This window comes from Pirellulales bacterium (genome assembly GCA_019694435.1).
Classification (GTDB): Bacteria; Planctomycetota; Planctomycetia; order Pirellulales; family JAEUIK01; genus JAIBBZ01.
In genome coordinates this window covers 57,672-108,005 of sequence record JAIBBZ010000017.1, presented here as the reverse complement: position 1 = coordinate 108,005, position 50,334 = coordinate 57,672, and the positions used below count along the sequence as shown (strand labels likewise).

The 50,334-nt window shown below is 64.6% G+C and carries 39 protein-coding genes; 37 read left to right on the top strand and 2 right to left on the bottom strand.

Translation table 11 applies throughout. The features are described 5' to 3' along the window. Positions 1 to 902: 902 nt before the first annotated feature. The 34 genes from K1X74_14100 to K1X74_13935 all read left to right on the top strand — a co-directional run bounded on the left by K1X74_14100 (position 903) and on the right by K1X74_13935 (position 44,548). A complete protein-coding gene (locus K1X74_14100; GenBank protein ID MBX7167458.1) occupies positions 903 to 1,805 on the top strand; it encodes an exosortase/archaeosortase family protein in 903 nt (300 codons plus the stop codon). Between the two features lie 345 nt (positions 1,806 to 2,150). Continuing rightward, a complete protein-coding gene (locus K1X74_14095; GenBank protein MBX7167457.1) occupies positions 2,151 to 4,511 on the top strand; it encodes a polysaccharide biosynthesis tyrosine autokinase in 2,361 nt (786 codons plus the stop codon). 203 nt (positions 4,512 to 4,714) lie between these two features. Next, entirely contained in the window at positions 4,715 to 5,476 is a 762-nt protein-coding gene (locus K1X74_14090; GenBank protein ID MBX7167456.1) for an EpsI family protein, read from the top strand. 92 nt (positions 5,477 to 5,568) lie between these two features. Next, the gene (locus tag K1X74_14085; GenBank protein MBX7167455.1) at positions 5,569 to 7,758 is read left to right on the top strand and encodes a hypothetical protein; all 2,190 of its coding nucleotides are present in this window, start codon (positions 5,569 to 5,571) and stop codon (positions 7,756 to 7,758) included. A gap of 719 nt (positions 7,759 to 8,477) precedes the next feature. Continuing rightward, positions 8,478 to 9,056, top strand: a complete 579-nt coding sequence (locus tag K1X74_14080; protein MBX7167454.1) for an antitermination protein NusG — start codon at positions 8,478 to 8,480, stop codon at positions 9,054 to 9,056. Positions 9,057 to 9,353: 297 nt separating this feature from the next. After that, a complete protein-coding gene (locus K1X74_14075; protein ID MBX7167453.1) occupies positions 9,354 to 11,396 on the top strand; it encodes a polysaccharide biosynthesis protein in 2,043 nt (680 codons plus the stop codon). A 71-nt stretch (positions 11,397 to 11,467) separates the two neighbouring features. Beyond that, entirely contained in the window at positions 11,468 to 12,481 is a 1,014-nt protein-coding gene (locus K1X74_14070; GenBank protein MBX7167452.1) for an N-acetylneuraminate synthase family protein, read from the top strand. Beyond that, the gene (gene neuC, locus K1X74_14065) at positions 12,471 to 13,646 is read left to right on the top strand and encodes a UDP-N-acetylglucosamine 2-epimerase (hydrolyzing) (GenBank protein ID MBX7167451.1); all 1,176 of its coding nucleotides are present in this window, start codon (positions 12,471 to 12,473) and stop codon (positions 13,644 to 13,646) included. Before K1X74_14070 ends, neuC begins: the two co-directional genes overlap by 11 nt. A gap of 18 nt (positions 13,647 to 13,664) precedes the next feature. Next, on the top strand, positions 13,665 to 14,693 hold the full coding sequence (locus K1X74_14060; GenBank protein MBX7167450.1) for a hypothetical protein: 1,029 nt from the start codon (positions 13,665 to 13,667) through the stop codon (positions 14,691 to 14,693). A 131-nt stretch (positions 14,694 to 14,824) separates the two neighbouring features. Next, positions 14,825 to 15,571, top strand: coding sequence for an acylneuraminate cytidylyltransferase family protein (locus K1X74_14055; GenBank protein ID MBX7167449.1), 747 nt, complete (start codon positions 14,825 to 14,827; stop codon positions 15,569 to 15,571). 6 nt (positions 15,572 to 15,577) lie between these two features. After that, on the top strand, positions 15,578 to 17,200 hold the full coding sequence (locus K1X74_14050; protein MBX7167448.1) for an oligosaccharide flippase family protein: 1,623 nt from the start codon (positions 15,578 to 15,580) through the stop codon (positions 17,198 to 17,200). A gap of 15 nt (positions 17,201 to 17,215) precedes the next feature. Then, positions 17,216 to 18,289: a class I SAM-dependent methyltransferase gene (locus K1X74_14045; protein MBX7167447.1), complete on the top strand. Its 1,074-nt coding sequence runs from the start codon at positions 17,216 to 17,218 to the stop codon at positions 18,287 to 18,289. Between the two features lie 214 nt (positions 18,290 to 18,503). Further along, entirely contained in the window at positions 18,504 to 18,974 is a 471-nt protein-coding gene (locus tag K1X74_14040) for an acyltransferase (GenBank protein MBX7167446.1), read from the top strand. After that, positions 18,971 to 20,557: a UDP-N-acetylglucosamine 2-epimerase gene (locus K1X74_14035; protein MBX7167445.1), complete on the top strand. Its 1,587-nt coding sequence runs from the start codon at positions 18,971 to 18,973 to the stop codon at positions 20,555 to 20,557. Before K1X74_14040 ends, K1X74_14035 begins: the two co-directional genes overlap by 4 nt. 4 nt (positions 20,558 to 20,561) lie before the next feature. Continuing rightward, entirely contained in the window at positions 20,562 to 22,340 is a 1,779-nt protein-coding gene (locus tag K1X74_14030) for a hypothetical protein (GenBank protein MBX7167444.1), read from the top strand. Further along, positions 22,324 to 22,731 carry a capsular biosynthesis protein gene (locus K1X74_14025; protein MBX7167443.1) on the top strand — a complete coding sequence of 136 codons (408 nt, stop codon included), beginning with the start codon at positions 22,324 to 22,326 and terminating at the stop codon, positions 22,729 to 22,731. The genes K1X74_14030 and K1X74_14025 overlap by 17 nt, the downstream gene beginning before the upstream one ends. Then, entirely contained in the window at positions 22,728 to 23,450 is a 723-nt protein-coding gene (locus tag K1X74_14020; GenBank protein MBX7167442.1) for a glycosyltransferase family 2 protein, read from the top strand. The genes K1X74_14025 and K1X74_14020 overlap by 4 nt, the downstream gene beginning before the upstream one ends. A 14-nt stretch (positions 23,451 to 23,464) precedes the next feature. Next, positions 23,465 to 24,679, top strand: a complete 1,215-nt coding sequence (locus K1X74_14015; GenBank protein MBX7167441.1) for a glycosyltransferase family 4 protein — start codon at positions 23,465 to 23,467, stop codon at positions 24,677 to 24,679. A 218-nt stretch (positions 24,680 to 24,897) separates the two neighbouring features. Continuing rightward, positions 24,898 to 26,139, top strand: a complete 1,242-nt coding sequence (locus K1X74_14010) for an O-antigen ligase family protein (protein MBX7167440.1) — start codon at positions 24,898 to 24,900, stop codon at positions 26,137 to 26,139. Beyond that, positions 26,136 to 27,353 carry a glycosyltransferase family 4 protein gene (locus K1X74_14005; protein ID MBX7167439.1) on the top strand — a complete coding sequence of 406 codons (1,218 nt, stop codon included), beginning with the start codon at positions 26,136 to 26,138 and terminating at the stop codon, positions 27,351 to 27,353. Before K1X74_14010 ends, K1X74_14005 begins: the two co-directional genes overlap by 4 nt. A 21-nt stretch (positions 27,354 to 27,374) precedes the next feature. Continuing rightward, positions 27,375 to 28,907: a DUF362 domain-containing protein gene (locus tag K1X74_14000; protein ID MBX7167438.1), complete on the top strand. Its 1,533-nt coding sequence runs from the start codon at positions 27,375 to 27,377 to the stop codon at positions 28,905 to 28,907. Beyond that, the gene (locus K1X74_13995) at positions 28,904 to 30,310 is read left to right on the top strand and encodes a hypothetical protein (GenBank protein ID MBX7167437.1); all 1,407 of its coding nucleotides are present in this window, start codon (positions 28,904 to 28,906) and stop codon (positions 30,308 to 30,310) included. Before K1X74_14000 ends, K1X74_13995 begins: the two co-directional genes overlap by 4 nt. Position 30,311: 1 nt before the next feature. Next, entirely contained in the window at positions 30,312 to 31,538 is a 1,227-nt protein-coding gene (locus tag K1X74_13990; GenBank protein ID MBX7167436.1) for a glycosyltransferase family 4 protein, read from the top strand. Further along, positions 31,535 to 32,230, top strand: a complete 696-nt coding sequence (locus K1X74_13985) for a class I SAM-dependent methyltransferase (GenBank protein MBX7167435.1) — start codon at positions 31,535 to 31,537, stop codon at positions 32,228 to 32,230. Before K1X74_13990 ends, K1X74_13985 begins: the two co-directional genes overlap by 4 nt. Further along, positions 32,227 to 33,345: a UDP-N-acetylglucosamine 2-epimerase (non-hydrolyzing) gene (gene wecB, locus K1X74_13980; protein ID MBX7167434.1), complete on the top strand. Its 1,119-nt coding sequence runs from the start codon at positions 32,227 to 32,229 to the stop codon at positions 33,343 to 33,345. The genes K1X74_13985 and wecB overlap by 4 nt, the downstream gene beginning before the upstream one ends. After that, positions 33,335 to 34,597, top strand: coding sequence for a DegT/DnrJ/EryC1/StrS aminotransferase family protein (locus tag K1X74_13975; GenBank protein ID MBX7167433.1), 1,263 nt, complete (start codon positions 33,335 to 33,337; stop codon positions 34,595 to 34,597). Before wecB ends, K1X74_13975 begins: the two co-directional genes overlap by 11 nt. A gap of 30 nt (positions 34,598 to 34,627) precedes the next feature. Further along, a complete protein-coding gene (locus K1X74_13970) occupies positions 34,628 to 35,842 on the top strand; it encodes a glycosyltransferase family 4 protein (GenBank protein MBX7167432.1) in 1,215 nt (404 codons plus the stop codon). Then, positions 35,839 to 36,495: a GNAT family N-acetyltransferase gene (locus K1X74_13965; GenBank protein MBX7167431.1), complete on the top strand. Its 657-nt coding sequence runs from the start codon at positions 35,839 to 35,841 to the stop codon at positions 36,493 to 36,495. The genes K1X74_13970 and K1X74_13965 overlap by 4 nt, the downstream gene beginning before the upstream one ends. After that, a complete protein-coding gene (locus tag K1X74_13960; GenBank protein ID MBX7167430.1) occupies positions 36,492 to 37,157 on the top strand; it encodes a sugar transferase in 666 nt (221 codons plus the stop codon). The genes K1X74_13965 and K1X74_13960 overlap by 4 nt, the downstream gene beginning before the upstream one ends. A gap of 525 nt (positions 37,158 to 37,682) precedes the next feature. Continuing rightward, positions 37,683 to 40,262 carry an SGNH/GDSL hydrolase family protein gene (locus tag K1X74_13955; protein ID MBX7167429.1) on the top strand — a complete coding sequence of 860 codons (2,580 nt, stop codon included), beginning with the start codon at positions 37,683 to 37,685 and terminating at the stop codon, positions 40,260 to 40,262. A gap of 16 nt (positions 40,263 to 40,278) precedes the next feature. Then, positions 40,279 to 40,539: an acyl carrier protein gene (locus K1X74_13950; protein ID MBX7167428.1), complete on the top strand. Its 261-nt coding sequence runs from the start codon at positions 40,279 to 40,281 to the stop codon at positions 40,537 to 40,539. A gap of 7 nt (positions 40,540 to 40,546) precedes the next feature. Then, positions 40,547 to 42,148 carry an amino acid adenylation domain-containing protein gene (locus K1X74_13945; GenBank protein MBX7167427.1) on the top strand — a complete coding sequence of 534 codons (1,602 nt, stop codon included), beginning with the start codon at positions 40,547 to 40,549 and terminating at the stop codon, positions 42,146 to 42,148. Further along, complete coding sequence (locus K1X74_13940; protein MBX7167426.1) at positions 42,148 to 43,293, top strand: acyl-CoA dehydrogenase family protein; 1,146 nt, start codon at positions 42,148 to 42,150, stop codon at positions 43,291 to 43,293. The genes K1X74_13945 and K1X74_13940 overlap by 1 nt, the downstream gene beginning before the upstream one ends. A gap of 85 nt (positions 43,294 to 43,378) precedes the next feature. After that, positions 43,379 to 44,548, top strand: a complete 1,170-nt coding sequence (locus K1X74_13935) for an SGNH/GDSL hydrolase family protein (protein ID MBX7167425.1) — start codon at positions 43,379 to 43,381, stop codon at positions 44,546 to 44,548. Here K1X74_13935 and K1X74_13930 read toward each other — a convergent pair. Further along, positions 44,545 to 45,138 carry a hypothetical protein gene (locus K1X74_13930; protein MBX7167424.1) on the bottom strand — a complete coding sequence of 198 codons (594 nt, stop codon included), beginning with the start codon at positions 45,136 to 45,138 and terminating at the stop codon, positions 44,545 to 44,547. The two genes, K1X74_13935 and K1X74_13930, sit on opposite strands and share 4 nt — an antisense overlap. 206 nt (positions 45,139 to 45,344) lie before the next feature. Continuing rightward, positions 45,345 to 47,099, bottom strand: a complete 1,755-nt coding sequence (locus tag K1X74_13925) for a hypothetical protein (GenBank protein MBX7167423.1) — start codon at positions 47,097 to 47,099, stop codon at positions 45,345 to 45,347. A 651-nt stretch (positions 47,100 to 47,750) separates the two neighbouring features. Here K1X74_13925 and K1X74_13920 point away from each other — a divergent pair. Genes K1X74_13920 through K1X74_13910 form a run of 3 tightly spaced genes read left to right on the top strand, consistent with a single transcriptional unit; the run spans position 47,751 to position 50,294 of the window. Next, complete coding sequence (locus K1X74_13920) at positions 47,751 to 49,589, top strand: carbamoyltransferase (protein ID MBX7167422.1); 1,839 nt, start codon at positions 47,751 to 47,753, stop codon at positions 49,587 to 49,589. A 38-nt stretch (positions 49,590 to 49,627) separates the two neighbouring features. Further along, entirely contained in the window at positions 49,628 to 50,038 is a 411-nt protein-coding gene (locus K1X74_13915) for a hypothetical protein (protein ID MBX7167421.1), read from the top strand. Between the two features lie 55 nt (positions 50,039 to 50,093). After that, entirely contained in the window at positions 50,094 to 50,294 is a 201-nt protein-coding gene (locus tag K1X74_13910) for a hypothetical protein (protein MBX7167420.1), read from the top strand. Positions 50,295 to 50,334 lie beyond the last annotated feature (40 nt).

The window sequence follows — 50,334 nt, the reverse complement described above, 5'->3', positions numbered from 1 at the left end:
GTACCGCGTCTCAGGCAAGAACAACTCTGGACCATTCGCCCCGAATAATCGGCACCCCACACCCCGATCCTCAACCCAAAACGTCAACCTATTCCGATCAGGAAAGATTTAACGACATGCTCGCGCGAATCTGGCCAATCTGGCGATCATGGGGCCAGATACTGAATTTTTGTATACCAAACAGCTCCGCCTGCGGTGATGGCGGGCGGCTGCTATCGCTGATGTCGGGAGAGTGAGCCGAGGCGCTCAGGCACTTCAATCCGGTCACCTCAGCGCAAAGTCCCCGTGATCGTTGCGTTCGACCGCACATCGGGTTGCGCCGATCGCGGGAGTCGAAAATTGCTTGACAAGGCCCCCTGCTTGCTTATGGTGAGGCGGTGGGGACTGAGTCTCGACGCCATCGCATCTTCTGAAGGACCTCGGGTTCCTGAGGTCCGCTCATCGTCGAGAGCCATCTCCTCGGACAGGTCCGTCGATCTGACGCGGGGGCGAACAGACGACGACAGCAGTTCAAGCTCAGGGGAACCCGACAGCATGAAGCACCGGCCGAACTTCGACGGTTGAGACGTGAGTGATTCGAGACGTCGGTGAATCGGCTGGAACTGACATGACGAGTGCGAAACGAGGGCCCTGCGAACGCGCGCTAGTGCACCTCACCACGAGCCGTCGAGGCGTGATGCACTCGATCGTTCGTGAGGTAGGCGCAGCACCTGCGGCAGGGCCTGGATCGCACATCGGATTGCTCAATGTCGGGATGCCTGGCCTGGCCGATCGTTTGATCCAATCTCCTACCCGTCCCGAGGTCTGCGCTCGGCCGGCAGGAACAGAAAACCAGTCCACGTCCTGTGACGTAACGAAATCCATCCCGGCGAGCGCCGCTCGTTCGACAAGGCAAACGATCCATGTCTGAGCTATCCCTGCGAAACCTGCCCCGCGAACAGGCAATCCCATTGGCGATTCTCGCCGTATTGGTCGCCATTCTGTGCGGCGCCTATTGGAACACCCTGACGCTGGTCTACGAACAGTGGGAAAGCCCGCAGTATTCGCACGGTTGGTTGATTCCGCTGTTCACCCTCGTGCTGATGTACCTGCGGTTCGAGCCGTTCGAAGAGATCGCCGACTGGGAGCGCTGGACCGGTGCGGCCATCGTGTTCGCAGGCCTGGCCATGCGGCTCGTCGCGACACGTTACGCACTAGTGATTCCCGACATGGTGTCGTTCGTGCCCTGCGTGGCCGGACTGGTGATGCTCGTCGGTGGCCTGCACATGCTGCGTTGGGCCGGCCCGGCGATCGCGTTCCTGTTGTTCATGTACCCGTTGCCCGACCGTGTCGAGTCGATGCTGCTGCAGCCGTTGCAGCGCGTCGCCACGCAGGTGAGCACCTTCTTGCTCCAGACCATGGGCATCCCGGCTTTCGCCGACGGCAATCGCATCAGCCTGCCGGAGGTCGAACTCGGCGTGATCGACGCCTGCGCGGGCCTGCGCATGTTGACGATCTTTATCGCGCTCAGCGTGGCAATCACGTTGATTACCGACAAGCCGTGGTGGGAACGCATCGTGATCATCCTCAGTGCATTCCCGATCGCCTTGATCGTGAACATTACGCGAATCACGGTGACGGGCATCTTGCACATGACCGCCGGCCCCGAGATCGCGGACAAAGTGTTCCACGATCTGGCAGGCTGGGTGATGATGCCGCTCGCCTTGGGACTGCTCTACATTGAACTGCAATTGCTCGACCATTTGTTCCTCTACGACGACGAGGAAGACATGTCGCTCGACTATGGGCCCGCGGCGACGACTTGAACGACTGCGGCAGTTTGGGGGGAAAAGGGTCCTAGCCCCGGAATAGAGAGTTTCGGCTTCGAGGGACGCGAGGCCGCATCACCTTCCCGGTTGTGGCAACAACACCACGACGCAGGGCAGGCAACGTTGACGCGAGGAAACATGATGCCTTCGCTCAACGCGGAATGTTTGCGGCCGTAACCCGTTGGGAATGAGGAGGTTGCTTTATTCAGCGCGGCATTGATCGGTTTCGGCGGTCCGTGGTTTGCCTATCGGACTGAGACCGGTTGCCATGCATCAAGCACCTGACCGCATCGCACGCGTCCGTTTGCCGTATTCCCATGCTTCGTAGGAGATCCCGCGCCCGTGTTACCCCCTCTCGCTGAACAAACGAGCTACACGAACGGATCGGCGGCCGGGCTGCCCGATCGCTCCCGCGGCAACGTGGCCCTGGTGCCGACCAGCTACGAATCGGCGATCGAGATGCCGGCGCTGCCGTCCTGGCAGGGCACGCCGGTGCAGAAGCCGACCGCGCTGACCGCCCCTCCCACGCCCTTGTCGCTCTTGGGCGCGCTGCGTCGTCGTTGGTTTCTCGCCACCGCGCTCGGCGTGACGCTCGGCGCGATGCTCGCGGCCTTGCCTTGGTTCTTGATGCCGACGAAGTATCAGGCCACGAGCTGGTTGCGCGCCGAGATCATGCCGCCGGCCAACATTTTTGCGGAACGGGTGGGACCGGAAGAATTCGTCACGTTCAAGCGCACACAGACCACGATGATGACCAACCCGTTCGTACTGAACGTGGCTCTGCGCGACGAAAACGTCGGTAAGGCGCCGATGATCATGGCCGAGGCAGATCAGGTAACCTTCCTGGCGAAGAACATCGTGGCGTCGTTCCCGGGCGACGGCCAGTTGCTGAGCGTGTCGCTTTGGGGCCAGGACCCGGGCGAATTGAAGGAAATCGTCGACGGCGTCGTCAAGGCGTATCTCAAAGAAGTCGTCGGCCAAGATCGGCTGGTCCGAGACGCCAGGTACACCAAGCTCAATGACATCTTGCGTAAGAACCGCGGCGAAATCACCTCGATGCGGGAAAAGATCGAAACGCTCGCGGCGAGCACCGGCTCGATCAGCAACGAGTCGGTCAAGCGCAAGCTCGAGGCCTTCGACCGCGACCTGCTGACCACGCACGAAGAAGTGATCATTGCCAAGCGCCACGTCAACGACCTGGAAATGCAGGTTGGCTTGTCGACTGCCAAGCTGAACCAGGCCCAGAGCGAAGAGCCGCTGGTTACCGAGGCCATGATCGACGAGTACCTCAAGGACAACGTCGAGTATCAGGCCCTGCAAAAGAACCTGATGGATTTGCGCGTGGCCTTTGAGTCACGCCGGGCCACGGCCCGGGGCAATGCCTCGGCTGCAAACCGCATGTTGCAGGCAATGGAAGACAAACTCGCGCAGCTCCAGGACGACATGGCCCAGCGCCGTGCCCAGGCCCGGCAAGAGCTGATCGTGCTCGTCAAGCAGGAAAACGTCACCAAGACACGCAACGAGTTGGCCAATTACAACGTCGAACTGAAGCTGCGCCGCGATCACCTGCGCAAGGCGGAAGACCGTCTGGCGGGGATGCAAGCGCAGGTGGTCAATCTCACCAAGCAGTCCTCCGAGTTGCAATCGAAATCGGCCGAGCTCAAAGAGCTCGAAGAGGTCACCGCCAAAATCGCCACAGAAGTGAACCAGTTGCGCATCGAGCTCGATTCGCCGGAACGCGTCCGCCTGCTCGATCCAGCGGCGATCCAGGGCAACAATTTGATGACCAAGTACGGCATCGTGCTGATCTGCGGCGTGCTGGGCATGCTGGGTTCGCTGGTCGGTGTGGCGCTGCTCGAGTTCAACTCCCGCCGGATCGCCAACGTGAACGAGGTTGGCGAGGGCCTGGGCATGAAGGTGATCGGCGTCCTGCCGCACCTGTCGACGCGTGGGGCGCGGGGCGCGGCGGTCCGCGGCATGCTCGCTGAATCGATCGACGGGATTCGCACCTCGCTGCTGCACAGCGAACGCGGCGACTCGCTCCGCGTGATCCTGGTCACCAGCGCCGTGGCACGCGAGGGCAAGACCACGGTCGCCACGCAGTTGGCCGCCAGCCTGGCCCGCGCCGGGCGCCGCACGCTGCTGGTCGATGCCGACCTGCGCAGCCCATCGGCGCATCGCCTGTACGAAATGCCGCTGGAACCCGGCTTGTGCGAAGTGCTCCGCGGTGAGACCGAACTGGACGATGCCATTCGGCCGACGCGTGCCGCCGGGCTCTGGATCGTCGCGGCTGGCAAGGTTTGCCGCGAATGCATCCATGCCCTGGCCAAGAACGAATTGCGGCAACTCTTTGCCCGGATGCGCTGCGAGTTCGATTACGTCGTGATCGACGCCGCTCCGGTGCTCAGCACGGCCGATACGCTGACGGTCGGCCAACATGCCGACGGCGTGGTCCTGTCGGTGTTGCGGTCGTCCAGCCGTGCTCCCAAGGTCTACGAGGCCTGCGAGCGCCTGGAATCGGTCGGCATTGCCGTGCTCGGCACCGTGGTCAACGGGGTCGATACGCCGCTTGTGCGTCGCATGCCGGAACTGCCTGGCACGGGCGGCCCGGGCACTGGCGAGGGCAAACCGGCCAAGGTCGCCAAGGCCAAGCCGGCCAAACCGGCCGCCAAGCCGCGCGGAAAGGCCAAGACACCGGCCTAATCGGTCGGGGGTATGCGCTGTCGCGACGCTGTCGCTGGAGATTCAGAGTTGAACACGGTACCACGGCGTCTCGACGACCTGTCGAACGCCGTGGTACCCTGACGTTTCGCCGGCTGGTTGGTGCTGGATCGTCCGATCACGGACTGCGTGTCGCACGGCCGGCAGATATTTCGCCCTTGGGTAGTTCTTGCGAGGTTTGAGCCATGATTCGCCTGGCATTGCCGATTGCGGCGGTCCTGATCGTCTTGGCGATCTCCACCTACTATCAAGGATACTGGTCCGAACGCTGGAACCAGGCCGAACTCGATGCCGAGCTGAAGTCGGCCTCGGCGCGGATCGCGAATGTGCCGGAGTTCATCGGCGACTGGAAGGGCGAAACCCAGCCGGTCGACCAAAAGCAGTTGGCCCAGGCCCACGTCACGGCCCACCAGTCGCGCGAATTTCGCAACGTGAAAACGGGCGACAAGATCGGTTGCTTCCTGGTTTGCGGCAAGCCGCGCCACGTCGCGATTCACACGCCGGACGACTGTTACGTCGCCGCGGGCTTCCAAATGCTGGGCAAGGTCGAGCCGATCACGATCGAAACATCCGACGGCCAGAAAGCCCAGTTCAACACCACGGTTTTCCGCAAACAGCAAGGCGAGACCAAGGAGACGTTGCGGATCTTCTGGGCCTGGAATCACGGCACCGGCTGGGAGGCCCCGTTGTTTCCCCGCTTGAAGTACGGCACCGGCGCGGCGCTGTACAAGATGTACTGCATCCTGCCGTCGGACGAAGATCGGCCGCTCGACGATCAACATCCGTGCGTGCGCTTCATCAAGGCGGTCGTGCCGAAAGTGAGCCTGGCGCTGTTCCCTGGCGATGCGCCGGCGGCTGCGCCGTCCGAGGGATCGACGACGCCCGCAGCGCCAAAGCCGGAAACGGCCAAGACGAGCGAGCCCGCCGCCGAAACGCCGGCCGGTTGATCCCACGGGAACTCTGCTCTACGGCGCCGGCGGACGCGACTGCTCGGCGAACCGCCAGGAATCGCAAGCCAGCGCAGGGAGTGCAACTCTTCATGGCCGACGCACGTGCCATCTGCGGCAACGACGCCGGCCGCCGCCGAGCCTGCGCCGCGGCGTTGGCCCTGTCGTTCCTGGTCGCCCTGTGGCCTGACACCGCGCGCGCGGGTCTCGGACCGGAAAACGTCATCCTGGTCGTGAACTCCCGCAGTTGGGCCTCGCTTACGGTGGCCAACCACTACATGCGGCTCCGGCAAATCCCGTCGAGCCACGTCGTCTATCTCGATTGGGAACTCGGCGTCGAGTCGACTTCGATCGAGAATTTCCGCACGAAGATCCTCGACCCGTTGATCAAGGCGATCCGTGCCCGCGGGCTGGGCACGCAGATCGACGCGATCGTCTATTCGGCCGATTTTCCCTTCGCGATCGACATCAGCGAAGACCTGGCCGGGAAAAAGCTGCCTCAGCAATTCACGCCGGTCGCCTCGCTCAATGGGCTGACGTACCTCTGGGACATGGTGCTCACGCGCGACTTGAACTACGTCGGGCTGAGCGCCAACGGCTATTATCGCAGCACCAAAAAAGGCGCCGACGCCCCGGAAAGCCAGGGGTTTCGCAACTGGTACGGCTGGAGCGACCGGGGCGAACTGCTCGAGGCCGGCGGCCGGCACTACGTGCTCTCGACGATGTTGGCCGTGACCTGCGGCCGCGGCAACTCGGTCAACGAGGCGCTGCGGATGCTGGAATCGGCAGCGCTGGCCGACGGCACTTCACCGCAGGGCACGATCTACCTCTGCCAGAACCCCGACAGCCAGGCCAACGACAACATCCGCTCGAAAGTTCGCGAGGGCAATTTCGAAGTCGCCGTCGCCGAGATCAAGAAGCTGGGCATCGAGGCGGAGATCTTTCGCGGCAAAGTACCTCGCGCGAAAAACGACGTCCGCGGCGCCGTCGTGGGCACCGCACTGCTGGAATGGAATAAGGCCAACAGCTCGATCGGTCCCGGTGCGATCTGCGAGCATTTCACCAGCTTCGGCGGCGACCTGAGCGAAGGCGCCAGCCAGTCGCCTCTGAGCGATTGGCTGCGCTACGGGGCCGCCGGCGCGAGCGGCACAGTCACCGAGCCGTTCGCCATCGCGGAAAAGTTTCCCACGGCGTTCATCCAGGTGCATTACACGCGTGGCTGCAGCCTGGCCGAAGCGTTTTATCAATCGGTCAGCGGTCCATACCAGCTGCTGATCGTCGGCGACCTGCTGTGCCAGCCCTGGGCCAAGATTCCGAAGGTGTTCGTACAAGGCGTTGCCGCCGGCCAGCGGGTCAAGGGAACCCTGACCATCACCCCTTCGGCCGAATCGTCCGGCGATACCGAGGTCGATCGCTTCGAGCTGTTCGTCGACGGCGTGCGGCACACGATCTGCGCCGCCGGCGAAAGCTTCACGCTCAACACGGCAAGCCTGATCGACGGCTTTCACGAAATCCGCGTGGTCGCCGTCGATGCCTCGCCGATCGCCACGCAGGGGCGCGTCGTACTGCCCGTGTGGTTCGAGAACAACGGACGCAACGTCGAATTCAAAGTCTCGTCCGACAAGCCCCAATGGGAGCAGCCGCTCGTCGTGTCGGCAACGGCCGCCGACGCGTTGGGCATTGCCGTCTATTCCAACTCGCGGCTGCTCGGCACGATCAAAGGCGCACAGGGGCAACTCGAAATCGAACCGCAAAAGCTTGGGCTGGGGCCCGTGCGGCTCCGGGCCATCGCTCTCGGCAAGGGCGGACCACGCCAGCACGTGATCTCGCAGCCGATCGACTTTGTCGTCGAACCGCCGGCCCCCTTGAAGGGCGAAACCCTATCCGGCCACGTCGAGGGCCTGGAGTTTCAGGCCGGGGGGGCAAGACCGCGCGTCGTGACCGATCTGACGAACAAGGACTGGTTCCTGAAGGCTGGCGGAAGCGTCGACAAGCCGTTCATCCTTTCCGGCTATTTCGACGTGACCGCGGCCGAGGTCTACCAGTTCCACATTCGCCACGACGGGCGGCTCAAATTGCGCGTAGACGACAAGCTGTTGTTCGACGGGAAGAGCGCGCACTTCGGCAACTTGCAAATCCTGCCCGTGCACCTGGCCAAAGGCTCGCACCGGCTGTCGGTCGAGGCCGCCCCGGACCCCGAGGTACGGCTCGAAATGCGTTTCGGCGGCCAGGGTGTTCGGTCAATCCGGGGGCGGCAGTTCTGGCATCGCGGCAAGAGCTGAACTGCCCGGCCGACAGTGGATCGGCCACGGCCGCGGCCCCCCTTCAGGCCGGCTGCCCGGGATAGGCAAATTATTTGGGCCAGATTGGCGTAAACCCTGTCGAATCAAGAATTTTCGTCGCCGAGATTGCTTGATGTTCGAGGGGTCAAGGATATACTCAAGGCACTCGCGCAAAATCATCCGGAGGAGGACGCGGGGTGCCGGGATCGAGTCTGCTGCGGCACGCCGGTGATGCGGCGAAAGGAGCGCAGGTTCGCTCGCTTCCGCGCGTCGCCTGCCCAGCAATTTCCGGCCGCTCCGTCGCCAGGGGAATGCGACGGTCTTCGAACCCTTCTCGACCGGGATTGATTCCCAGGGAATGGTCAGCCGCCCCGCGAATCCGAGTATTCGGGCGTGGTTTTTTGCCACCTTGGCGTTGCTTCTGGGCGACAGGCTCCGGGAGAACGGCGCGCGGGAGGTAACGGACGTGCGGATTGTGCGCGATCGAATAGTCTGCCGGTAACGAAGCGGAGGGTCAGTGGGGGGACCTTGCCCCCTCGGCATTTCTCTTGCACCCGTCCTGACGCGGGGCATTCAGGATTCGGATGCCCCGAAACTCGAGGTAAGGATGCCAACGCCCGTGCAAATCAAGCGTGTTCCAGGTCAAAACTCAGGGGACGATGGTCACCCACGGGAACGGAGTGCGCGCCGTGCACCTCTGGCCCATGGCACCATGCAAGATGCCGATTCTGCCCGCTGAACCCGATGTCTACCCGGCCGACTTGTTCGAGGCCTGCGCGAGCGATCCGGCGGGGCATGCGAATCAGTCGGCGCAATGGTGGGCGCTGTACACGCTGCCGCGGCGCGAGAAAGACCTGCTGCGGCGGCTGCGGGCGCTGGAGTTGGCCCACTATGGCCCGCTCGTGCCGCGGCGCCAGCGCTCCCCGCAAGGCCGCGTTCGCACCAGCTATCTGCCCCTGTTTTCCGGTTACGTCTTTCTCCGCGGCGACAACGACGAACGGCACCGAGCGCTGACCACCCAGTGCGTATCGCGGTGCCTCGAAGTGCCCTGCGCGGCAGAGCTGGTGGCCGACTTGAGCCGCATCCATCGGCTGATCGCCGGCGGGCTGGCACCCACGCCCGAGGCTCTGGTTCAACCCGGAATGGCGGTGCGGGTCAAATCTGGACCGCTAGCAGGTCTGGAGGGAGAGGTTGTCGAGCGCCGCGGCCAGAAGCGGTTGCTCGTGGCCGTGCGATTTCTCCAGCAGGGCGCGTCGGTCGAACTGGATGATTTCGCCGTTGAGCGAATCGACCGCTAATATGCCATCTATCTGCTGCCCAAACGCCGTGATGCTGCACCCAGCGGTTACTTGCCTGGACCGCTTCGGGGAATTATGCTGCCGCGGGGGTGCAGATTCCTCTCTTCGAATGTTATCAGCGTCATTTCCTGCCCCGGCCAGGGCTCGGTGGGGGCTTTCGAGACACCGGCTGAATGTCGCAGCAGGCGACCGCTTCAGGCGGTGCGTGGCGCCGTCCGCAACGCAGGATTGCAACGCGGCTCGGTTGGGTTCGGCCGTTCGGCTGGACCTCACTGCGAAAGGATGCATGCGGACAAGATGATGGTCAACAAACAGCCTTCGCGCCGGTTGACGAAGCGGTCGTTCTTTGCGCTGTTCGTCCACGCGGTGGTCTTCGGATTCTGCTACTGGTTTGCCGTCTGCGTGCGTTCGGACTTCACCTTGCCCGAACGCTTTCAGACGGTGTTCTGGATTACGCTGCCGGCCGTGCTGGTGATCAAGCTCACGGTGTTCTACGCCTTGGGCCATTGCCACGTTTCCTGGCGCTATGTGGCCTTTTCCGACTTGGGACTGCTGCTGCGCGCAGCCACGTTGTCGACGCTGGTCCTGGCGGCCGTCGACTACTTCATGGTCACCGAGACGCGCATCCCGCGGACGACCTTGGCCGTCGACTGGGCCATGACGATCGTGGCCCTGGGCGGCTTGCGCGCCCTGTGGCGGATGTCGCGTGAAGAGGTCTTGCCGCTGTTCAACCGCAAGGACTACCGTGCGGCCCTGATCGTCGGCGCGAACCACTCGGGCGAGTCGCTGGCCCGGCAGCTCCAGGTCGATCCGCAGCTCAAGTATCAAATCGTCGGGTTCCTCGATCAGGACGCGTCGCGCCACGGCTCGATCCTGGCCGGCATCCCCGTGCTCGGCCGTCCGGAAGATGCGGCCCGGTTCGGCATCGCCTACGACGTCGAAGACGTGTTGGTCGTCTCGGGCCATCTCTCGGGCAAACAATTGCGTCAGTTGATGGATCGCTGCCAGACGGCGAATCTGAACGTCAAGGTGCTACCCGGCGTCGACGAGCTGCTGACCGGCGATTACCGGTTGCAGGTCCGCGACGTGCAGATCAACGACTTGCTGCGTCGCGAGCCGGTGCAGCTCAATAGCGAAGCCATCGGGCACTTGCTCGAAGATCGCGTGGTGCTGGTGACCGGCGCCGGCGGTAGCATCGGGTCGGAAATCTGCCGCCAGGTCCTGCGCTTCAACCCGCGGACGCTCGTGCTGGTCGAACAGGCGGAAAACGCGCTGTTTCTGATCGAGCAGGAGCTGCACCGGACCATCCCCCAGGCCCGGCTCTGCCCGTGCATCGCCGACATCACCGACGAGCGCCGGGTTCGGGCCGTGCTCGAAGAGCATCGGCCACACGTGATCTTTCATGCCGCGGCGCACAAGCACGTGCCCATGATGGAGCACAACCCCGGCGAGGCGGTGAAGAACAACATTCTCGGCACCAAGCTGCTGGCCGAACTGGCCAACGAGTACGGCGTCGACCGGTTCGTGATGATCTCGACCGACAAGGCGGTCAATCCCACGAGCGTGATGGGTGTTTCGAAGCAGCTCGCCGAGCGGTTCGTGCACGCCTTTGCCGAAGAGGCCCAAACCAAGTACGTCGTCGTGCGATTCGGCAACGTGCTGGGCTCCAACGGCAGCGTCGTGCCGATCTTCCAGGAACAGATTCGCCGCGGCGGGCCCATCACGGTCACGCACCCGGAGATCGAACGCTTCTTCATGACCATTCCTGAGGCCTCGCAGTTGGTGCTGCAATCGGCCGCCATGGGCCAAGGGGGCGAGATCTTCGTCCTCGACATGGGCGAGCCGGTGCGGATCGTCGACTTGGCCCAAGACCTGATCCAACTGTCCGGCTTCAGCACCGACGACATCGAGATTCATTTCACCGGCTTGCGGCCCGGCGAGAAGCTCTACGAAGAGCTGTATTTCGACGACGAGCAGATGCTGACCACGCCGCACCCCAAGGTGTTCGCTGCATATCACCGGCCCTACGCACTGGCGGAGGTGCGCCGCGGTATCGTCGAGCTGACCGCCCTGGCCCATGCTCCCGCCGAGGCGATCAAGCTGAAGTTCAAGGAGTTGGTGCCCGAGTATCGGCTGGGCGGCGAAGCGAAAGCCGGCGAAGCGGCGAGCAAGCCGACTCCGCACACGTCGGTCGCCACGGCCAACGGCAACGGCCGGCATCTGTCGCCGAAACCTGACGCGGACCAGTCCGACTCGGACTTGCCGGAAACGAGTGCCGCCGCGGATTCCCGCGAGGCGGAAGAAGCCGCGGAACCAACGACCACCTCCTCGGTCACCTGACGCGGCACGACTTGCCCGCCCCAAACGGAAAGCCCTTGCGGCCAGCCTCCTTCCAAATCGGCCAGCACGCCGTGGGTCCCGGCCACCCGTGCTTCGTCATCGCCGAGGTGGCCCAGGCCCACGACGGCAGCCTCGGCGCCGCGCACGCCTACATCGATGCGATCGCGCGATCGGGCGCCAACGCGGTCAAGTTTCAAACGCATATCGCCGCGGCCGAATCGACGCCCGGCGAACAGTTTCGCGTGAAGTTCTCGCCGCAAGATGCTACCCGCTTCGACTACTGGCGGCGGATGGAATTCACGCCCGACGCATGGCGCGGCCTGGCCGACCATGCCGCACAGGCAGGCCTGGTGTTTCTGTCGACGCCGTTTTCGATGCAGGCCGTCGATTTGCTCGACGCACTGAAAGTTCCGGCCTGGAAGGTCGGTTCCGGCGAAGTCAACAACCTGCCCATGCTGCGACGGATGGCCTCGACCGGGCGTCCCGTGCTGCTATCGAGCGGCATGTCGCCGTGGTCCGACGTCGACCAGGCCGTCGAGACGATCGTCGCGGCGGGGGCGGCGGTGGGCATTTTTCAATGCACCACGGCGTACCCCTGCCCACCCGAAAGAGTAGGGCTCAACGTGCTGGCCGAGTTACGCGAGCGTTACGGCGTGCCGGTTGGCCTCTCGGATCACTCCGGAACGATCTTTCCCTCGCTCGCGGCGGCGACCCTGGGGGCCAATCTGCTGGAAATGCACGTCGTCTTTTCCAAAGAATGCTTCGGCCCGGACGTGAAGGCCTCGGTCACGACGGCCGAGCTGGCCCAGTTGGTCGAGGGCGTGCGGTTCATCGAGTCGGCGTTGGCGCATCCCGTGGACAAAGAAACGGCCGCGGGCGACATGGCGGAATTGCGCAAGCTGTTCGGCAAGAGCGTGGTCGCGGCCACGGACCTGCCGGCGGGGCGCGTCCTGGCTGAAACCGACCTGGCACTCAAGAAACCGGGGACGGGAATCGCTGCGGCCCGCCTGCCGGAAGTTTTGGGCCGCAGGCTGAAACGGGCCGTAGCGGCGGATACTCTGTTGGCGGAGGAAGATTTTGAGTAACAACGGCAAACGAACCGTCTGCGTGGTGCTGGTCGACCGCGCCAACTATGGGCGTCTGAAGCCGGTGATGCGCGCCATCCAGGAACACCCCGCGCTGGAGCTGCAGGTGCTGGCGGCCGGCACGATGGTGCTCGAGCGCTTCGACCAGCCGGTGCGCGTCGTGCGCAAAGACGGTTTCGCGATCAGCGGCGAGATCTACACGGAGCTCGAAGGCTCGACGCCGGCCACGATGGCCAAGAGCGTCGGCTTCGGCGTGGTCGAGTTCTCCAGCGAGCTGCACCGCTTGAAGCCAGACGTGGTACTGTTGATCGGCGACCGCTACGAGGCGCTCTCGGCGGCCATCGCAGCGGCCTACATGAATATCCCGTTGATCCACCTGCAAGGCGGCGAGGTCAGCGGCTCGATCGACGAAAGTGCCCGGCACGCGATCACGAAGTTCGCCCAGTTTCACGTGCCTTCAACCAAACGTTCGGCCGAGTACATCATGCGGATGGGCGAACGACCCGACACGGTGCTCACGGTTGGCTGCCCGTCGAGCGACATAGCGCGTTCGCTCGATCGCACGCTCCCGTCGGCGGTCGTCAACAGCCGCGGCAACGGCGTCGAAATCGACGTCACCAAGCCCTTTTTCCTGGTCATCTTTCACCCGACGACGACCGAGTTCGGCGCGGAAAGCGACCAGATGCAAAACCTGCTCAAGGCGCTCGACGCCGTCCGCGTGCAGTCGCTGGTGCTGTGGCCGAACATCGACGCCGGCAGCGACCACATCAGCAAGATGATCCGCGTGTACCGTAATACGATCGACCGGCCGTGGATGCGTACGCTCACCAACCTGACGCCGGAAGACTATCTGAAAGTGCTGGCCAATACGGCCTGCGCAATCGGCAATTCCAGCAGCTTTGTCCGCGACGCCGGTTATTTCGGTACGCCCGTCGTGCTGGTCGGCAACCGGCAAAACGGCCGCGAAACGGACGTCCATGCCGTCCGCGTGTCGGTCGAGGTCGATGCGATCCGCGCGGCCATTGAAAAGCAGTTCAAGCATGGACGTTATGCACCAAGTACGCTGTATGGAGACGGGCACGTCTCGCAACGGGTGGCCGACGCGGTGGCCGCGCTCAAGCCCTACGTCCAGAAGCGTCTCGCGTTTGTCCACGAAGATCTCTAACCCGCGCGTCAGCCGCTCGTGAACGACACGGTCCGCATCCTGATCGCCGAGCCGGACGACTTCAGCCCCAAGGCGGTGGAAATCCTCCGCCAGGTGGGCGACGTCGAGCTGCGCCATTGCCATCATGGCGAGTTGGCCGACGCGCTGCGCGACTACGACATCTTCTGGTTCCGGTTGGCCCACCGCATCGATCGTGCGTTGCTCTCGGGCCAGCTGCGTTGCCGGATGCTGGTGACCCCGGTGACGGGGCTCGACCATATCGACTTGCAGGCCTGCCAACAGCGCGGCCTCCGGGTGGTCAGCCTGCGCGGCGAGTTCGAGTTTCTGAAGCGCGTGCGCGCCACGGCCGAGCTGACCTTGGGTCTGGCACTGGCCCTGTTGCGCCACATCCCCCAGGCAGCGGCCAGCGTGAACGAGGGCCTCTGGAACCGCGATTTGTTCCGCGGCCGCGAGCTGTTCGGCAAGACGGCGGGCATCGTCGGCATGGGACGGCTCGGCACCATCGTCGCCGGGTACTTCCGTGCCTTTGGCATGGAGGTGCTGGGCTACGATCCGCGCCCCGATTTCCCCAGCGATCTGGCCGTGCGCACCTCGACGATCGACGAACTGCTCGAACGGAGCGACATCGTCAGCATTCACGTGAAATACGACGATTCGACGCGGCACCTGATCGGCCGCCGGCAGTTGGAAATCATGCGGCCCGGGGCGGTGCTGATCAACACTTCGCGGGGGGGCGTAATCGACGACCGGGCCCTGATCGAGGTGCTCGCATCGGGCCACCTTGCGGGCGCGGCACTCGACGTACTCGACGGCGAACCGGATATTAACGCTCAGCATCCCGTCGTCCGGTATGCTCGCGAACACGACAACCTGCTGGTTGTGCCGCACATTGGCGGCAACACCGAGGAATCCTTCGAAAAGACCGAGGTCTTTCTGGCCTTGCGCGTGCTGCAAGCCTGGAAGCCCGAGTACACCGGCCGCGAAACGACGGTCACGACGAACGGAGCCCAGGAAAGTTCGGCGAACGTTGGGCGGGGTGATTTTTGAACGTCACGGAACAATTTGTGTCTGGCATCTTGGAACAGGAACAGAGGAGCTGACGTCAACAGGGCCGACGTGCGTCTGGTGTGAAGCTAAGGGGAGACGCAAGCGTTAAGGTAGAAGTCAGTCAAAGCAACATGAAATCTCAATCGCCCCACGGATTTCGGGTCCTGGGCATCATCCCCGCTCGCGGTGGTTCGAAACGTCTGCCGCGGAAGAACCTCTGCATGTTAGGCGGCAAGACGCTCGTCGCCCGCGCGCTGGAGACGGCCTTGGCCGCCGAACGGCTCACGCGCGTCGTCGTCTCTTCGGAGCACCCGGAGATTCTCGCCTTGGCGCGCAGCTACGGCGACGAATATGCCCTGCAACGCCCCGAAGAGATCTCCCGCGACACGTCGATGGCGATTGAATTTGTGCACCACGCGCTCGGCGCGCTCGAAGGCGCCGGCGAGCCGCGTTTCGACGCCGTGGCCATCGTGCAGCCCAGTTCGCCGCTGACGCGGCCGTCCGATATCGACGCCACGATCGAGTTGCTCGAAACGTCGGGTGCCGAATCGTGCGTCACGGTCGCCAAGATCGAACAGTCGATTCATCCCTACAAGCTGAAGACCCTGCGCGGCGATCAACTGGTACCGTATTTCGAGGACGAAAGAGGGCGGATGGCGCAGCACCAGTTGCCCCCACTGTACGCGCGGAACGGCTCGGTTTACGCGACGCGACGCGACGTGATCAACCGGGGCAAGGTCTTGGGCGACGACTGCCGCGCCGTGGTGATGCCCCGCGAGTATTCGGTCGACATTAACGACGAGATCGACTTGCAGTTTGCCGAGTTCCTGGTCGAGCGGCACCCCAATCTGGCCGCGCCGAACAAGGTCCACTTTTGAGCGTTCATGTTTCGTAAGCTCTTAAGCCTCCTCGGCGATTCCTTGGTCTTCGGCGTCGCGACGGCGCTGAGCCAATTGATCAATTTCCTGCTGGTGCCGCTGCTGACGCGGTACCTGGGGCCCGCCGATTACGGCATCCTCGACATGCTCAATATCTTCATGGGCCTGTACGTGCCCGTGGCGAATATCGGCATGTCAAATGCCATCTTTCGCCGGTTCAACGTCAGCAAGGACGAGTCCGCCCGGCGGGACGTGCTCAGCACGGGCCTGGTCAGCGTGGTCGGCTCGACGGCCGCGTTCGGGGCGATTTGCTTCCTCGCGTCGCCGTTGCTGGCGCAACACCTGTTGCACGATCCGCAGCTCATCGGCCTGGTCTGGCTGACGATCCTCTCGGCCATGTTGCACAGCGTGCAGAACATCGGCCTGGTCACGCTCCGGGCCGATCGCCACGTGAAGACCGTGGCCCAAATCAGCATCTTCAAGGTGCTCAGCACCATCCTGCCGACGGTGTTCTTCGTGACCGTCATGCACCTGGGCGTTGCCGGCTCGGTGTATGGCACGCTCGTCGGGTCGATCGCCTCGACCGTGGCGACGTTCGTCGCCACCCGGTCGCGATTCGGGTTGACGATGAGCCGCGCCACCTGGGGCGCGATGTTCTCCTACGGACTGCCCTTCGTATTCCATCACCTGATGGGCGTGCTGCTGGGCGTGTTTGGCCAGATCGTCGTGAATCAATGGCTCGGCGCCCGCGAGACCGGGCTCTACGGCATGGCGCTCAAGTTCTCGCTGCCCTTCGCCTTCATCGTCAACTCCGTACAAAAGGCCTGGGTGCCCTTCAAATTCCAGATTCACGCCGACGACGCCGACCCGATGGGGACGTTTCGCGGCATCGTCACGTACTACCTGGCGGGCTCCACCTATTTGTGGCTGGGTGTCTCGCTGTGGGGGCCGCTGTTGCTGGTGCTGATGACCGCGCCCAGCTATCACACGGCCGCGGCGCTCGTACCGATCACCGCGATCATTCCCTTGTGCGAAGGCATGTATTTCATGTTGGGCACCGGGATCGAATTGGGAGACAACACGCGAGCGATGCCGCTCGTAACCCTGTCAGGCCTGGCGACGGTCATGGTCGGCTCGCTCGTGCTGGTGCCGTCATTCTTAGGCGCGGGCGCGGCCTGCGCCTCGGCGCTGAGCTGGCTGGTGATGGCCACGATCATCTACCTGCTCTCCCAGCGGCAGTTCCCCATCAAGTACGACTGGCCCGTGATCGGCTCGCTGCTGCTGGTGTCGTCCGCGCTCATCCTGTTCAATGCCTGGCTGTCGAGCGGCTTGGGCTTGATCGAGCGCAGTGCCTTGGCGCTGGTTCTGTCGCTCGCCTACCCGGCGATCGTCGCCTTGATCCTGCTGCGATCAGAGCACGAACGGCATCGCGTAAGGATCTTGTTCGACAAGCTCACGAAACAGCGCGCCGGCCGCGGTAAAAAGCAAAAACCGAACGCAGAGCCGGAGGCTGAGTCGACCAGAGAGCCGGAGGCTGGGTCGAGCGCAGAGCGGACCGAGGCCGCGTCCGAAAACGCCGCAGCGTCTGCAGGTGCGGCAGAACCCGTGTCGACGACGATTCCCGAGTAACCCTTGCTGTTGTCCATGTCTGCAGTCAAAGAACTTTTACGCAGCGGCTATTACCTCGTCCGCGGCGGCGGCAAGCGCGAGCTCGTCCACAAGCGCGAATATCACCGTCTACGCGCCGCTGCCGAACGCCGAATTCTCGCCGAAGCGCAACAGGATCCATCGCTCTTCGCGCCCAATCGGTGCCCCGCCTGTGGCGTGGTCCACGAACACCCCGACCGCTTCTCCAACCCGCTCGGCTTCCAGTTCGCGACCTGTCCCGAAACGGGCACCGTCTACATGGACCCCGTGCCTACCGAGGGGACTCTGGGGCGGCTCTATAACGATCCGGCGTACGCCTTCCACTGGACCGAGCAGCGGACGACCGACAACGTCTCGGTCGAGCCCGCCAACCAGCACGACTTCGATCACCTGGTCAGCGTATTTCGCTTTCCCACCGACCGTCGGCCCACACTGCTCGACGTCGGTTGCGCCACGGGGGCCTTCTTGCTGACTGCCCGACAGCGGTTCGACGTCGAAGGCGTCGAGCTGGGCGCCGACACGGCCGAGGTCGCCCGCAAACAGGGGCTCCAGGTCACCACCGGCCGGTTGCAGGACGTCTCGGGCGAGGGACGCTTCGACGTGATCACGATGCTGCAGTTGATCGAGCACATCACCGACCCGGCCGAATTGCTTACCGAGGCGCGGCGGCTGCTGCGTCCCGGCGGCATCGTCTATCTCGACACGCCGAACGTCGATTCGGCCAGTTTTCGGCTGTTCGGCAACTTGCACACGCACGTCAGCAGCTTTGGCCATGTGAGCCTGTTTACCAAGGCCGGACTGGCCCGGCTGGCCGAGCGCGTCGGCCTGAAGCAGATTGCCCACGCGCATTGCGGCGGTATCGACATCCAATTGCACGACCTGCTGACCAGCCGGTTCACGCCGGGCCGGTTCCGGCATCGCATGGCACTGTACAGTCCACGCTTTTATCACGCCAGCGACCTGCTCGACCGGCTGTCCGGTGGACTGGTGCGCCGCGCGATGACGCCGCCGGGCAATGAATCGTATCAATGGGCCGCGCTCCAAAAGCCGCCGGCCGAAGCCGGTAGCTGATCGCGCGCGGCGCACGCGAAACCATCCGCCCATGTCGCAGTTGTTGTTCCGCCTGATTCGCAAGCTCGTCGTCCAGCCGGCGGTCGACTGGTACACGCGCGAGCAAGTCGTCGCCCAGCTCGAGCAAGTCGCCGGCCTGGGGTCGCCCGTCACCATTCGCGGTCCGATCAAGTTCGGCAACCCCGAGGTCACCTATTTGGCCAACGACGTGTCGATGAATCCCGGCTTTGTCTCGAAGGGCACCGGCCGGCTGTTCATCGGCTCGCACGTCCACATGGGCGAACACGTCACGATCATCACTGACAACCACAATTTCGAAGTCCCCTTGACCTTGCCCTACGACAAGGGGCACGTGGCCAAGGACGTCGTGATCGGCGACTGCGTTTGGCTGGGCGATCGCGTGCTGATCGTGCCCGGCGTGACGATTGGCGAGGGGGCAGTCGTCGCGGCCGGATCGATCGTCACCCGCGACGTGCCGCCGCTGGCGATCGTGGGCGGCGCCCCGGCGAAAGTCATCCGCGAGCGCAATCGCGAGGCCTACGAGCACTTGAAAGCCGCCGGCAGCTATTTGGGCATGCCTCGCGACCACGACCTGGTGAACCGGCGCCGGGTCCGCTTGCGTCGGGCGAATCGCCAGACCGTCGCTCCCCCGCAACCGTCCGTAGCCCACGAGCTTCACGCGTGAAGGCCTCGCCCGGCATGGCCGATCCCCCCACACCCGAGGCCGCGCCGGCGACCGGCGAGCGGCTGCTCGACTGGCTCGACGCGGCGTTTGCGCAATTGCGCACCAGCGATTGGCGTCCACTGATCGTGCAGCCGCCCCTCGACGTGCTCGATTGCGTGCTGGCCGAGTGTTTCTTCGCCGTGCTCAAACACACGCGCGCCGCGGCCCTGCCGCCGGCCTCTGCCGGTTGGCTTGCCGGCCTCGTGGAGCAAGCGCGGCTCTGGGGCCGCCGGCGCCGGGCGTGGCGCGAGGATCGCCGCGTCTGGAGCTTGTCGGCACCGGCAGCCCGGGTGCCGATCTTGTTCTGGCCGCGCGAGCCGACGCACGTGCAGACACATCTCCCGGTTGCCGCCGCGATTGCCGCGGCCGGCGGCCGCGCCGCCTTCGTCGCTTCGAATCCCAAGGTGCTGCACCTGGTGCGCCAGGCCGGGCGTGAGTGCGTTTATTTGCCGGCCATCTGGCCCCAGGTCCTGCTCGACGCACGCCGCGAAGGCCAGCGTACAGGACGACGGCTGCGCTCGCTGCCGAGCGACGTCATCGATCTCAAACAATTGCCCCGGCTCGAACATGCCGCAGGGCTGTGCCGCGTGATTCAACTGCTCGTGGCCAAGAACCTGGTCCATGTCCAGGAAACGGCGGCACACACACGCGAGTGCGTCGAACAGCTCGGGGCCCAGGTCCTGGTCGTCGGTAACGATATCACGGTCGAGGGGCGCAGCAGTTGCCAGATGGCACGCGCCCGGGGGCTGCCAACCGTGGCGCTGATGCACGGCACCGTTTCGGGCAGCGCGCTCCAGGGGCGCCACGTAACTGACCGGTACCTGGTTTACGGCGATAGCGCCCGCCGCGAGCTCGTGCGGCTCGGGACAGCGGCCGAATCGATCCGCGTCGTGGGCGCACCCTATCTCGACCACCATCCCAAGCAATCTGGCGCGATCGATCCCCGGATCGTTCATCAATTGGGCCTGCGCGCCGATCGGCCATACGTGCTGATCGCCACGTCGGGTCCGGGCAACTCGGTCTCCCACGATCATCACCATCGTCAGATCGAAGCCTTTTTCAGGCTCAGCCAGGAGCTGCCAGAAGTCCAGTTCGTTGCCAAGCTGCACCGCAAGGACCAGATGGCCTATTACGAGCGGATCGCCCCCAGCGTGGCGGGAGCACGCTTGCACGTCGTCGGCTATGGTGCCGAGGGGTACCCCGTCGACATCTTCTCCTGGCTGCAAGGCTGTAACCTGCTGATTACGGGCGCTTCGACCGTGGCGGTCGAGGCGATGCTGTTCGACGTGCCCGTGGTGACGTTCGACCTGGCCCACGAACTGAAGGCTGTCGACTTCATCCAGCAAGGCGCCACAACCCATGCAACCAGTACATCCGAGCTGCGCGACGCCGTCGTGGCGCTGACCGGTACGGGCGTCTCCCCCACGGCTGCGAAGCAACGGGCCGACGCCTATCTGCGCGACGTCTTTCTGGCGATCGACGGGCATAGCGCCGAGCGTTGTGCGGCGGAGATCATGCAATTGGCCGAGCGGGCCTTAAACTAGAACCATGCACCTGAGCGACCCCCATCTCGAAGCCGGCGCCGCCGCGGGCGATTTGTCCGAAATCACCGTCCTGATTCCGGCGGCCGGCCGCGTGCCCGAGGGCGTCATGGCGTTGTCGAACATCGCCTGTCCGGCGATGGTGCCCGTGGCGGGCCGTCCGGTGATTCACTGGACGCTCAGCTACCTGCGCTCGCTCGGACTGCGGCGGTTCATCATCGCCGTGGCGCGGCGCGGCATGTTTATCGAAGACTTCGTCGAATACACGTTCGGGCAGGACTGCGAGATTCGCTTCCTGGTCCCTTCGCGCGACGGTGGCCTCGGGCTGACCGTCCAGGAATTGGCCGAACAGGCCGCGACGCGCGCGGCCCTGGTCGTGCTCGGCGACACGCACTTTCAGTTCAGCGACCCTGCAGCGCTCGCCCGCGAAGAACCCTTCGTGCTGACCAGCGAGGTCGAGGAGTCGTATCGCTGGTGCACGGCCGAGACCGACCGCCAGGGCTACGTGACGGCTTTGCACGACAAGGAGCCGGACCTGCCGGGCCCGCTCGACGCGTTGATCGGCGTGTACTTCTTTCCGGCTGCGGACCGGCTGCGCGCAGCGGCGCGCGACGCCGTGGCCGCAGCCGAATTGCAGCGCCGACCGGCCGCGATGGCCGACATTCTCGCGCCGCTGGCCAAGCAATCGCCGCTGCGGGCCTATCGCGCGGCCGACTGGCTCGATTGCGGCAATCCCGACCGGCAGGCGACGAGCCACCGTTCGCTGCTGCAAAAGCGCGATTTCAACGAACTGTCGATCGACCCGGTACTGGGCACCATCACCAAGCGCAGCCGGCACGTCGAGAAATTCATCGACGAAATCAATTTCCTGCGGCTACTGCCGCCGGAGTTGGCCGTGCTGTTTCCGCGCGTGATCGAGTTTTCCACGGAGTGGAGCGAGCCGTGGCTGAAGATGGAATACTACGGCTATCCGTCGCTCTCCGAAGTCTTCGTGTTCGAGAACGTCGATCCCGGTATCTGGGAGCAGATCTTCGTCCATCTGCGCGAAATCGTCACCCAAGGGTTTATGCGCAGCAGCCGGCCGCTGGCCGCGGGTGCCCTGCGTGAGATGTGCATCGGTAAGACGCGCCGGCGGCTGGAAACCATGCAGGGGCCGCCGGAATTGCTGGCCTTGGTGCGGTCCACGGGCCCGGTCGTCGTCAACGGCCGTCCCTTGGCAAACCTGCCGCAGTTGTGGGACCGACTCGACGCGGCGGTCGGCGCGCTCGAGGCCAACGCCGTGGGCAACGTGACTCACGGCGACCTGTGCTTTTCGAACATCCTCTACGATCTGCGGTCGCGAATTTGCAAGCTCGTCGATCCGCGCGGCAGCTTCGGCGCTTCGGGAATCTACGGCGATTCGCGCTACGACATCGCCAAGCTGTACCACTCGGTTTATGGGCTGTACGACTTCATCGTAAACGATTTGTTCCGCGTCTCGGTCGCGGGCGACGAAGTCCGGCTGGAGATTTGCGCCCGGCCGCAGCACACCCACATCCAGGAACGCTTCGCCAAGGTGTTCTTCCCTACGTTCAACCGCCACGAAATCCTGGTGCTGACTGGGCTGCTGTTCGCCAGCATGCCCGCCCTGCATTACGACAAGCCGCGGCGGCAGTTGGCCATGTATACTCGGGCCCTGGAATTGTTCGACGAGGCGTTCGCCGGAAACATTGCTCCGGCGCGCCCGGCCGAGCGCGTCGCGTCCGAAACCGCAACACGAAAGGCTACCGGTGCGCATCTGCATTGATCTCGATGGAGTCGTCTGCCGCTTGCGCGATCCGGGCCAGCAATATGCCGACCTGCAGCCCGTGACGGGTGCCGTCGAGAAGCTTCGCGCGCTGAAGGCCGCGGGACATTACCTGATCCTGTTCACGGCCCGGCACATGAAGACTTGTAACGGCAACGTCGGCATGGTCGTGGCACGCCAAGGCCAGGTCACGCTCAACTGGTTGGCGCAGCACGGCATTCCCTTCGACGAGATTCACTTCGGCAAGCCGCACGCCGACGTCTACTTGGACGACAACGCCTGGCGATTCGAGGGCTGGGACAAGCTCGCCGGCGACGGCTCGAGTTTTCCGGTCAGCGCCGAAAAGCGCCACGCCGCACATCCCGGACTGGCGGAGACCACCGAGGCATGATCGCCGTAATGCCCATGGCCGGCCGTGGGAGCCGCTTTGCGGACGTGGGCATCGCCACGCCCAAGCCCTTGATCCCCGTGCGCGGCAAGCCGATGTACGCCTGGGCCATGGACAGTTTGCCGCTGTCGCTGGTCGAACGCGTCGTGTTCATCTGCCTGCGCGAGCACCTCGAGGGCCGGGCGCTGCGCGACGACATCCAGGAGCGCTACGGCGATCTCGACCCGGTGATCATCGGCCTCGATCATGTAACCGAGGGCCAGGCCTGCACGGTGCTCGTGGCGCGAGAGCTGATCAATACGGACGAGCCGCTGTTGATCTACAACGCCGACACCTATTGCCGCACGTCGCTCGAAGAGACACTGCCCGGCCTGTCGCCAAGCGTGGCGGGGCTGCTGGGCGTATTCGAAGCCCCCGGCGACAAATGGAGCTTTGCCCGCACCGATGAAACCGGCCGCGTGGTCGAAACGAGCGAAAAGCGCCGCATCTCCCCCTGGGCCTGCACGGGCCTGTATCACTTTGCGCGCGGCCACGACTTTGTTGCCCAGGCCGAAGCGATGATCGCCGCCAACGACCGCGTGAACAACGAGTTCTACGTCGCGCCGGTCTACAACCGTCTGATCGCGCAGGGGGCCGAAATTCGCCTCGACGTGGCCCGCGAGGTGTGGGTCCTCGGTACTCCGGAAGATCTCGCCTATTTCGAGGCCAACTACCGCGGATGACCCGGCCTCGGCGCGTGCTTCACGTTCTGAATAGCGCCAGCGGCGGTGCTGCGTTGAGCACCATCGGCCTGATGGAGGCCATGCGCGGCTACGGGATCGAACCGTGCGCCGTTTGCCACACGGCCGGCACGCAGCTCGAACGCGAGCAATTGCGCGCCGCCGCCGACGGCCGCGTGGTATTCACGCCGCTGTATTGGTGGAACCGCAAGATCCGCGCGAAGCTCTGGAAGAGGCCGCTGCTCGAGCTGCGGCAACTCTGGGTCACGGGCTTCAAAGGCAAGAGCACGGCCGCGGTCGCGCAGGCCGCGCGCGACTGGCAGGTCGAGCTGATCCACACCAACACGATCTGCAATCCCGAGGGCGGGCTGGCAGCCCGACGGTTGGGGCTGCCCCATGTCTGGCATCTGCGCGAGCTGATCGGGCCTGGCCGTCCGTTTCGGCTGCCGCTCGAGGGTGCGGCGCTGGCCGACTACCTGCGAACCCACTGCTCGTTGATGGTGGCCAATTCGAACACCACGGCCGAACTGGCCCGCGCGTCGGTGCCGCCCGATTTGCTCACGGTCGTGCCCAATGGCATCGACCTGTCGCGATTTACGCCGCGGCCGTTCGACCCGCGGCGGCGGCCGATCGTGGTCGCCATGGTCGGCAGCCCGACCAGCCGCTGGAAGAAGCATGGCCTGTTCGTCGCCGCCGCGGCACTGGTCGATCGGTCGCTGCCGCTGGAGTTCCGCATCTACGGCCACGACCCGTCGCGGGGCGGCACGGTGCGCGGCGACGAATACGTCGACGCCCTCCACGATCAGATCGCCGCCGCCGGTATTCGCGATCAATTCGCCTGGCCGGGCTTCGTCGGCGATCCGGCGCGGATCATGTCCGAGATCGACATTCTGGTCCACCAGGCCGACGACGAGTCGTTCGGCCGGGTGGTCGTCGAGGCGATGGCCGCGAGCCTGCCGGTTGTCGGAGTTCAGGGAGGGGGGGTGGGGGAAATTGTCCTCCACGAGACGACCGGGTTGCTGGCACCACCGGACAATGCGGCCGCGCTGGCCACCCACATCGAGCGTTTGGCCCGGGACCCGGCCCTGCGGAAAGCCCTGGGGGCGGCCGGCCGGCGGCGGGCCGAAACCACGTATTCGCTCGAAAGTTGCGCCGCGGGCATGCTCGAGGCCTACGAAACGGCGATGGACCGCCCGTTGGGGGCGTCGCGCAAGGCTGCGTCGACGGGGTAAGCCGCGGTGCAATTGGCAACGAAATCCGAAAAATGTCGTAGAATTGTGCGAGGCGTTGCCGACGCCCCAGCCCGACCTCGTTGCTCCGTTCGGAGTGCCGCCTAGCAATGCGCGCCCCTGGAAACTTTGCCGTCCCGCGACCCGGTTTCCCCCTGCCCGGGGCAGCGCCCTTCGCGCGGCCCGAGCAAAAGGAGCGCGTCTCGCTAACCGGAAAATGGATGTTCGTGTTCGCGGTGATGATCTCGATGAGTGCCTGGGAAAAGCTGCGGATTCCCATCCCGGCGCTCAACGCGCATCCGTACCTGATCGCGATGCTGCCGTTGTTTATCTATCTGTTTTTCACCCGGCTGGGGCGGTTTCCCCTGTCGGTGCTGACGACGACGGCCATCTTTTCCACCTTGTACATCCTCTCGGTGTTCAGCAGCACGATTCCCTACTACCAGGAACCGGTCAAACTGCTGGCCGGCGCCGGGACCATGATCACCGCCGCCTTGGCCGTAACGTCGCGGAGCGATTTTCGGGCCGGAGTCGTCGGGCTCACCGTGGCGCTGGTGATCATGGCGCTCAAAGGTCTCGCGGCACCCAGCGCCAGCTACATCGGCGTCGACCCGCTCGAGACCAGCAACGAAAACTCCTGGTCGCTGTACAACTTGCCGCCGCTGTTGTTGGGCGGCTATATGACGCTCGACAAGACGGTGAGCAAATCGCTGCGCATCTTCTGCGGAACGGCGTTCGTCATCATCTCGATCTCGGTGCTGGCCTCGGCCAACCGCTCCGGCTGGCTGGGACTGGCCGTCGTACCGCCGATGTTGTTCCTCGGTCGCGGCAAGAAGATCCAGACGATGCTCTATTTCGTTCTGGCCGCGGGCCTGGTGTTCCTGGTAATGGAACAGCTCGGCATGTTCGACGTCGTGCAGCACCATATGGAAGCCACGACCGAAGGCAAGACGACCGACGGCAAACGTATTCAGTTGCTGATGGCTTCGCTGCAGATCGGCTTGGAACATCCGCTCCTGGGCGTCTCGCCGCAAGAGCTGTTCTTCATGCTGGCCCACCGGGTGTTCGGCATGGACGGTACGATCGACTCGCACAACGTATTTGCACACGTCACGGGCGGCAGCGGCTATCCGGCCATGTTCACGCTGTTCCTTTCGGCCTACCTGCTGTGGAAGCGCCCCTCGGGGGTGCCCAGCGACTTTTTCGGCAACGAGCGCGCGGCCAGTGCCCACTACATCATGAAGATGATGATCCTGATGTGGGGCATCCGCGGGTTCTTCTCGCGCGAAATCCTCTATAGCCCCGTGTTCTGCATGGGCATCGGCATTTGCATCGGCTGGTGCGTGGTCGAGGGGGTCTGGAAGCCGGCGGACGAACAGCGCAGCCGGACGGCCGGTCGCCAGCCACGCCCCGGCATGCGGCCCGTGCCTGGGATGCGTGCCCTGCCGCGGAGGACTCGGTGACCGCGCTCGCCGGGCTGAACGTCGGCTTTGTGAGTGCGCGTTCGGCCTCGGTGGTCGACGGGTTTTGGACCGAAGCGGGCGTAGGGAGGCTGTTGGACATCTGGCAGCAGGACGCCCGCCGGCTCACGGTCGCGATGAGCCTCGCGCCGGGGCGGCAGCGCTGGCACGACCATCGCTGCGCCGACCAGAGTTTTGATTTCGTACCGCTGCCTTGGTTGCCCAGCGTCGCGCGCGGCTTCTACAAGGCGCCGGGCTGCTGGCAGGCGATCCGGCTCGTCGAACGCGTCAGCGACGTGGTCATCGTGCAATTGCCGTTCGCCGCCACGCTGGGGCTGTTGTTCCCTGCGCGTCCGCGGCTGTATCACGTGTGTGCCGACGTCCACGCCATTGCCAGCACTTCGCCCTGGTATCGGGGCCCCATGCACCTGCTGGCGTCGTTCGTCTCCAAGCAGACCGATCGCCTGCAGCGGCGATTGATTCACTGGCCCTTGGCCCGGGTCGTCACGAACGGCGCGGATCTGTTTGCACATTATGGTTCGCCGCGGGGGCGTGCGGTCGTCTCATCGACGCTCTCGGCCCGCGAGGTGATGAGCGTGCCGCGCAGCCGGCCGGCCGACGCACCGTTCCGGGTGTTGTTCGTCGGCTACCTGCGGCACGAAAAAGGCATCGACACGCTGTTCGCGGCCTTCGAAAAACTGCTCGACGAAGTGCCCACTGCGGAGTTGTTCTTCGTCGGTTCACAAAACATGGAAGACCGCGGTATGACCGAAGACCTGCAGCGTTCCTTGGCGCGACTGCAAGGCCGGGCCACGGTCGGATTCCTCGGCCATCGCGAGTTTGGTCCCGAGCTGTTCGCCTGTTTCGCCGATGCCGACGTGTTGGCGGTGCCCAGTCGCAGCGAGGGTACGCCGCGCGTGCTGGTCGAGGCCCGGGCGTTTGGCTGCACTGTAGTGGCCAGTCGCGTGGGCGGCATTCCGACGTCGGTCGAAGACGAGGTCGACGGCCTGCTAGTGCCGCCGGACGATGCGGCAGCCCTGTACGCCGCCCTGGCCCGGCTCGCCCAGGACCGTCCGCTGCGCGAACGCTTGCGGCAGGCGGGCATCGAGCGCGCGCGCCGCACGACGGTCGAGGCATTTGCGGCCGCGATTGCCGAGGAGGCCGCCGCCTGCCTGGGCCGCGAGCGACTCGAACCGGCCCTGGAGCCGTGCGTCTAGAAAGCCATGATGAGCGCCTCGGTGGACACAGCGACTTCGCACCCGGCCGGGATCGCGGGCGGCGACGCCGGTGCCAGCCGTGTCGCACTGGTCCGCGCCGCACGGCCTGAATATCCCCGCGCCCCGTTTCATCCGCCGGCTGCCTACGCCGAGCTGAGCGGCACCGGACTGACGGCCCAGCTCGATCCGGACAACGCCGTCTACGCCGCCGTGCGCGAGGCTTTCGCGCTCGTTGGCCTCGATGCGGCCCATCAAGGCACACCCGAGTGGAACCCTTTGGGCGATCTAGTTCGCCCGGGACAGCGCGTGCTGATCAAGCCGAACTGGGTCAGCCACAAGCACGAGTTGAACGACTCGTGGGAACAGATCATCACCCACGGCGCCGTGCTGCGGCCGGTGCTCGACTATGTGCAGCGCGCCTTGGGCGGTCAGGGGACGATCTGGCTGGCCGACGGCCCGATGCTCAACTCCGACTTCGACGCGATCTGCCGGAAGACGGGCATCGCCGAAGTCTGCCGCTTGCATGCCGCCGCGCCCGGGCTGTGCGCCGTCGAGTTGTGCGACTTGCGCAGCGTGTTGTTTGTGACTCGCGACGATGTCGTCGTCGAGCGCCGGACACTGCCGGGCGATCCGCGGGGCAGCACCGTGGTCAATCTCGGCCGTCAGAGCGAACTGTTCGGGTTCGCCGGCGAAGGCCGCTATTACGGCGCCGACTACGACACGGCCGAAGTCAACCGCCACCATCGCGGCGAATGCCAGGAATACCAGATCAGCGGCACGGCGATGCAGGCCGACGTGATCATCGACGTGCCCAAGCTCAAGACGCATCACAAGGTCGGCATGACGCTGGCGCTCAAGGGAGTGGTCGGGCTCAACTGCGGCCGGAACTGGCTGCCCCATCGCACCCAGGGTACGCCGCTAACGGGAGGCGATCAGTTCGCCGAATCGTCGTGGCGGCAGCGATTCGAGGCGCGCGTCGTGCGCGGGTTCGAACAAGCATCGCTCCGCTTTCCGCGCACGGCCCCTCAGGTTTATCGGCTGGCCAAGCGGCTCGGGCGGCTGTTGCTGGGCCGTAGCCATGAAACGATCCGCGGCGGTGGCTGGCACGGCAACGACACCTTGTGGCGGATGGTGCTCGATATCAACCGCGCGCTGACCTACGCCGATGCGGCCGGGCGCCTGCACGACCGACCAACCAAGCGCCGGTTCACGGTGATCGACGGCATCGTCGCCGGCGAAGGCCTGGGCCCCGTCTTTGCCGACCCGCGGCCATGCGGCGTCATCCTGGCCGGGAGCTGCGCGGCGCTGGTCGATGTGGCCGCGACCGAGTTGGTCGGCTTCGACCATCGCCAAGTGCCCATGCTGGCCGCGGCGTTGCGGCCGCACCCGTTGCCGCTGGCGCCGGTCCCCGCCGACGTGATGCGACTGGTGAGCAACGTCCCTTCGTGGGCTGGCTCGCTCGAGCAGTTGCGCCAGGCCGACCCTTGGCAATTTGCCGAGCCGCTCGGATGGGTCGATTTCCTGCAGCGATCGCGGACAAGGCAGCCGGCGTGAATCCGACGCTTTTGAAGCTCTATCATCACTTGCCTGCGGGGCTGCAATCGTTTGTCGCCAGCCGCCACGGAGCGCGGCTCATGCGGCTGCGCTACGGCGAGGTCTACCGCCGCGAGCTGCCGAGATTTGCCGAACGCGAGACGTGGTCGCCCGCGCAGTGGGCCAATTGGCAGACCGCGCGGCTGCAGGCGCTGTTGCTCCGCGCCGTCACGCTGGTGCCTTACTATCGCCGCGAGCATGCAGCGGGCCGGTTTCCGATCAACGAGGTCCGCACGGCCGACGATTTGTCTCGGCTGCCGATCCTCGAAAAGGAAACCGTCCGCGCGGCGCCGCGCGATTTCCTGGCCGACGATTGCACGCCGGAAAACATGTACGAGGAAGCGACGAGCGGCACGACCGGAACCCCCTTGCGCCTGTGGTGGTCGCCCGAGACGCATCAATCCTGGTATGCCTGCTTCGAGCGCCGCATTCGCCATTGGAACGACGTCCGCTTGGGCGACCCCTGGGCCATGCTCGGGGGCCAATTGATCGTTCCGCAGGCTCGTACGCGGCCACCCTTTTGGGTCTGGAATGCCCCCGCGCGTCAGCTCTACATGTCGTCCTACCACCTGCGCGGCGATTTCCTCGACGCCTATCTCGACGAGCTGCTCCGGCGGCAGATCGTCTACCTGTTTGGTTACGCATCGTCGCTGGACGCGTTGGCGGTGCATGCGCTCGAGCGTGGCCGCAGCGACGTGCGTCTGCGCGTGGCGATCTCGAACGCCGAGCCGCTCTACGCTCATCAACGTGAACACATCGAACGGGCCTTCGGTTGCCCGGCCCGCGACATGTATGCCCCCGCCGAGCTGACCGTGGCGGCATTCGAATGTCGCGAGCGCCGGATGCATCTGTCGCCCGACGTGGGAATCACCGAAGCGGTCGACGAGCACGACCGGCTCGTCGAGCCCGGCCAGGCGGGGGATCTGGTGGTAACCAGCCTGCTGAACCCCGATCACGTGCTCATTCGCTACCGCCAGGGCGACCGGGGAGTCCTAGGCCCTCGGGACGAACGGTGTCCCTGCGGCCGGACCTTGCCCCTGCTGGCGTCGATCGAGGGGCGCAGCGATGATGTGCTCCTCTCACCCGACGGGCGCAAAGTCGGCCGGCTCGATCCGGTCTTCAAGGCGGCCTTGCGGGTTCGCGAGGCTCAGATTGTGCAGGAACGGCTCACGCGTCTGGTTGTGCGGGTTGTTCCGGCCCCCGGTTATGCGGAGGCGGACGCTGCCGCCATCCGCGCAGCCATCTGCCAGCGCATGGGCGAGGTAGAAGTCGATATTGAGATCGTCGATCGCCTGGAACGCACGTCCGCGGGTAAACTTCGCGCCGTGATCAGCAAATTGTCGTCCAACCCCGCACTGGTTTGACGTGCCGCGCCTTTGCCTGCTGACCCAGTATTTCCCGCCCGAGATGGGTGCCCCGCAGGCCCGACTGTCGGAGTTGGGCGAGCGGCTGATCGACCTCGGCTGGGAGGTCGAGGCCCTGACAGCGCTGCCCAATTACCCGACGGGCAAGATCTTCCCCGGCTACTCGGCTTGGCAGACGAAGGTCGAAATGGTCGGCCGCATCCGTACGGCACGGGTGCCGTTGTTCCCGGCCCGGCGCGGTTTCTTGGCCCGGCTGATGTCGTATTTTTCCTTCGTCGCGTCCGCCGCGTGGATGGGTCCGAGCCTGGTCACGAAGCCCGACGTGCTGCTGGCCGAATCCCCCCCTTTGTTCATTGGGTACACGGCCCGTTGGCTCTGCTGGCGCTGGGGCGCAAAGTTTGTGTTCAACGTCAGCGATCTGTATCCCGAGACGGCCGTGCGGATTGGGATGATGAAACGCGGCCTGGCGATTCGCATGGCCGAGCGCCTCGAGGACGCGCTCTATCGTCGGGCCGATGGTGTGACGGGCCAGTCCGAGGAGATTATCGGCGAGGTGCTCAAACATGCGCCCGAGAAGCCGACCGCCGTAATCACCAACGGCGTCGATCTGGCCCGTTTCGGGCGTGACAAGTCTGACGCGGCCTCGCGCGAGCTGCTGGGACCCGAACCGGGCCCAGTGTTTGTCTACGCGGGCCTGATGGGCTGGGCACAGGGGCTGCACCAGATCCTCAATCTGGCCGATGCCTTGCCGGCCGACGTGCCCGGCAGATTTGTGCTCGTTGGCGATGGCCCTGCCCGCGACGGCTTGCAGTCGCGCTTAAAGAACCGTCCGAATCCGCGCGTGCGCCTGCTGCCGGCCTTGCCCTACGATCGCATTCCGCCGCTGCTGGCCACCGCCGATGCTGCCGTGATCTGCTTGGGCATGCGCATTCCCGGGGCCGTGCCAAGCAAGATCTACGAGGCGATGGCTTCTTCGCTGCCCATCTTGCTGATTGCCGAAGGCGAATCGGCCCGCCGCGTCGAAGCGGCCGGCGCAGGCCTGACGGTCGAGCCCGAGAACACGGCCGCGGCGGTCGCCGCGTATCGCCGCCTGGCCGAAGACGCGCAGCTTCGCGAACAGCTCGGCACCCATGGCCGCGAGGCGGCCGCCACGACGTACGACCGCCGCCAGATTGCCCAGCGGTTCGATCGGTTTTTGCGCAACCTGCTGGAACAGCGCGCCCAATGACGCTCGACGAACGCCAGCGTATTCTGGATGAGTTCGAGCGGCGCGAGCGCGACTTGGGCGACTTCTATTCGCTGCACAAGGCGGGCAACTTGTTCGTCCGTCACGGTCAAGAGCGGGCCCTCCAGTGGGCCGTGAATGCCGCCGGGTGCGTGCCCTTGGAAGATAAGCGGATCCTCGAAGTCGGCTGTGGCCGCGGTCAATGGTTCGTCTCGTTCGAGTGCCTGGGCGCCACGCGGGAAAACCTGTCGGGGATCGAACTCGACGCGATTCGTGGCGGGGCCGCCGCCCGACGCTTCGGTGGCGCCGATATCCGCATCGGCGATGCCGCGGCCATGCCCTGGCCCAACGGTACTTTCGACATCGTGTTCCAGAGCACGGTATTCACGTCGATACTCGACCCCGAACTGCGCCGCCGCGTCGCCGCCGAGATGCTGCGCGTGCTGCGGCCGCAAGGAACCATTGTCTGGTACGACTTCCGCTACAACCCGGGCAACTCCCAGGTCGTCGGCCTGGGCCGGCAGGCTATCAAGGAGCTGTTTCCCGGCTGCAAGTCGCGGTTCCGCCGTGCTACGCTGGCACCTCCCGTCGCCCGCTGGCTGGCCGGATATTCTGTACTCCTGGCCACGCTGGTTGAATCCTTGCAATTCTTGAACAGTCACCTGATCGGCTACATGCAGCCCGCAGCGCGATGACCGACTCGATTGCCTGTGTTGTCGGTGCCCGGCCGAACTTTGTGAAGATCGGACCGGTGCTCGCTGGCTTGCGCGCCGTGATGCCCGAGATGCGCCCCGTGCTCGTCCACACGGGCCAGCATTACGACAAGCAGATGAGCGACTTGTTCTTCACCGAGCTGGGGCTGCCCCAGCCCGACGTGTCGCTCAAGGTCGGCTCCGGTACGCACGGACAGCAAACGGCCAGGATCCTCGAGCGTTACGAGGCGTGGCTGACCGAAGTGCAGCCGCGACCCTGGGCCACCTTGGTCGTTGGCGACGTGAACTCGACCATCGCCTGTGCCCTGGCCTCGTCGAAGCTGGGGATTCCGGTGATTCACGTCGAGGCCGGTCTGCGCAGCTTCGATCGCCGGATGCCGGAAGAAATCAACCGTGTGGTGACCGACGTGCTGAGCGATTTGCTCCTGGCGAGCGAACCTGCCGGGGTCGAAAACCTGCGGCGCGAAGGTCGCCCCGAAACGGCCATTCGCCTCGTGGGCAACGTCATGATCGATGTGCTGCTGGCCCAGGTCGAGGCGGCCCGGCGGCTGGGCGAGCCGCAACGGCTGGGCCTAACACCGCGACAATATGGGCTGGTTACCCTGCACCGCCCGTCGAATGTCGATGATCCTGCCCATCTCGGCCGCTTGTGCGGGGCGCTGGCTCGGATTGCCAAGGAGTTACCCATCGCATTTCCCGTGCACCCGCGCACGCGGGCTCGGATCGAGGCTGCAGGCTTGCTTTCCGATCTGCTGGCCAGCCAAGGGCTCGTGTTGACCGAGCCACTGGGCTATCGCGAGTTCCTCAGTCTGTCGTCGCAGGCCGCGCTGGTGGTGACCGACTCGGGTGGCCTCCAGGAGGAAACCACCGCCTTGGGAATACCTTGCCTGACGATGCGGGATACGACCGATCGCCCCGTGACGGTGACCGAAGGCACCAGCACGCTCTTGGGGCACGACGTCGACCGGCTGGAAATCCTGGTAAAACAAGTCATTGCAGGCACTTATAAGCAAGGTCGCTGCCCGGAGTTGTGGGACGGCAAGGCCGGCCCGCGCATCGCTCAATCCATCGCGGAGTTCTATGCCCGTGTCCACTGAAACGTCTCGATCTGCGGAACCGGCGCCGGCCTTGAAGGTGCCGTTCTTCCGGCCCTCGATCACCGAGGCCGAAGTCGAAGAAGTCGTCGCCTGCCTGCGTTCGGGCTGGCTGACCACGGGTCCGCGGACCAAGCAATTCGAGACGATGTTTGCCGAAATGGTGCGTGGCCGGCATGCCATTGCGCTCAACTCCTGCACGGCGGCCCTGCATCTGGCGGTCGAGGCGCTGCACCTGCAGGCCGGGCAGGGTGTGCTGGTGCCCACGATGACCTTCGCCGCGACGGCCGAGGTCGTACGCTACCTGGGCGCGGTCCCCGTATTGGTCGATTGCGATCCGGTGACCGGCAATGTCGATTTCGCCGATGCACGGCGCAAGGTCGAGCAATTGCGGCGCGGCGAACTGCCCGCGGCGCTCGATCGCGACCTGCCGATCGTCGGCTTCATGCCGGTACACGTCGGCGGCCTGATGCTCGATCTGCCGCAAATGGAAGCCTTCGCCCGCGAGCAGAACATCTGGGTCGTCGAAGACGCGGCCCACGCGTTCCCGGCCGCCTGGCGGAACGGCCCGGACGCCCCGTGGCGGTGGTGCGGCGAAAACACGTCGCACGTGGCGTGCTATTCGTTCTATGCCAACAAGACAATCACCACCGGCGAAGGCGGGATGGCCGTCACCGACGACGACGAGCTGGCCGAGCGGATGCGCATCATGTCGCTGCACGGCCTGTCGAAAGACGCCTGGGGACGCTACTCGGGCGGCGGCACTTGGGACTACCGCATCGTCGCCCCGGGCTTCAAATACAACCTGACCGACGTCGCCGCGGCCCTGGGCATTCAACAGCTCCACCGGGCCGAGTCGATGCGCGTGCGCCGCGAAGAGCTGGCGCTGCAGATGATCGACGCGCTGGCCGACGTCGAAGAGCTGGAGCTGCCTCCGGTGGTGGCCAACCGAATCCATGCCTGGCACTTGTTTCCGATCCGGCTCCGGCTGGAACGCTTGCGGATCAATCGCCACGAGATGATGGAAGAACTGCGCACGCGCGGCGTTGCGACAAGCGTCCACTGGCGGCCACTGCATCTGCACACCTACTACGAGCAGACCTTCGGCTGGCTGCCCGAGCAGTTGCCGCAGGCCACCGCGGCCTGGCAGCGGTTGATCAGTTTGCCGTTGTTCCCCGAGATGCGGCCCGACGAGGTCGAGCACGTGGTCCGTGTCGTGCGCGATACGTTGCGGGCGTTTCGCCGCGGCGCATAACCCAGCCGCTTAGCCTTTTCCCACGAAGCCATGGGTCAGCGACTACCTGGAAAAAAGCTCGGCCTGCTCCTGGGCACGAACGCCTGCTGGGGGCCAAACCGCCGCGTGATGATGAATCACGGCAACGCGCGGCTGGTCGATGCCGTGCGCGGACAGGTGGAAAGCGCGCGGCTCTGCGTGCCGATTCTGCCGCGGCACGACAAGATGAGCCACGAGATGCAGTTTCGCGAGGACGAAGTGACCTGCCTGCCGCCGCTGCGCAGCACGCGCGAATCGCAGGTGCACTTTTACGAAACCGTTCGTACCTTGCGCAAGTTCGCCTCCGAAGTCGACGTGCTGTTCGTGCGGCTGCCGTTCCAGGTGCCCCGGGCCCTGCTCAAGCTGGGCAAGCCGAAGCTGCTGCATCTGGCCGGCGACCCGGAAGAAGTGCTCAAGGCCTCGAACGACTACCGCGGCATCTGGAACTGGCTGGCCAACTACTACGCGCGGCATTCGATCGCCGTGTTTCGCAAACTGGTCCGCGAGCCGCACACCCGCGTGGCCTCGAACGGTAAGGAGCTTTGGGACAAGCTCGGCTGCCGCGACGGCCGGATCGTCGTCTCATCGTGCCTGTACGAGCGCGAGATGCAGCCGCGAACCGATCACCAGCTGCACGATCCGCCGCGCCTGTTGTTCGTCGGCTACTTGCGGCCGGAAAAGGGCGTGCACACGCTGCTCGGAGCGTTTCATCGCCTGCGCAGCCAGCGGCCGCTGAAGCTCACCATCGTCGGCGGCAGCGACCGCATCACCCGCGCCGAGCAGGACATTCGCGATTCGATCGCCGCGAGCCCCTACGTGGGCGACATCGAGCTGGCCGGGATGATCGATTTCGGTCCGCCGCTGTTCGAGCTCTATCGCGAACACGACGTCTGCGTGTTGCCGAGCTTGTCGGAAGGAACGCCCCGTACGCTGGTCGAGGCACGGGCCTTTGGCTGCCCTGTGGTCGCCACACGCGTCGGGGGCATCCCGACTTCGGTTACCGACAGCGAAGATGGCTTGCTCGTGCCCCCGGGGGACGATGTCGCGCTGGCCGAGGCGATCGGCCGGATGCTCGACGACCATGCCCTGCGCACACGGTTGATTGACGAGGGCGTCCGGCGTTCGCATCACCGGACTTTGGAAAGCTTTGCCGAGGAAATCGTCAGCGAGCTCGAGGCGCTCGTCGCCAGTGCCGAGCCCCGCGCCGCGCAGGCAGTCGGCCGATGAGTGTTACCCCGGATTCCGCCGCCCCGGCCCCAGCCGGCAAAATCGTGCCGATGACCCAGGACATGATTCCGCAGGTCGTCGCCATGCACGTTCAGGCTTTCCAGGGGCAAATGAGCGCCATGATGGGCCCGCGCTATGTGCGCGCCATGGTCGAATGGTTCCTCCGTTTTCCCGACGGAATTACGCTCGTGGCGACGCTCGACGGGAGCACACCGCATGGCTACGTCATGGGGGCGCCGGTCGGCTACAGCCGGCAGATGAATCGCGATTTGTTCGTATTGGCGTTGGGTGTGGCCATGACCCGGCCTTGGATCGTCTTCAACGGCAAGATACGCCGCACGGCCTGGAGCCGCGTGAAGCTGCTGGCCGGCCAGAAATCGGCCGGCAATCCCGAGCCGCCGCTGCCGCAGCCCACGATGTCGCTGGTCGGCATCGGCGTTTCCCCCGCGGCGCAGCGGCGCAACCTGGGCCAGTTGCTGGTCGGCGCCTTCGAAGCCGAAGCGGCCCGCCGCCAGATGCGATCGGTGCGGTTGTCGGTGTTTCCGCGCAATCAAGCTGCGCGCGCGCTGTATGCCAAATGCGGCTGGCATCCGTACCTCGAACCCGATCGCGATGATGTGACCGTGTTCTACTCGAAGGTCTTGCAGGGCTGACTCGCGTGACCGCGGACGTCAACGTTTCGCCAGCACAACCAACGCTCGCGCCGCCATCGCTGACGACGGCCGCACTTAAGCGCGCCTTCGACGTCGCCGCGGCTGGCACGGGGCTGCTACTGGTGTCGCCGGTGCTCTTGGCTGCTGCGCTGGCGGTCAAGCTCGACTCGCCAGGGCCGGTATTTTTTCGGCAGCAGCGCGTAGGGCGCGGCTTCCGGCCCTTTCGCATTTACAAGTTCCGTTCCATGGTGGTCGATGCGCCCAAGCTCGGCGCGCAGATCACCGCGGGCCGCGATCCCCGAATCACCCGTGTTGGTCATTGGCTGCGCAAGACGAAAGTCGACGAGTTGCCGCAGTTGATCAATGTCGTCGCGGGCGACATGAGTCTCGTGGGGCCGCGTCCGGAGGTGCCCAAGTACGTCGAGATGTTCCGCCAGGATTACGCCGACGTGCTGCTGGTGCGGCCGGGAATTACCGACCTGGCCAGCGTCAAATACCGCGACGAATCGGAGATCCTGGCAGCGGCCGCCGATCCGGAGCGTGAATATGTCGAACGCGTCTTGCCGGACAAGATTCGGTTGGCCCGGGAGTACATTCCGCAGGCCTCGCTGGCGTTCGACGTTCGTTTGATTCTGCAGACTCTGCTGCGAATTATCCGCTAGCCAATCGACTGGCGCGTAGCGTGCCAGTGGCGGCATTTTTTTCTATGGCGGATCGGTGCCCCGGATCCGGCTATTCCTAGTGGCGGGTGTTGACTGCCATATCGCAAGCCACGACAAGATAAATACTTAGCTGCGATTGAGCACAAAATTAGTTGACATTCGCCAAGGGCACATTTAGGGTAATTGGCGGCCAGATCTTTTACCCTTCGAACTGACGGGGCTTTCCCACCCGAATAAGCGTCGGGACCACCCGAATTGGCGTCAGGGTATTCCCGATGTCTGCGGGCAGGCAGCGCAACGAACGTTGCCGTCAGGGGTGCGTGTGGCTGGCCTGGTGGCTCGGTGTCTGGCGGCGCCGATCGACCCGCTGCATGACGCGGCGCATCTTCCGTTGGCCCTCGGCCATGGCCTGATTTGCGATCAACGCCCGATCTGCCAACTCAGCCTGATCTGCCGGAACAGAGAGGCGGTTCGACATACAGGGAAATACCGCGCGCACTTTCGTTTCATCAGGGGCAGCCCGCCATGGCGACCTCACTCACCCAATCCGCAGCCCACCCTTTCGAACAAGCTCAAATCACCCACCCGGACGAACGCCTCCAGCGGCTGCGGGCGTTGGCCGTGGCCACCGCGCGGCTGCTGGCCCTTTGCATGCAATTGGCGCTTGTGGCCCTGGTGCTTTCGGTGTGGCAGATCGACAAGCGCGCCTTTCGTTACCAGTTCGCATTGATCTGCGCCGGCTTCGTCATTCATCACCTGCTGCCAACGCGGATGCGACTGCCCTTCTTCGGTGTGTTTTCGCTGGCGTTGATCGTCGTGCTGATGGGGATCAACGGGCTGTACGTGATCGGGCTGGGAGCATTGCTGATCGGCGTCGTCCATTTGCCTTTTCGATTGTGGATGCGCGTGGCCCTGCTGGTAGCGCTGGGCATCGGGCTCGGCTGGCTGCGTGCCTACGGCACGTTGCCGGAATTACACGCGATTCTGCCGATTCTCGCCGGGCTGTTCATGTTCCGGCTGCTGATCTACGTCTACGATCTGCAGACCGGCGCGGCCAAAGGCGAGCTCTGGTCCACGCTGGCCTACTTCTTCATGGCCCCCAACGCATGCTTCACGCTGTTCCCCATCGTCGATTACAAGACGTTTCTCCGCACGCGCTACAATCGCGACGCGTTCGAGATCTACCAAAAGGGCGTCGACTGGATCGTGCGCGGCGTGATCCAGTTGATTCTCTACCGCTTCGTGTACCAGAACCTGGTGATCGATACGCACCACGTGGCGAACGCCCGCGACGCGGCACAATATATCCTGGCCAATTTCCTGCTTTACCTGCGGGTTTCGGGCAATTTTCACCTGATCGTGGGCTTGCTGCACCTCTTCGGTTTCAACCTCTCCGAGACGCACCACCGCTACTTGCTCGCCTCGAGCTTCACTGACTTCTGGCGCAGGATCAACATCTACTGGAAGGACTTCATCCAGAAGCTGTTCTTCTACCCGATCTACTTCCGGCTCAAGCGACGGGGCGAGTTGTTCGGCCTGTTGGCGGCCACCGCGTTGGCGTTCTTCGCCACCTGGTGTTTGCACTCGTATCAGTTCTTCTGGCTCAGCGGCCATTTTCTGGTTACCTGGCAGGACATCGCCTTCTGGACGATCCTCGGTGTCGGCGTCGTGCTGAACGTGGCCTACGAGGCCCGCGCGACTCGCAAGCGCAAACTCACCAAGGGCAGCCGCACCTGGCGTGACGAGTTCGCCTTTGCCCTGCGGACGATCGCGATGTTCACGTTCATCTGCCTGCTGTGGTCGCTGTGGAACACGCCGTCTTGGCACGAGTGGACCTCGCTCTTGTCGAAGTTCGCCGTGATGTCGCCGATCGACGCCGTGCTGATCTTCGGGGGGCTCGCCCTGTTTGGCGTCGCCGCCGTGCTGTGGGGTCATTCCTCGAGCGAGCGGACCGATGCCCCGCGGCAGCGCCGTAACGAAGCGGCTGACGCAGAATTCTGGCGATCGGCACTCGTGACGGGCGCCTTGTCCGCGGCGCTGTTCATCGTGGGCCGCAATCCGCTGTTGTTTGCCGACTATCCGCAAGTGGCCAACGCGCTCGACCGGCTCACCCGGCAAACCCTGAATGCGCAAGACGTGGCCAAGCTCGAGCGCGGCTATTACGAGGATTTGATCGATCAGGATCGTAACAACGCCGAACTGGCCGAGCTCTATGCGGCGCGCCCGCAAGACTGGAACGCCGCGACGTTCGAATACGATCGCCCGGACAACAAGTTTCCCAATTGGGAATACATTCCCCGGCTCAGCCACACCCAGGGCCACTTTCGTCAGTCGAACAACCGCCACGGAATGCGGGATCAAGAGTATCCCCTCGAGCGGACGCCAGGGGTGCTGCGCATCGCGATTCTCGGCGATTCGAACACGGCAGGTCACCATGTGAGCGATCAACACGTGTTCGAGCAGCTCGTCGAAGCGCGGCTGAACGCCGAATTCGGCACGCCCCAGCGGCCAGCCTGCGAACTGATGAATTTCGCGGTGCCTAGCTATGGCCCCTACGCACGGCTGCACTGCCTGAAGAACAAGGTGCTCGCGTTCAAGCCCGATGTGGCGATCTTCTTCGGCGTGAACGACCAGGAATGGGTGTTGCGCGACATCGCGCGCTGCCTGGCCCGCGAATTGCCGCTCCCCGACCTTTTCGTGCGGCAGATCGTCGAAGAGTATCAATTGCGGTCCGGCGATGGTGCCCGCGTCGTCGAGCATCAATTGCAAGGCCGTTCCCAGGAACTGGTCGGCTGGGTGTATGGCCAGACGATTGAGCAGTGCCGCGCGGCAGGCATTCGGCCGATCTATGCCTTCCTGCCGCGGCTCGACGACCGTTCCTGGGAGCTCGAACAACTGCCCGAGTTGATTGCCGCGGCCGAAGCAACCGGCTTCACCGTTTGGGACCTGACGCGCGCCTATCACGGCGTTCGCGACTGGAACGAGCTGTGGGTCGAAACCTGGGACTCGCATCCCGGGCCGCGGGGGCATGAACTGATCGCCGACCGGCTCTATGAAAAACTGCGGCCGCTCGTCGCCGCGCCGACCGTTTCTGCAATTCCTTAAGGCCCCGGGAGCATCCATGACCCTCGATCCCACGGCCGCCGTGGCCGTCAAGCAATTCATCTTGGACAACTTTCTCCCCGGAGAAAACCCCGACGAACTGACTGCGGACACCGAATTGATTACGACCGGCATCCTCGACTCGGTGGGCATTCTGAAGCTGGTCACGTTTCTCGAAGAGCGTTTCAACATCGGCATCGCCGCACACGAGGCCGACGTCGAGTACCTGAATACGATCGCCGACATCGTGCGCCTGGTCGGTGAAAAACAAGCTGGTTGAACGACCCATGACGCAGGCCACCTTGACGCCGCCGGCGACCGCCCGGGTCACGGCGCTCGCCCAGTTTCTCGACGCCTCGGCCGCCCGCCGGCCGCACCATGTCGCGGTGGAGGATCCTGCCAGCGGCGGGTCCGTGACTTACGAGCTGCTCTCCGTGTTGTCCGACCGGTTGCGCGATTGGCTGCGGCAACAAGGCCTGGGCCGCAACGATCGCGTCGGCATCTACGTGACCAAGTCGATCGACACGGTTGCTGCCCTCTTTGGAGTACTCAAGTGTGGCGCCGCCTATGTGCCGGCCGATCCGCATGCCCCGACGAGCCGGGCCGCGTTTGTGTTCGGCAACTGCAGCGTTAAGGCCGTGGTCGTCGAGGCGCGATTCGCCGAGGCGTTGCGCAGCGAGCTCGCGCAATATGGTGCCGTCCCGCCACTCTTGGTGCTGCCCGGTGCCGGCGATGGTACGTCGCTCGAGGCGGCCCTGGCCGAGGCCCATACGGCCGCGCCCTTCGCAGCGGCCGAAACGGTCATCGGCGAGCCCGAAGACCTGGCCTATCTGCTCTACACCTCGGGCTCGACGGGCCGGCCCAAGGGGGTCATCCTTTCGCAGCGCAATGCCGTGTCGTTCGTCGACTGGTGCAGCGAGGCGCTCGACCCGCACGAGGACGACCGTTTCAGTTCGCACGCGCCATTCCATTTTGACTTGTCGATTCTGGACATCTACGTGCCCATCAAGCACGGGGCTACGCTCGTGCTGATCAGCCACGAAACGGGCAAGGAGCCCGGCAAGCTGGCCCCCTTGATCGCAGAGCGCCGCATCAGCGTGTGGTATTCGACGCCATCGATCCTGACGATGCTGGCCCGTTACGGGTCGCTCGGAGCGCACGACTTCGCGGCCCTGCGGATCGTGCACTTTGCCGGTGAGGTGTTCCCGATCAAGCACCTGCGCGAGCTGGTCGCCCAGTGGCCGGGCCGACGATACTTCAATCTCTACGGCCCCACCGAGACAAACGTCTGCACGTTTTACGAGGTGCCGTTGCCGATCGATCCCGAGCGCAGCGAGCCTTTTCCCATCGGCAAGACCTGCTCGCACCTGCGATCGCGCGTCGTCGACGAACGAGGCCTCGATGTGCCCCCCGGCGAGGCAGGCGAACTGTGCATGGCCGGAGCCAGCGTGACGCGCGGCTACTGGGGACTCGAGGAACAGACCCGCAACGCCTATTTCACCGACGCCGCGGGCGAAAAGTGGTATCGCACCGGCGACCTGGTGACGACCGATGCCGCGGGCGACTATCTCTACCGGGGTCGGCGCGATCGCATGGTGAAGAAACGCGGCTACCGGGTCGAGCTGGGCGAGATCGAGGCGTGTCTCTATCAGCACGCAGGCATCCGCCAGGCGGCGGTGATCGCCGTCCACGACGAGGAAGAAGGCCTCCGGGTCAAGGCCTTCGTCAGCCTGAACGAAGGGGAAAAGGCGTCAGTCATCGCGCTCAAGCGATTCTGCTCCGAACGGCTGCCGCTCTACATGGTGCCCGACTTGTTTGCCTTTCTCCCGGACCTGCCGACGACTTCGACCGACAAGGTCGACTATCAGCGCCTGAAGGAGTTGCCCTAGTGGAATTCGGCTGGACCAGCGAACAAAAAACGCTGTTCGACTCGATCGAGCGTTTTGCCCGCAAGTCACTCGGGCAGGAGTTGATCGAACGCGATCGGGCCGCGGAATTCGACCTGGCCGGCTGGCGCGAATGCGGCAAGTTCGGCATCCAAGGGCTGCCGGTGCCCGAGGACTACGGCGGACTTGGGCTGGACGCGGTCACGACGGTCGGCGCGCTCGAACGGCTCGGTTATGCCTGCGCCGACAACGGCCTGGTGTTCTCGCTCAACGCCCATCTGTGGACGGCTGCGATGCCGCTCGTGGCCTTCGGCACCGAGGAACAGAAACAACGCTATCTGCCGGGACTCTGCAGCGGCGAACTCATCGGGGGCAACGCGATGAGCGAGCCGGACACCGGCTCCGATTCATACGCGCTACGCACCAGCGCCACCCGGCAAGGCGATCGCTACGTACTCAACGGCAGCAAGATCTGGGTCACCAACGGGCCCGTGGCCGACTTGCTCGTGGTGTTCGCCACGGTCGATCGCGCCCAGGGCGCCCGGGGCATCACGGCGTTCCTGGTCGACAAGCACACTCCGGGTATGACCGTGGGGCGCAAACTCGACAAGATGGGGCTGCGCACGTCGCCCATGGCCGAGCTGTTTTTCGAGAACTGCGAGGTGCCCGAGCAAAACCGCCTGGGCCGGGAGGGCGCCGGCACAAGCTTGTTCACCCACTCGATGTCCTGGGAACGCGGGTGCATTCTGGCCAGCGCCGTGGGTTCGATGCAGCGGTTGCTGGAAACCTGCGTGCAGCACGCCCGGCAGCGCAAGCAGTTCGGTCAATCAATCGGCAAGTTCCAATCGGTCGCCAATAAGGTGGTCGATATGAAGCTGCGGCTCGAAACGGCCCGGCAACTGCTCTACCACGGCGCCTGGCTGCGGAGCCTCGGCAAGAGTGCCTTGATGGAAGCCTCGATGGCAAAGCTCTACCTGAGCGAGTCGTGGGTGCAAACCTGTCTCGACGCTCTGCAATTGCACGGCGCCGCTGGCTACATGACCGAATTTCAGATCGAGCGCGAGCTGCGTGACGCGCTGGCCAGCCGGATCTACTCGGGCACCAACGAAATTCAGCGTACGCTGATTGCCAGCCTGCTCGGCCTGTGATCGCGGTTTGCCGCTGGCGGACGTTTGACGCATAATCCGGCGCTTGGCCGGAATCGTTGCTCCGGCGAGCGCCGAGGACTGTCGCATGCGCGCGTGGTTGGTTTCGCTAGGCAGGCTGGGGGCCGCGCTGCGCACGGCCTGGCTGGTGCTCGGCGTGGTGTTGATCTGGCTGCTGCTCGTCGAGGGAGCCGCGCGCGTGGTCCTGCACGTCAAGCGCGACCGCGATCGCGCGGCCATCGCGGCCAGCTCCGGATTTCGCGGAGCCGACTGGGCGCCGGACTACGTGGACGAACTTCTGGGAGACGTGGGCATCTCTTGGGAGCCCTACGTCTACTGGCGGTCGGCGCCACTCGACGGCCGGTACATTCACATCGGTCCCGATGGCCTGCGGCGGACGAAACCAGCCGCCGAGGACAACCCGCAGGCGCTGCGCGTCTGGATGTTTGGCGGCTCGACCGTCTGGGGATGGGGGGCCCGCGACGACCATACGATTCCTGCCAATCTGGCGGCTGCTTTGGCAGCCCAAGGCCGGCCGGCCGTGGTGACCAATTTCGGCCAGATCGGCTACGTCAGCACGCAGGACGCGCTGGCCTTGGAGATGGAGCTGCGCACCGGACGCAGGCCCGACGCGGTCGTGTTCCTTAACGGCTACAACGACCTCATGTCGGCGGTCCAGGAGTCGCGTGCTGGGATTCCGCAGAACGAAGCCAACCGCCGCCGGGAGCTCAACGCCGGGCTGACCGAGGCCCTGAAACTAGAGGCGCTCGATTCGGCCACGGTTTGGCTGGTGCGTGGGTTGCTCCGCCGCCTAGGGGCCGAACAGGACGCGCGCAGCCACTTCGACGGCGACGGCCGGCCCAAGCTTGCCGAACTCGGGGCAGACGTCGCCCGGATATACGCCGCGAACATAGCCTGGGTCGAAGCAGCGCGTCACCGCGCAGGATTCGAGGCGCTGTACTACTGGCAGCCCACCGCGTTCGACAAGCGTCAACTCGTGGGCGAAGAACAGGCCGCGGCCTCGGCGTGGCCGGTGCTCAAGGAACTGCTGGGGCACGTCCGCGGGCAGCTCGCGGCGAACGACGCCTTACGCGCCACTGCGCGATTCGCCGACTTAACGGCCATGTTTGATGACGTGCGGGATGCCGTCTATCTCGACTCTTGCCACTTCTCCGAACCGGGCAACGCGGTCGTCGCCGAGCGGATCGCTCGAGACCTCGGCGCGCGGCTCGCAGCGCCGGAAACACCGTCGCCCTAGTGCGAGCTGCGAACCGTCGTAAACAGCTTGTCGCGCGAACCGGTGTTGGGCCGCACGACGTGCAGGCGGCGCACGGTAGTGCTGGTCTCGGTGCCGAGATGATCACAGTAAATCGAGGTGTGCAGCGGCTCGCATTCGATGGCCACGACCATCGTCCAACGCTCGAACGAGGGTTCCAACAGGTGGGCCTCGTTCAGCGATCGCGCCGCCTCGATGGCCTCGTCGAAGCCGTATTCGCCGCTGGTGTCGGATTGATCTCGCCAAGAGCAGGTCGGCACGTCGAGCGGCGACTCGGGCTGCCAGCCCTCGGGCCAGTGGATGTGCACGAGTCGGTACGTAAGCGGCGTGCACACGCGATAGTGCGACCGGCCGCGAACTGGCGGCTCGAAGACCACGGCCCAGCGTTTGGGGCCGTCGTCAATCTCGCCGCGATTGAAGGCAATTACCTGTTCGAGTGCTTCTTCAATCGCGTCGTGACTGCCAATGTCCTCGATACAGCGCAGTCCGCCGGGCGAATCGTCCAGCGAATTGGGTTCCCAGCCGTCCGGACATTCGACGATCGACACGCGATAGTTGCGCTGTGTTTGCATTTCCCGACTCCGAGCCCGCTTCGTGCCTCATTCCCCTGCGACCCGTCCGGCAGCGTTCCAGGCCATGCCGGAGGTTCGCCTTAGTGTACGACGGCGCGCCGCGGCGGGCGATATGGCGGCCCGGTCGCTTCGGCCCACGGTGCCGGGGCCGAGAGAGATGCCGTGCGTACGCAGGCCCCTGGCGAGTGAGCGCCCGGCGGGGTAGATCAGGTGGTCGTCGCGCCGGCGGCCGCCCGGGCATTTTGGCCGTTGCTGTTCGGACCGTTTTTGTGGACCAGGAACTCGCCCACCTGGAGGTATTCCAGCCCCGAATTCTGCAAGACGAACAGGGCGTCCTCGGCGGTACGGCAGATCGGATACCCGTGCAGGTTGAACGACGTGTTGAGAATCACCGCGCGCCCGGTGCGGCGTTCGAATGCCTTGCAAATGTCGTACATCTCCGGATTCTGGTCGCGCCGCAACAACTGTGCCCGGCAGGTCAGATCGGCGTTGTGCACCGCCGCGATCAGGTCGCGGAAATTCTCCCGGGTGTCGAAGGTCATCATCATGTACGGGCTGGGCAGATTCTTTTCGTTGTGCAAGTACTCGTGTTGGCGCTCTTCGATGACCATCGGGGCGAACGGCATCCAGAAGTCGCGTTTCTTGACCATCCGGTTGATCACGCGCACCAGGTCCTGATTCTTCGGATCGCCGAGAATCGAACGATTTCCCAAGGCCCGGGCGCCGAACTCCATCCGCCCCGCACAACGGGCCACGGGATGCCCGGCGACGAGCAATTCGGCGACGGTCTCGGCCATGTTGGCGGGCTGCTCGAAATAGAAGCCCGACTTTTGCAGCGCGGCGCGGGTTTCCTCGACCTTGGGCTCGTCGCCCAGGTAGTAGTGCTTGATCGGCGGTACGGCTTCATCGCCGAACCGCTGGGCCGCTTCGAGGTAATAGGCGCCGATCGACAAGGTCTCGTCGCCGCACGAAGGGAAGCCCTGGAACGATTTGACCTCGGGCAGCTCGGCGATTTTCTTGTTCGCCTTGACGTTCATGAACACGCCGCCGCCGACGAGCACGTCCTGAACGCCGGTGGCCTTGACCGCGTTGGCGGTCCACTGGGTGAGCATCTCTTCGGTGAACTTCTGCAGGCCGGCGCAGATGTAGTCGAAACGCACGCCGCGCAGATCCGGTTCGAGCGCCGAGTAGTAGACGTCGTTCATCCGCCACCGGGCCTTGCGTTCGAAGCTCAGCCCGTCGGGCGAAATGCCCAGGTATTTGCGGAAGATCTTGGCCACTTCCTCGGTGCCGTGCTCCGAGGCGTAGGGAGCCATGCCCATCAGCTTGTATTCGTGCTCAAGGGGGATGAACCCCATGCCGAACGTGACCCACGAGTAAATCGCCCCGAGCGATTCGCCCCAGTGCGTGGCGGCGATCAACTCATGCTTGCCGCCGCCCATCACGCGGACCGTGGCGCACTGCTGGTCGCCGGCCCCGTCGCACGTCAGCACGAGGTATTGCTTGTCGGGCGAGGTCCGCAAACCGTAGTAGGCGGTCGCGCCGTGCGTGAGGTGGTGGTTGTGATACTGCAGCGGCACGTCGCCGAAGCCGACTTCGGTGAGGTGCTCGCGGAGTTTGCCCTGGCCGAAATCGGTACGCAACGCGGTCCAGATCGGCATGGCGACCCTTTGCCGGACGCGGCCCAGCATCGATTCCTGGCGGCGGTAGGAGTAGATGACGTCGTCGCGGCTGTGATACCGGCACAGCGCCTGGTTGCCGCCGTAGGCCATACCCAGCACGTCACGCTTGGTGGCGCCGACATAGTCGAGACAGGCCTGAATGGCGTGTTTGGGGAACCCCCAATAGTTCTTCTCGCCGCAGAGGCGTTCCTCCTGGATCGCGTAGATCAGCCCCGACTTGTCGCCGATGCTGGCGCTGGCATTGTGACCGGCATGCAAACCCAGGATGTATTCACCCACAACAGGCTCCCCCAAACGAAACCCGGAAAAAAACGTTTGCAGCGTGCGCTGCCAAAACCAGGACTCACGCAGCCGTCGCGGGCAACGGCGTCAACCGTCGGCACCGAATCCGGAATGACTCCGGCGAGCAGCCTGCTCGAAGCGGTACCCCGAATCCAGCGAGACGACGCGATCCGGAGAACGACCGACGGATGGAACGGAAACCGGCCATTTTGGCGTCCCTGACGCGCCTGTCCAGAGGGCAGAAGCGCCGCGAGTCCACTGGCCCGATACCTGTTCTGACCAAAACCGCTATCTTACTTGGCCTCCGACCGTGCGCCGCCGGGGCCGGAGCCTGTCGCCGCGAACAAATCGGCGTCGGAGCGCGGCACAGGCAAACCAATCGCTAACGCCGCGCGCACGACCGTTTGCGCCGCGATCGCTACGAACCGGACATTCGAAACATTCGCGCAAGCTGCTGGCAATCCGCAGCTTTCCCCTGGTGCGCATTGCTTGACAAGGTTCGCCCTGGCCTTGAAGCTAGCAAATTAGCCACGGGGCACCGATCGGCGCCGTAGACCTCGCTCCTCAACCGTCGGCTACGCGCCCCCCATTTCGGCGACGGCCTCCTTCAGGGGGCGGCCCTCTCCAGTCACTCCTGCACCGGCGATCATGGCGGCGATTCTCGGGATTTCGGCGTTTTATCACGATTCGGCGGCGGCCCTGGTCGTCGACGGGCGGATCGTAGCTGCCGCGCAGGAAGAGCGGTTCACCCGCAAGAAGCACGACTACGGCTTCCCCACGCATGCCATCGAATACTGTCTCGCCGAGGCAGGGCTCAAGGCTTCGGAACTCGACTGGGTTGGGTTTTACGACAAGCCGCTGTTGAAGTTCGAGCGGTTGTTGGAGACCTACCTGGCGTACGCCCCGGCCGGTTTCCGCTCGTTCTGCAAGGCCCTGCCGCTGTGGATTCGCGAGAAACTGTTCATGCCCCGGACGATGTCCGAAGGGCTCAAGGGAGAGTACAAGAAGCGATTCGTATTCGTCGAGCACCACGAGTCACATGCGGCCAGCGCGTTCTTCCCCTCGCCCTTCGACGAGGCCGCCATCCTCACGCTCGACGGCGTGGGCGAATGGGCGACGGCCAGTTTCGGCGTGGGCCGCGGCAATCGCATCGAGCTCACGCATCAACTCAGTTTTCCCCACTCGCTCGGCCTGCTGTACTCGGCCTTCACCTATTACACCGGCTTCAAGGTCAACAGCGGTGAATACAAGGTGATGGGCCTGGCACCCTACGGGACGCCGAGATTCGCGCCGTTGATCCTCGAACACCTGATCGACTTGAAGCTCGACGGGTCGTTCCGGATGGACATGTCGTATTTCAACTACTGTCAGGGACTGACGATGACCTCGGACAAGTTTCATCGCTTGTTCGGCGGTCCCCCGCGCGAGCCGGAATCGCGCGTCACGCAACGCGAAATGGATCTCGCCGCGTCGGTCCAGGCCGTGACCGAAGAAATCATGCTGCGTGCGGCCCGGCACGTGCAGACGACGACCGGCTGCCGGAACCTCGTGCTCGCCGGCGGCGTGGCGCTCAATTGCGTGGGAAACGGCCGCATTCTTCGCGACGGGCCGTTTGAGAACATCTGGATTCAACCGGCCGCGGGCGACGCCGGCGGGGCCCTGGGCGTGGCCGAGTTCATCCACTACCAGCTCCTCGACAACCCACGGCAAGCCTCGCCACGCGATGCCCAACAGGGCTCGCTGCTGGGCCCGCAATTCACGCGCACGCAAATCGAACGCTTCCTCCGCAAGGTCGACGCGCCCTACACGTACATTGAGGACGAAGACAAGCTCTGCGACGAAGTCGCCCGGCTGCTGGCGAGCGAAAAGGTCGTCGGCTGGCTGTCCGGCCGGATGGAGTTCGGTCCCCGTGCGCTCGGCGCCCGCAGCATCCTGGGCGATGCGCGCAGCGAGGCCATGCAGTCGACGATGAACTTGAAGATCAAGTTCCGCGAATCGTTCCGCCCGTTCGCCCCGGCCGTGTTGCAGGAAAAGGTGGACGAATACTTCGAAATGCGGCCGTTCGAGGACAGCCCTTACATGCTGCTCGTGGCCCCGGTGCGCGACGGAAAAAGGCTGCAAGTGAACGGCCGGGCCGACGGTCTCGAAGGTATCGAAAAGCTCAAGGTGCCCCGTAGCGTGGTGCCGGCCGTGACGCACGTCGATTACTCGGCCCGCGTCCAGACGGTCGACCTTGACCGGCACGGACGGTATTACAAGCTGCTCCGCGCGTTCGAACAGCAGACCGGCAGCCCCGTGCTGATCAACACCAGCTTCAACGTGCGAGGCGAGCCGATCGTCTGCACGCCCGAGGACGCCTATCGCTGCTTCCTGGGCAGCAACATGGACGTGCTCGTGCTCGAGAATTTCGTATTGAAGAAGGACGATCAGCGCCCGCTGAGCGAGGCCGAGGCCGAGGCCTACCTGGCCCAATTCCAACTGGACTAGCGCCGGGGTCTGCCCGCCGCACCTGCAATCGAACCGCCATGCATCAACTCAACTGGAACCCCTCGGACAAGACGCTCAGGGAATTTGCCGAGTTCGGCATGTTCCTCTTGGGCCTGGTGGCTGCGCCCTGGTCGCTGTATCGCGGCCATGAAACCACGGCCATCGTCTTCTGGGTCGCGGCGATCGCGCTGCGCGGGCTGGCGCTGATCAATCCGCAGTGGGTGAAATACCCCTTCCTGGGGCTAAGCCTGGTGACCTGGCCGATTGGCTTCGTGGTCTCCCACCTCGCCCTGGGCTTGATCTATTTTGGCATTTTCACCCCTGTGGCCCTGGTGTTCCGCCTGATCGGGCGAGATGCCTTGCGGCGCAAGCTCGACCGCTCGGCAGCCAGCTATTGGGAACCGTACAATCCCAATCGCGGTCCAGAGCGGTATCTGCGCCAGTTCTAGACTCACAGCCCTGACCAGGGCACACCCGACGATCCTCGTTTCCACGGCAGCAAACATGAGCCCTCAAGATCCAGGCAAGAAGTTCGAACAGATGGCCGACGAGGCGCAGCCCAGCTTGGCTGCCGAGTTCATCGACTTCTTGAAGCACAACAAGAAGTGGTGGCTGCTGCCGATCCTGCTCGTGGTGGGCCTGGTCGGCGTTCTGGCCATGTTTGCCGGCAGCGGCGCGGCCCCGTTCATCTACACGCTGTTCTAACGCGGCACTGGCGACCGGCGCAGCGGCCGTGCCCCGTGGC

Bases quoted from the DNA above. Each gene is read 5' to 3' on its own strand.
- K1X74_14100 (MBX7167458.1), top strand. From the start codon at position 903: ATGTCTGAGCTATCCCTGCGAAACCTGCCCCGCGAACAGGCAATCCCA.
- K1X74_14090 (MBX7167456.1), top strand. From the start codon at position 4,715: ATGATTCGCCTGGCATTGCCGATTGCGGCGGTCCTGATCGTCTTGGCG.
- K1X74_14085 (MBX7167455.1), top strand. From the start codon at position 5,569: ATGGCCGACGCACGTGCCATCTGCGGCAACGACGCCGGCCGCCGCCGA.
- K1X74_14080 (MBX7167454.1), top strand. From the start codon at position 8,478: ATGCCGATTCTGCCCGCTGAACCCGATGTCTACCCGGCCGACTTGTTC.
- K1X74_14075 (MBX7167453.1), top strand. From the start codon at position 9,354: ATGATGGTCAACAAACAGCCTTCGCGCCGGTTGACGAAGCGGTCGTTC.
- K1X74_14055 (MBX7167449.1), top strand. From the start codon at position 14,825: ATGAAATCTCAATCGCCCCACGGATTTCGGGTCCTGGGCATCATCCCC.
- K1X74_14050 (MBX7167448.1), top strand. From the start codon at position 15,578: ATGTTTCGTAAGCTCTTAAGCCTCCTCGGCGATTCCTTGGTCTTCGGC.
- K1X74_14045 (MBX7167447.1), top strand. From the start codon at position 17,216: ATGTCTGCAGTCAAAGAACTTTTACGCAGCGGCTATTACCTCGTCCGC.
- K1X74_14040 (MBX7167446.1), top strand. From the start codon at position 18,504: ATGAATCCCGGCTTTGTCTCGAAGGGCACCGGCCGGCTGTTCATCGGC.
- K1X74_14030 (MBX7167444.1), top strand. From the start codon at position 20,562: ATGCACCTGAGCGACCCCCATCTCGAAGCCGGCGCCGCCGCGGGCGAT.
- K1X74_14020 (MBX7167442.1), top strand. From the start codon at position 22,728: ATGATCGCCGTAATGCCCATGGCCGGCCGTGGGAGCCGCTTTGCGGAC.
- K1X74_14010 (MBX7167440.1), top strand. From the start codon at position 24,898: ATGTTCGTGTTCGCGGTGATGATCTCGATGAGTGCCTGGGAAAAGCTG.
- K1X74_13985 (MBX7167435.1), top strand. From the start codon at position 31,535: ATGACGCTCGACGAACGCCAGCGTATTCTGGATGAGTTCGAGCGGCGC.
- wecB (MBX7167434.1), top strand. From the start codon at position 32,227: ATGACCGACTCGATTGCCTGTGTTGTCGGTGCCCGGCCGAACTTTGTG.
- K1X74_13970 (MBX7167432.1), top strand. From the start codon at position 34,628: ATGGGTCAGCGACTACCTGGAAAAAAGCTCGGCCTGCTCCTGGGCACG.
- K1X74_13965 (MBX7167431.1), top strand. From the start codon at position 35,839: ATGAGTGTTACCCCGGATTCCGCCGCCCCGGCCCCAGCCGGCAAAATC.
- K1X74_13955 (MBX7167429.1), top strand. From the start codon at position 37,683: ATGGCGACCTCACTCACCCAATCCGCAGCCCACCCTTTCGAACAAGCT.
- K1X74_13950 (MBX7167428.1), top strand. From the start codon at position 40,279: ATGACCCTCGATCCCACGGCCGCCGTGGCCGTCAAGCAATTCATCTTG.
- K1X74_13945 (MBX7167427.1), top strand. From the start codon at position 40,547: ATGACGCAGGCCACCTTGACGCCGCCGGCGACCGCCCGGGTCACGGCG.
- K1X74_13935 (MBX7167425.1), top strand. From the start codon at position 43,379: ATGCGCGCGTGGTTGGTTTCGCTAGGCAGGCTGGGGGCCGCGCTGCGC.
- K1X74_13930 (MBX7167424.1), bottom strand. From the start codon at position 45,138: ATGCAAACACAGCGCAACTATCGCGTGTCGATCGTCGAATGTCCGGAC.
- K1X74_13920 (MBX7167422.1), top strand. From the start codon at position 47,751: ATGGCGGCGATTCTCGGGATTTCGGCGTTTTATCACGATTCGGCGGCG.
- K1X74_13915 (MBX7167421.1), top strand. From the start codon at position 49,628: ATGCATCAACTCAACTGGAACCCCTCGGACAAGACGCTCAGGGAATTT.
- K1X74_13910 (MBX7167420.1), top strand. From the start codon at position 50,094: ATGAGCCCTCAAGATCCAGGCAAGAAGTTCGAACAGATGGCCGACGAG.